Genomic DNA, 57,221 nt, shown 5'->3' on the forward strand with positions numbered 1-57,221 from the left:
TACTAAAAAAGAAAAGGTTTTTTCTAATTCTTTTTTATTGCTTTCAAAACCAAAACAGCATTATAGTTTATAATGTGAAATATTTAAAAGGGGAACAACTTATGAGAAAAAAAGTCATGCTTTCATTACTGCTCATGACGTTTCTTTCTGCGGTAGAAGGAACGATTGTGAGTACGGCAATTCCTCGTATTACGAGTGACTTGTCTGGCGTTGAGCTTGTAAGCTGGGTATATGCCATTTACATGCTTGCAACGGCCGTATCGACTCCGATTTACGGAAAATTAGCCGATTTATTCGGTCGTAAAAAAGTGTTATTAATCGGGGCAGCTATCTTTTTAATTGGTTCTACGCTGTGCGGATTTGCGACAACGATGGAGCAATTAATTATTTTCCGCGCACTACAAGGTATTGGTGCTGGAGCTGTTATGCCAATTACAATGACAATTATTGGTGACTTGTATGCAGAAGCAAAAGAACGAGCGAAAGCACAAGGATGGCTCAGTGCCGTTTGGGGAATTTCCGGTGTTGTTGGCCCATTAGTAGGAGGATTCTTAGTCGATTCTCTTTCTTGGCGCTACATTTTCTTCTTGAACATTCCATTTGGACTAATCGCTTGCGCTATGATCATGTTGTACTATAAAGAATCTGTCCAAAGAGAAAAACAACATATTGATTACCCAGGTGTTCTTATCTTCTCATTTGCGACTATTGCACTACTTTATGCATTACTAACAGGAAGTGCTGATCAAAGCTGGGGTGATATGACCATTATTAGCTTACTGCTATTTGCACTCGTATCTTACATCATCTTTTTCTTTATCGAGAAACGTTCCAAAGATCCATTCATTCCACTTGACTTATTCGCAAATCGTACAGTCTCAACAATTAACATATTAACGTTACTTGCTGGTGGAATGATCATTAGTATTACGATGTACCTTCCAATTTGGAGCCAAGGTGTACTACAAAAAAATGCAACGGAAGCTGGACTCATTCTTATGCCAATCCCTGTCTTATGGACAGTTGGTTCTCTTATATCCGGTAACTTACTTGGCAAACTAGCACCAAAGCAAGTGATTGTACTCGGTGCATCGATATTATCATTGGCAACATTTTTACTATTTACCTTATCAGTAAATTCGCCAGCATTTCTCATTTACGTAGCAGTTGGGATTTTTGGCTTAGGAATGGGACTGATGATGCCAATTTATATGGTTATTATTCAAGCATCAGTCCCATCTACGAAACGCGGAACAGCAGTTGGTCTCAATACCTTTACAAATACATTTAGTCAAACGTTAGGCGCCGCTGTATTTGGAATGATTTTCAATATGATGATTCATTCACAAGGAGCAGAGAATATAAACCTTGTTGCTAGTGGACACGGCGGACCAAGCGAAGCAATTTCTGGCTCACAAGAAGTGTTAGCTTCTAGCGTACATGTTATTTTCCTTAGTACGTTTGTATTAGCAGTACTTACATTAATTATCTCTTCGTTTTTATTAAAAGAAAAATCAAAGGAAGAACAAGCGAAAGCTTCATAAAGTGAAACTTCACTCAGTGGGGATTTTCTTCATCCCCCACTGAGTGTTAGTTGAACGAATCGGGCTTTTACAGGCTGTTAATGCGGGATAAAAAAGAGGATGGGCCTATGATGGCTCATCCTCCTTTTTCGTTATAACTTGCAGTTCTATCTCTCCATCATTCTCAACAACATGTTGTAACATAGACAGCTTATTGCTCCAAAACTGTTCGTAGTAAGATAACCACTGCTTCAGTTCTGCTAACGGTTCTGGATGTAGTTGATAAATTTTTTCTCTTCCTACTTTTCGCCCGCTTATTAATTTTGCTTCAGATAAAATATGAAGATGCTTCACAACCGCTGTACGGCTCACCGGAAAATGAGCTGTAATTTGCGAGATCGGTAATTCTTTCTCTGTTAATAAACGCAGCACTTCGCGGCGCGTTGGATCGGCAATTGCTTGAAATACATCATACTTTGCAGCTTCAGCCATTAGCCTTCCACTACTGCTTTTAATTTTTGGTTTACAATTGCTACCCAGCCGCCGTTCATGCGCTCACGAATAACAGAACTCTTTTCGTTCGCTTTCGAAAGTGTTCGATCTGCATCTCCCCAGCCGCCATGAACGAGTGTAAATTCCGTCTGATTATCTATTTCTTTTAACGTAAACGATACAACCCAGCCATCAGTGTCCCATGAAAAAGCTAAATAATTTGGCTCATCAATTTCTAACACTTTGCAAGGAGATGGACCAAACGGAGACTGCAGATGAAATTCATGCCCTACTTTTGCTTCAAAATCATTTGGCATAAACCATTTCGCAATCCCTTCCGCAGTAGATACTGCATCCCATACTTTTTGAATTGGTGCATTGAAAATAATTGTTTGTTTTATATCTTGTAACATGTGATAATCTCCTTCATTGTATAAATAACACCTTTTGGTTATACAAATAATATAACACCCAATAGTGTCATGTCAAATCATGCATTTTTAACAAACGTGAAAAGAGCCGGACCTCCGGCTCTTTTCACGTTTTATCCAGCACTGCTTCTTAAAGTTTATCTTTATATACAACCATCGCTGAAAAACAATAAATTTGATTTTCGTCATCGTTAATAGCGACACCAACTTGATACTTAATATCGACAAGTTGGTTATCCTCTAGCTTCTTTAAAAATGTGTTCATTGCATCTTCTAAATCCTTTTCGTGACTTTCATCAAACATTTTCACACGAATCATACTACTATCACCTTCCGTCACAACCCTTTCACTCCTGGATTGATGCCGCGGTGCATATCTATGATGCGATAAAACTTGCCATCTTCATATACATATCCTTCTTTTAATATATGTTTCTTTTCTTCAGTATAGACATAAAGTCTCCCAATCATAAACTTATTCGTATATAACTCCAAATAATCTCCCTTAAACTTGGCAATTATTTTATTCGTAATATCAATTTTTAATGTACGGCTTCTCACCCTCTCTCCCTCCTTTAACAAAGAACGGATTTACACCATTGTATGAACCGCATTATAGTTTTATGAATGAAAATGAATGGATATGCCTTCTAGTTGTCATGGTATATCCTATACTTATAATTTTCAGAATATTAATTGACAAAATTCCTTCTACATTGTACGTTATAAATAATTATGATTGATTGACGTTAACGTCAATCGTCAATTATTACAAACAGGAGGGATGTGGGATGACTGAAAAATACTACTCCATTCACGAAATGATGTCACTCTTTGATGTGAGTTCACGAACAATTCGCTATTATGAAGAGCTCGGATTAATTCAATCGCTGGAGCGAGAACTTCCAAATCAGCAGCGGACATTTACTGATTCCCAGCGACGTAGACTTAAATTAATTCTTCGAGGAAAACGATTAGGATTTAGCCTAAATGAGATTAAAGAAATGGTTGATCTTGTTGAAAAAAATCCAACTGGAGAAGAAGAAAAGAGACGCATTATTGCGTATGCCGATCAAAAGTTACAAGAAATTGAAGAAAAAATACAAGAACTTCAAACGACAAAAGAAGAAATTTTAGCACATCGGCAACGTTATTTAAGTGAATAAAAAATTTTCATTTAAACGGGGGTATTTATGAATACAATTCACGGTGTACTAGAAAGAAATGCAAGAAAGTTTCCAAAAAAAGAAGCATTTATCTCTAAAACAGCACGTTTAACGTATGTCGATATGAATCATAAAGCGAATCAACTTGCAAGATTTCTACAGCATAACGGAATTAAGCGAAACGCTCATGTCGCAATCCAATCTAAAAATAACGAGCATTTCTTTTATGCTTATTTCGCCCTAATGAAACTTGGTGCTGTTCCCGTTCCACTCAACATAAAACTTCGTCCAAATGAAATAAGCTCCATCACAAAAACGTTGGATATAAAATGTATCTTACATGAAAATGAATTTCTACCTATTATCGATGAAGTAAACAACATACTCCCTCTTCTCACTACTTTTTCTATTGAAGAAGTCATTGAACAAGCTACCTCCTTCTCAACGGATAATTTAAACATCTCAATCGATGCAAATGATGTTTGTGAATTACTTCTTACATCCGGTACAACAGGTCAACCAAAAGGTGTCCTATTTTCTCATACACAAGTAACAGCCATCGCAATGGCAATTGCTGCAGAATTTCACCTATCACATAACGACCGCATTCTATCACTTATGCCACTATCACACTCTGCACCACTCAATTGCTTTTTCATGGGTGGCTTCTACTGCGGAGCATCGCATGTGATTGGAGACTTCACACCACAAGAATTTCTCAATTGGATTCAACAAGAAAAAACAACCTTTGCATTCGCATCTCCTATCGCTTACTTACTAGCTGCAAAAGAACATAGTTTACCAAACTTTGATTTATCAAGTATGAGAGTCTTTGCTTACGGCGGCGGTGCTATGCCTCTTGCATCGTATCATTACATTACAGAAGCATTCCAAAATACAAATTTTTATCAAGTGTATGGTTTAACAGAAGCCGGTCCAAACGGCTCGTTATTAAGACCAGAAGAGCATTTAGACAAATGCGGTAGCATCGGAAAAGTTCCCGTTATAAATATGGAAATGAAGGTTGTTACGGAAGAAGGCACGGAAACAGCTCCAGGTGAATATGGCGAAATCATTCTTTCTGGTGACAGTACAATGATTGGCTATTACAACAACATAGAGGCAACAGAAGAAATGATTCGCGGAAACTGGATTTACACAGGTGACATCGCATACAAGGATGAAGATGGCTATATATTCATTGTAGATCGAAAAAAGGACATTATCATCCCGGGCGGTGTTAACGTATATCCGCGCGAAATTGAAGAAGTATTGGCAAAGCACCCAAGTGTTCAACAAGCTTGCGTCGTTGGGTTCCCTCATAAAGAATGGGGCGAAACAATTAAAGCAGTCATTGTAAAGAAAGAATATACCGATGTAACAGAACAACAGTTAGATACGTATATGAAAGAGCATCTTGCACCATTTAAATGCCCACGAATCTATCGCTTTGTAAACGAGTTACCGCACAATGCAAGTGGAAAAATTTTAAAACAACTTGTAAAGGAGATGTAATAGATGGCAAACAGTGTGACGAATCATAAAAAGATAGATTATACAAAATGGAAATCCGGAAATGATGCGAATTGGTATAGCGATGATCCGATTTTAACCCGTTATGCAAATCGCTATTTATCAAAGACCCTTTTGCAATACGTAGAAGAAAACTTTGAAAAAACAGGGGCACTCGCAGCCGGACCTATTGATACACGCGCCGTACATACGGATCGTGAAGGTGCTCCAAAACTCATTCGTTATGACCGAAAAGGAGAAGAAATTAATGAAATTTGGTATAACGAAGGATACTTACAAACTGTCCGAGATGGTTATGGAACTGGCGTTGTATCGTGCCGCTATGATGAAAACGCACCAGAGAAAATTCCATTTTTCGTAAACTCTATTTTACTGTACATGTTATGTGAAGCAGAAAACGGATTTACATGTCCAGTTGGCTTATCACAATCTGTTGCGTTTGTGTTAGAGAAGTTTGGTTCCGAGCAGCAAAAGCAAGATTATTTATCAAGGCTCATTTCAAATGACCCGGTAATTCATGCACAAGGTGCAACATTTCTAACAGAAATTCAAGGCGGCTCAGACGTTGGGGCAACGGAAACAAAAGCAGTAAAGCAAGGTGATCATTACGTACTTACCGGCGAAAAATGGTTCGCTAGCAATTGTGATGCTGAAGTCGCGATTACACTTGCCCGTGTAAATGACAAACCATCAACTCGTGGACTCGGACTGTTCCTTGTTCCACGTACACTTCCAGATGGAGCTAGAAATCACGTAACGATTCGTAGATTAAAAGATAAACTTGGTGTTCGCGCCGTTGCAAGTGGTGAACTCATTTTAAATGGAGCAATTGGCTATTTAATCGGCGAGGAAGAAAGCGGTTTTAAATATATGGCAGAGGCACTGAACGTTTCTCGCCTCGGCACAGCACTTGCTGGTCTTGGACTAGCAAGGAGAGCATTGTTAGAAGCCTCAATTTATACGAGTCAGCGCAGTGCATTTGGTACTACAATTCAACGCTTCCCAATGGTACAAGAAACATTAACAAACATGATGACAGAAATTGAAGCAGGCTGGGCTCTTTCTGCACAAACGATTCGTTTATTCGATAACGTTCATACGTATAACAAAAAGTCAGCAGAAGATTACACCTTGCTACGTATTTTACTATCTCTTGCAAAATATCGATGCAGCGAGCTTGGAGTATCAGCTGCAAAAGATGCACTCGAGCTGCATGGTGGCAACGGCTATATTGAAGAATATGTAACGCCGCGCCTGCTTCGTGATGCTATTGTCAATCCAGTATGGGAAGGAACAGCGAATATCCAATCACTTGAAATTTTGAAAACACTTCAAAAAACCGGCGCAGAGCCATTTATGAAAGATCTCTTCCAAACATTGCAGCACATTAAACATCCAAGATTACAGCAACTAAAAGGAAAATTAATTCAAGAAGCAAATCGTACGGAAGAACTTATCACTCACGTACTCCAGCAAAACCATTATGAACAAAGTGCACTTGCAAAAAAACTGGCTGATTTTATGTATGACGTATACGCTTCTATTCATCTTCTTGAAGAAGCACAGTATGATTTACATGAATTTGGTGATGAAAGACGACTGCTAATAGCGGCACAATGGACGTACTTAAAGTTTGATAAGTCATCGGACCGCGGTATTTTATCAAATACTCATGTTACAAGTGAAGTATTTGAGACGATTGTTTGTTTTGGTAGAGAATAAGGGATTTCAGGGTCCCTCAAAGTTTGTTGAGGAAGATAAACAAACCATATTCCAGTCAAAACAAACAACATTCCGATCAAAACAGACAACATCCCGGTCAAAATAGACAACATTCCAGTCAAAACAGACAACATTCCAGTCAAAACAGACAATATTCCAGTCAAAACAGACCATATTCAAAAAAACAGGCCGCACTCGCGGCCTGTTTTCTATTGTAACTCCACTAAAACAATTTCCGGACGGTTAAATACCCTCTGCGGGATAATGCTATTTCCTAACCCTCTACTTACAACCATCGATGTATCTTCTTGCTTATACTTCCCAGCTGTATATTCAGGGAATAACCCTTGTCCCGGCGCAACAAGACCACCGATAAACGGTAACCTGACTTGTCCGCCATGAGCATGTCCAGAAAAAACAAGATCCACATTTTCTTCGACATAGGTAGGAAAGTGTTCCGGTCTATGCGATAACAACATACGAAATTCATTCTGCTCAATCTCTTCACTTGCAGCTTTTATCTCATTTCGCATGATGTTCACTTCATCATCGGTACCTGTTTGAAACAATGGGTCATCAATACCAAGTACATAAATATGCTGACCATCCTTCGTAAGTTTCGCATGTTCGTTTCTTAAAATATTCACGCTATGCTCTTTTAATTTCTTTTCAAAGCTTTCATAACGGCCTGATGCTGCCTCATGATTTCCAGTGACAAAGTAAATTGGATATGTATGTGCTAGCTGCTTTGCTATTTTAATAGTTGCCTCTTCATCATACCGATCTGCATCCACCATATCTCCTGTCATAAAAATAACATCCGGCTTCAAATGCTTTATCTTTTCTACCAATCTCCCTTGCTCGTCTCCAAATTCCTTACTGTGCAAATCTGATAAATGAACAATTCTATAGCCTGTAAATGCTTCCGGTATTTTATCTGACTCAACTTGAATTTCTGTGATTGTTAATACATTATTTTGGACGTAACTAAACACTCCTACTAGTACAAGAATGGCTACAGTTATGAACCATTTCCTATGCTTCTTCATATGCAATATTCCTCATCTTTTTCACAACTAAATACAAGCTTAATAGAAAGATGTATGCAGCACTTGCAATCATTATCCAAACCGGAATTGGATGAAACTTAGCTGCATAAATAAAGAAGTCAATTTGCATAATATCACTCGGTTTTGTAACAGGTCCTTTAAAATAATTTGTAAACTTAGCGGTATACTTCCACTCAAATGAACTCTCTCTTAAATTGCTCCCTTCATACCAGCTCATCATTGTCGTGACGAAAAAAAGCATAAAACCAATGCCGTACTGAGCGATATATCTGATACGCACTTTTATTCCCCCTTTTTATACAAACTTATCCCCATGTAATATTCATTTCTTCAAAAGATGTTTTACTTTCTGCTAACGCTTCTTCATCTTCAGCACCAATCATTTCTACCTCATCTTTAGAAAGTACAATTTGTTCGTTTGGATTTTCTATTTTTCTCTCATATACAATTCGCAATAATTTAAGCTGCGATTCATTCATCTCATAATTCTCTTCTAAAAATTCTTCTGCCTCTTCTATCCTCATAAGCTGCGCCTCTAGTAAACAACCGCTATGTACCTCCACCTCATCTAACGAATCTACTGAATACATGATGCCATTTTCTTCCCAAAATGCCGCTGTAACAAACGGCTTCATCTCACCATCAATATCTTCTAGTAAATACTGCAATGTCTCTTCTTCAGCAATTTCTTTTACTTTTTCTCCTGCGCCCTCAAAGTATGAGATTGCTTCTTCTACTTCTCTTTCACTATCCATATCTTGAAAGGCAGCTACAATACATTCTGGATGAAATGTCACTGTTCCACGAGCACCTTCACTATTTTGTATATTATAGTTCATACCATCCCAAGAACTTTCATGAGAAAAATCAGGATAATGTGCAGTCATAATTGCATGTGCAATTGATGTAAACATGCACCCTTTCCATAACTCGTCGCGTTCAATTGGTAATTTATATTTTTTCATCTGTTTCATCCTATCTTTTCTATATTCTTCCACTCACAATATTACTTGAGGTCATATAAAAATGAAATTTAATTTTCTATTTTTCTAATAAAAACGTCCTAAAACGTTAAAGTAATATTTTATTACCCTCTCTTCTTTTTAGTACCTATCCAAAATCAATACCATCACTTTTTATGTATAACGAATTCCGTTCGATATTTCTTCTAACCTACTCCAATCTAATATACGAATAGAATTTTTCTTCCGTTCAATAATTTGCTTCTTTGAAAGTGACTGAATAACTCGGTTAAGATGTCGATATGTCGTACCAAGTAAACCCGCGATTTCTTCAACACTAGACGTTTGTAACTCGACACCAAATCCATTATCATGTTCTGTTAATATCGTGGACATAAGATAACTTGCAAATCTATTCTCAACAGATGCTAGTAAATTTACGCGTGAAGCTGTTGTACATGTTTGTAGCTTATAACTTACATGTTCTAAAAGTGTATATAAAAACTTTGCATTCTGTAACTCATGCTTCTTTATATATTCAAAAGAAATTCCAATCAATAAACATTCGTTAACTGCCTTCACTTGTGACTGCACTGGAATATCACGAACAAGTTCAATATCACCGATAATAGAAAACGGCTGAACAAATCTTAATAAAAGAGCTTTCCCGGTTGCAACACTTGATGTAACTTTTACTTTCCCCTCTACTAAAAATAATAACGTCTTTAAATCGTCACCTTCATGTAAAATGATTTCATTTGGACTATATTTTTGTAATGTGAATGGAATTGATGTTTTCTCGTTAAACATTTCTTTAATTTCATATTGCTGTAACTTTTCTTCAAGTAACCCCATGCTTTTAATATATTTCATATAAATCTCCTTCTTAGGACATATGTCCTTTTTATTATAAAATATGTTGATATGATTAATAGCAATAACGTGAAACTTCACTCAGTGGGGGTTTTCTCCATCCCCCACTGAGTGTTAGTTGAACCAATCGGGCTTTTACGGGCTGTTTATCTCCCACCTAAACTTCTCTGAATCCTCTAAGTTTCGAGGTGGGAGTCTTACAGCCCGCAAATAGCGGGATAAATAAAATAGAGGTGTGTATCATGAAGTTTGTCTTTGATTTAGATGGAACAATTTGTTTTAAAGGTCAGCCGGTTAGTGAAATTATACTAAAAGGATTAGAAAAGTTGGTTGCACAAGGTCATGAAGTTATTTTTGCTTCAGCGAGACCTATTCGTGACTTACTTCCTGTGTTGCATGAACGCGTTCATACGTATCCAATGATTGGTGGGAATGGTTCAATGGTTTCCATAAAAGGGAAAACTATATCAACAGTTAGCTTTGACAAAGAAATACTGGATTCTATTTTCCCATTACTAAAAACATATAATATCTCGTATTTAATAGATAGTGACTGGGATTATAGTTATACAGGAAGCACAAGCCATCCTATTTTAAATAACCTTGATCCACAAAAACGTGCTAAAAATGTGTCATTAAATCAATTAAATCAAATTATAAAAATTTTAATACTTAATTCAAATAACATGCACGAAGTTGAAAACAAACTAAAAGAGCTAGATGTTGTTGTGCATACCCATGGAAAAGAAGGAGTATTAGACATAAGTCCAAAAGGAGTAGATAAGTGGACTGGATTACAAAAGTTAGGTGTTAAAAAAGGAGAATATATTGCCTTTGGTAATGATGCAAATGACATCGCAATGTTTCAACATGCTCTGCATTCAGTTATAGTTGGAGAAAATCTACAGTTAGTTCCTCTTGCTTCTGAACAATTACCATTCAACAGCAAAGTTGAAGAACTTTTAGTAAGGAAATTTGATGAGCTTGGGTCTAACGCGACGATATCACCATTTAACCGTAATATACTCAACTTCACAAACTCAAAATAGGATTAGCCAACAGCTAATTCTATTTTGAACATGGCTAGTAGTTTACACTTGTTCATCTACTTCACACTTCCTTTTTCACATTTCATCACCTACAATACTACTGGAGGTGTTTTAAAAATGAAACCCAATTTTTGGAGTGGTGATGACGAACTTACATTACAACCATTAACAGATGAGATAGTAAAAAAAGCAGAAGAAATATTACAAGTTAAATTGCCAGATGCATATATTAACCTACTAAAGACACAAAACGGTGGCTATATTGAATATAATGCCCACCCTTCTTCTGAAAAAACTTCATGGGCTGATGATCATGTAAGTATTGATTCTATTATGGGAATCTCACTCAATGAAAATGACAGCAGCATTTTAGAAAGTACCTACTATATTCAAGAATGGGAAATGCCAGAAAATCTCGTTTTATTATGTGGTGACGGTCATACGTGGATTGCATTAGATTACCGGGAAACAAGTGAAAATCCCCCTATTATTTTCATTGATAATGAATGGGAACAAATTGTACAATTGGCCCCAAACTTTGCAACATTTTTAAACGGACTTACTGTTTGGGAGCACCATGAAGAATAGGATTAGCTAACAGCTAATCCTATTTTGAAGAGGATTTCACATCCGCGACAATAATTCCACCAATCACAAATGCTACCATCGCTAAAAACTTAATGCCCGTTCTATACATATATTCCAAATCGGTCAAGTACAACTCCGTTACAACGTAAACAATTGCAGCAATCGTCGCAATGATAAGCCCTTTATACTTCCCTATCATCCACCGCTCACTGGCGGAATAAACGCCACAACATCGCCAGCTTGTACGATGTCATCCTCGTTTGCATATTCTTCGTTAATTGCTACCATTGTGTTCGATGATAATGATAGATTGTACTCTTTTGCGACATGCTCTTTTAACTTTGTAACAGATACATTTGCAACGTCAATTTGTAATTCATTTTGGTTCGCTTCTTCTTGTAAATGAGCAAATAATAGTACGGTAATCATTCTATCCCTACCTTTCCTGGCTCGCCGTCCGGATATGATGTTTTCTGAAGTTGATCGCCAATCCATTCTTCCCCGTCTTCCCAAAATTCCTTTTTCCAAATTGGAACGATTTGTTTAATACGCTCCATAATATATTCATTTGCTTCGTACGCTTCTTTTCGGTGCGGCGTTGATACAGCAACAACAACAGCAATATCAGAAATTTGCAGCGTGCCGATGCGATGTGTAATTGCAACGTGCGTCCCAGGCCACTTTTGTTTCGTTTCATCACCAATTTTGGCCAGCATTTTCTCTGCCATTGAACGATATGCCATATACTCTAAATGAAGTGTACGACGCCCCTTTGTAAATTCACGAACAGTTCCTGTAAATGTTGTAACTGCACCGCACTCACGACGAATGACTTTCTTTGTCACCTCTTCAATTGAAATTGGTGCATTTACTACTTCAAAGTATATTTCTGTCATCTTAGTTCCCTCACCCTTTTTGTTAGCCAATCCATATATTTTTCATCTTCTGTTATATGAAACACTTTATATGATTCTAGTTTTGGTAACTCTGTCCACGTAATGACAGCAATAATATTTTCAACACGCTCTAACAAAGAAAGCTCTTCTTCTGAGCGGATAATAACAACCTTCGGATAACGCTCTTTTTTATACCCTTCGACGATAATAGCATCTACTGCAAAATATGTGTATAACTCGATTATTTTTTGCAGCGGCCATATACCATTTACAGATAGTGACAATAGCCCACCACCTTCTACTGAACTTACAGCAGCACCGGCTTGTCGATGCCGCTCACTGTCTTTTTGAAGTGGTAAATCTGGCACGCCTCCATGTCCGTGATGCTTTATCGTTCCAATTTGCATACCTTCTTTAGTTAACGCTCGTACTACTTTTTCAACAAGCGTCGTTTTTCCGCTATTTTGATAGCCTACGATTTGTAGGACTGGAATCGCTCGTCCCACGGCCATTCACTTCCTCGCTCACTATCTAGTAAAAGCGTTGTTACCGTCATACCAGCTTGAAATCCACGTGTCCCACCTGGTAATACAATAAAAGCATTTGCATTAGCAAGCGAAGAGACAGCACTGGATTTATCTAGACCGACCGGCATTACTTCTAATCTTCCATCTACAAATTCTGCTTTTGCGCGCACAAAACGTGTAAACGGATTCGGTTTTGGAAACTCCTTCATTAATACCGCATCCGCTCTATACATATGTGCTTCTTTTTTATGGAGAAACGCACCGATAATTGGGCGAACAAACAATTCAAATCCAACAAAACAAGCTGACGGATTCCCGGAAAGCCCAAATAATAATTTTCCATTCACTTCCGCTACCGTCGTTACACTTCCAGGGCGCATCGCAATTTTATTAAAAAGGACGTTTGCTCCTAATTTTTCATAAATAGCTGGTAAATAATCGTAATCACCAACCGATACTCCACCAGTTGTAATTAACACATCTACCTCTTCCATCGTTTGTTTTACCATGTTGTAACATGTATCAAAATCATCAGCAAACTGACCGAAATATTTTACGTCACCGCCAACCTTTACAATCTGCGCGCCAATCATATAGGAGTTGCTATTACGAATCTTCCCAGGCTGAAGCGCTTCATGAACATTTAATAGTTCACTTCCCGTTGTGACAATTCCAATAACAGGACGCTTTCTAACGGAAACTTCACTATACCCAAATGTTGCAAGAAGAGCAGCAACACCTGGATTAATAACCGTCCCACTTTCCACAAGCACCTCACCTTTTTTTACATCTTCACCTTTTCGTGAAATGTTGTCACCATTTTGAAACGGACGCTTTAGTTTCATGTATGTTTTTCCATCTTGCTTATACCCTTCCGTTAACTCTAGCATGACAACAGCATCACACCCTACTGGAATTGCTGCACCTGTCATAATGCGCACTGCTTGAAAGGGCTGAACTTCTTCTGTAAAAAGCGATCCCGCTCCAATTTCTCCGACTACTTCAAAACATAACGGATTCTCAAAGTTCGCTTCCTTCGTATCTTCTGCTCGAACTGCAAAACCATCGTACGGCGAGCGGTCAAAATGCGGTACATCATTATCTGCTATGACGTCCTCAGCGAGAACTTTGCCGTAACTATGTGTCAGTGGGACACGCTCAAATCCCCCTTGCTTTGCATATTTCATTACATGTGTAACAGCATCTTTCACCGCGATCGGTGTTCGTTTTTCCACCAAACTTCTCACCCCATACTTTGAAAATATTCCCTCTCCCTGCCATTTTCTTGTACAATGCTAATAGAAACAACAAGGAGGAATATATATGTCTTCATTTACTCATTTTAACGAGCAAGGCCGCGCTAAAATGGTTGATATTAGTAATAAAAAAGTAACAGTGCGCACCGCAATTGCACGTTCTAGTGTAATCGTAACACGAGATATTTACGATAAAATTGTCAGCAATGAAATTGGCAAAGGAGATGTGCTAGCCGTTGCCCAAATTGCTGGTATTATGGCTGCAAAGCGTACATCCGATATTATTCCAATGTGCCACCCACTTCTATTAAAAGGAGTTGATGTTTCATTTGACTGGCACATAGCAGATGACGAGCATCGTCTCCTTATTGAAGTAAAAGTAAAAACAGAAGGCAGCACTGGCGTAGAGATGGAAGCATTAACAGCTGCTTCTGCCGCTGCACTTACTGTCTATGATATGTGTAAAGCTATCGATAAAGGCATGATTATCGGTAAGACGTACTTACTCGAAAAAACAGGCGGTAAAAACGGTAATTATGTAAGAACAACAGATAAATAAAACCCTTCTTTTTTTCAGATAGGACAGAGCATCTCGCCACACATGGTAACGGTCAGGGCCTTTGACTGCCACACCTGAATTTTCACTTTCCGTGACAATCATGGATTGAACTAGCCCGAAGATTTTTCTTTGGGCTTATCCTATGTAACGAGCATATAAACGCTTTGCTACTTGTATGTCGTTTGTTCCATGTACAAAAGCTCGTCCATCGTTAAATAAAACGAAACGATATTCTTCTACATGAAACGATAATAAATACGGTGTCCGTTGTACAGTTACACTCTTTTGTAAGCGCTTTTCAATTTCTTCTAACTGAAGCTCTTGTTTGACTGCTGGGCGAATTTGCACGGTATTTCGGCCGCATAACACTTCTGTTTTCGTCTGCATATCAAACGTTAAACTTGGATATGTACGTATATGTCCACAAGATAGACATTTTTCCTTCTTTTGACGATTTACTTTTACAGCCATATATTGATTATGCCAAAGATCAAATGAAACCATTGTTTCCCTTAAAGACTCAAAATCTTCAACCAGTATCTTCAAAGCTTCTGCTGTCTGATAGGCAACAACCATTTGAACTACGGGCTGAATGACACCAACAGTATCACATGTTGCACCACTTGTTGGATGCTCCATTAAGCAACGAAAACACGGTGTTTTTCCTGGAATAATTGTATATGTAACGCCGTAACTCCCAACACAGCCACCATATATCCACGGAATATTTTCACGCTGTGAAATATCATTAATTAATAAACGTGTATCAAAGTTGTCAGTTGCATCGATAATTAAATCGATATGTTGAATCAGCTTTTCTATTTCTTGTACTGTTACATCTGTTATAACAGGTTCAATTACAACGTCTCCATTTATCTTTCTTAAATGTTCAGCAGCCGCAACTGCTTTTGGCATATAACGCTTCGCATCGTCTTCTGTATATAATTGCTGACGCTGTAAATTACTCCATTCCACATAGTCGCGGTCAACAATGGTGATTTTCCCAACACCTGCACGCGTAAGTACTTCTGCATTCGCAGAACCAAGCGCACCCGCACCAATAAGTAATACGTGTTTTTTACGTAACCTTCGCTGACCACTTTCACCAATTTCAGAAAACAGTACTTGCCGTGAATACCGCTCTTGCATAGAAACCCCTTCTCTCTTTATCCCCCTATGTATGACATCTCAATTTTCGGGCGGTTATTTGCACTTTCTTCTGTTCGTTCATCAGAATAACGATCACTTCGTTTGTTCCATACATCTTTCACAACAGCAAGCAATTCCTTATCACTTATTCCTTCCCTTAATAAGGTTCGTAAATCCGTCCCTTCCGTTGCAAATAAACATGTAAATAACTTTCCTTCTGCTGAAATACGAGCTCTCGTACATGATGAACAAAATGATTCTGATACAGAAGTAATAAAACCAATCTCTGCCTCACTCCCAATGTATCGGTAACGCTTTGCCACTTCACCAAAATAATGAGGATCAAGTGGTTCAATTGGGTACACCTTATGAATCATCTCAATTAATTGTTCTTTCGTTATCACTTGGTCAAAGTTCCATCCATTCGTACTGCCAACATCCATAAATTCGATAAACCGAAGCGAAATGCCGCGTTCTTTGCAGTAGGATGCCATTTTTAAAACTTGGTCATCGTTCATCCCTTTTTTCACGACCATATTTACTTTCACTTCTAACCCAGCTTCTATCGCTGCTTCAATCCCACGACGAACGGGCTGTGTGCCTACTCTTCGGCCATTAATTTGCTGAAACACATCATCATCGATTGCATCAAGACTAACATTTACTCGCTTTAAACCAGCATTATATAAAGACTTTGCTTGCTTCGTTAAATGAATACCGTTTGTCGTCAAACCAATATCCGTTAGCCCTTCTAAACGTGCAAGACGCTCAATTAATTCAGGCATATTTTTACGAAGCAACGGCTCTCCACCAGTTAAACGAATTTTTCTTACTCCTATGTGAACGAATAGCTTTGCTAACCTTTCAATCTCATCAAACGTTAGTAAAAACTCCTCTTTCAAAAACGCATATTCAGGCCCAAACACTTCTGCTGGCATACAGTACGTACACCGAAAATTACACTGATCAATGACCGAAATACGCAAATCTTGAAGTGGGCGCTTCCATATATCTTTCAACGCCACCCCTCCTTCTCCTACTAGATCCCTACTTTTATTCTATTATAATACATTTTAGAATCGCGATATTTTTGCTCATTTTTTGAAAGGTTTGTAAAAAAAGAGCACCTAACTCTATATATGAGTTGGTACTCTTTCATCTATTCTTTATTATTAAAATTTATATGGAAGTACATATTGACCGCTTGGGATGCCGCGAGTTTCACCATTTTCCACTGAAACATTCACATGAACAGCACCATCTTTTAATTCTATTATTGCTGTTCCATAACCACCCCAGCCATCATTTTCATACTTAATGACCGCTTTATTATTTTGGAATGTTACTGTTTTATGAAATGCTGCTTTTGGCCACCCTGATACCATATTCATCACGCTAACTTGAGCTTCATTTCCATAATAAAAATCAATTCCTACAGCCATACCATCCGGAAAACCTATAGGCTCTTCTGGATTCCCAAATTCTGTTATCGTCCAATATCCTTGATACTCTGAAAGAGCGTTCCACTTTCCATCTTCATCAAAAAGATGAATTTCTCCGTTTATTTCTACCCAATCTGTTTGCATCATTCCATCTTCATCAAAGTAATACCATGAGCCATCCAGTGATTGCCAGCCCGTTTTCATAACACCGTTTCCATCAAAGTAGTACCATGAATAATCAATCAGCTGCCATTTTGTTTGCATTGCTCCGCTCTCATTAAAATAGTACCAGCTGCCTTGGATTGCTTGCCAACCTTTTTGCATTGCACCGTTTCCATTAAAGTAGTACCATGCTCCATTTATTGCTTGCCAGCCTGTTTGCATTGCACCGTTTCCGTTAAAGTAGTACCATGCTCCATTTATTGCTTGCCAACCTTTTTGCATTGCACCGTTTCCGTTAAAATAGTACCATTTCCCATCAATTGCTTGCCAATCTGTTTGCATTGCACCGTTTCCATTAAAGTAGTACCATGCTCCATTTATTGCTTGCCAACCTTTTTGCATTGCACCACTTGTATTAAAGTAATACCATGCTCCATTTATTACTTGCCAATCTTTAGCCTTTGTTCCTTGTTGGTCATAGAAATACCATTTCCCATTTTCTTGTTTCCAATTATTATGGTAATGGTACTCTCCCGTTTCCAATCCATATTTGCCACAGTTCGTCCGGCAATGGTGGCCTCCATTTTTATCTAAGCCACCAGGACTTGCATATGCCGATGTTGTAGACCCCATTACTGTTAACCCTAAAGCTACTGCAAGCACTTTCATTTTCATATTCTTTTTCATATACGCCTTATCCCTTCTATTTATCTATGTATATAACACTCTTATATTATATGTAAATAATATCAATATAAAGGGTTATAATTCAATTTATATATATACATAAAATGTTAATAAATCCAAAAACTACATTCGATTATTATTAATTAGGTTTTCATAGACGGTTATCATTTTAATTCAACAAAGTGAATATAATTCCTCTTACTCTATCGACATGGAAAAAAGACCAACTTTGGTCTTTTTTCATCATATACCAGGATAATCCATGCTGTCTGTATTTGGAGCTGATTGTAGTGTCCCAGTCATGCCATTATTATCACCATTACCGTTAACACTTTGTTCATTACCCCCTCGAGTAATGGTTGTCGTTACAGTATCACCTGGTTTTAAGCACACTTTATTTGTATCACCAATTACAACAACAATATCAATACAAGCCGGTCCCCCTGCACCGCTATACGTTTTAGTTGCTGTAAAGGAAGTATCTCGTAAGTTATCTCCTGTTAATAAATTCCCATAATTATTCACAATGACAAACTCTTTAATACAAGCTCCCATCTTTCTACAACCTTCCTATGCTCCTAATGTTATCGTACTTGAACCAATTGGCGGAATGAAGACGGATGCACGCGGTCTCTCAAACGGTACACGCTCGCCATTTAAAAAAACTGCTGAATTTAGACTACCTGAACCGTTATGCACTTTCGTTGCATAGACGGGATTTAACGTATTATAATCTCCAAAATGAACCGCACCGTTGTTATTCACAATCTTGATTTTTCGAATAAATGAACTCATACATACACCACCCTTCTTCTACACTGTATGCAAAAGAAAAAAACTTGAAACGGACTCCGCTTCAAGTTTTTTCATAACTTATTGAATTTCACCTTCATATTGCAGCATGCCGCCAACCATGTTTACCGTTTTATAGCCTTGCTCATTTAAATAATGGCAAACATTTTCACTACGCATACCAGATCGACAAATGAAAATATATTCATTTTCTTTATCAAAAACATCTAATTTACTCGGGATATCCCCCATTTTAATATGAACCGCTTCCGGGATTTTTCCGTATTCTACTTCCTCATCTTCACGCACATCTACTAAAAATAACGTTTCACCGTTCTCTAAACGTTCTTGTACTTCTTTTGCTGTAATTGTATTTACTTCTGTCATCAAAAATGACCTCCTTCTGTCAATTCATCACCAATTTTAGCATGAGAAGAGGCGGACGGAAAGAAAGAGTCTCCTCATTTTCAAAAGGATAAAATTCAAAAGTCCTACCGTTTCCACCTTTCTCTCATTTACAAACACAATTGTTATATTGTATCCTCTATATACTTGTTTCATATTTAAAGGAGTTATATTTGTATGTTAATTTTACTTTTTTTTATCGGACTCATCTCACTCATCTTTTCGCTGAGTTCTCTTAATATATTTCATAAAGAACCACCACGCCAAGAACGAGCCTTCGTTTTATTATTAATTAGTATAGCATGCTTTGGCGTATGGATTGCGATGTATACATTCCGTTTAAATATCATGTAAGTATCACTTCAATCGACTAGAGTGCTCCGTAGTTAAAAATTCATGCAGCTTTTTTTCAAATAGTTGAACATGTAATACACCTGCCATATGTCCAAGAATACTTTCAATTTCATATACTTCCGCGTTTTTCCCTTGCTGTTTTAATATCGAAACCATTTCATGATTATAGCGAGATGGCTGTAGTACATCTTGTTTACAAGGAATCATAAGAACACGCGCTTCAATTCTTTGGAGCGCTTCTTCTAATGAAGAAAAACCATATGCAATATCATGAAGAATCGTAGCCTTTGCCATATACATCCATGAGTTCGCATCAGCCAATGCAATATTTTGGAGCGCAATCTCATTTATCATATTTTCAAACGATGTTAATGAAGAAAAGTTTTTACGCGGAGCTAACGTATAATCCCTCGGAAAGTTTGTTTCATAATACTGTATATCAAAAGCATTCGCAAACATCATCTTCGCCGCACTATGGAATCCTTTTATCGATCCTTCTTCTCCATAGTTCCCACCGTTCCAAGCTGGGTCTAACATAATTGTATCAATTGCATTTTGCAGTACATTAAAGGTTGTCATAATTGGATTTTGCGGACTTGTAATTACACCAACAACACGCTCCATCATATGTGGATAATGAACAGCCCAGTTCAAAGAAATCATTCCACCGGCTGACGGACCAATGACAGTGTGCAACTTTGTAATCCCCATCATTTCAATTAACTTATGCTGCAAACGTGCAACATCAAGATACGTAAAAACAGGAAACGTCATTCCGTATGAATTACCCGTTCTAGGATTGATACTCGCTGGTCCTGTTGTTACGACATATGGATTTTTCACTTGTACGTTACAAATGTTATCTGTACAAATAACAAAATATTTATTTGTATCAATTGCTTTGCCAGGGCCAATGAGTCCATCCCACCAGCCAGGTTCCTCATCATACTGTGTATACTTCCCAGCGGCATGACTCGTTGCGCTAAAATAATGACAAACTAAAATCGCATTTGACTTTTCCTGATTTAACGTACCGTACGTTTCATACCCCATTTGCACCGGAATCGTTTCTCCACTTTCGAACGTAAAACTCTCTAGCGTAAACTTCTCCTTTTTTACATATAACACGTACGATTTCCTCTCCTTCTTTATAAATTTCTCTACTCTATAACTGTTACGCCACGTTTATGAAATAACCTTTTTACATTCGGCTCATATACACAAGAAATATATGAATAATATAGAAAAATTCCCACAGAATAACATTATGTTATTTCATACGTAAAGAGGGACAACAAATGATGTGGAAATGGTTTCGAAGACGAAAAAAGAAAACTGAACAACAAGATCAATATGCCGAACAAACAAGCATGGCAGAACAAGAAGTGACTGAGCAAGAAGCGACTGAACAAGAAGAATCAAATAGCAATGAAAAACATTTCATGCAATTTGCCCATGCTGACGAGCAACTCGGCTCTACTGAAATCCATACAAATAATGAGGAACCGAAAAAACAAAATGAACAACCAGCGCCAGATAATATAGAACACTTTATGAAATCTGCTCATGCTGATGAACAACTCAATGTACCGCAGTTACTAAAGATGAAAAAACAAACGAAGCAACAAAATAACTCAAATCAACAACAGCAGCAAAGCACACAGCAAATAAATTCTACCAAAGACATCGATATTGCCAATACTCCAAAACAAGAGCAAACAAACGATGACGGACAAGGTTATACGCGGCCGCATACAGAAACGATACATAACTTACAAGAACTTGTTGAAAAGTTAAAGATATCTAGTGATTTCATTCATTACCACACATCAGAAGATCCAAATCAGCCATACTGGATTTCCTATTATCGTCCATCTCTAGATGGTGAGAAGTTACAAAATTATTTAATGCCAACGTTACTTAGGCACACAGCATCGACGTTAGAAGAATTAAAAGAACGAATTCCGATGAGCGGGATTACAATTACGAGTGACGTAAAAAAAATCGAAGAAATGGTGTTAAAGGGACACGCCATCGTTCAACTACATGAAAAGGCATCGGAATGCATATTAGCCAATATTGCAATTGATAATTATCGCGCACCATCCGTTCCATTAAATGAAGCAACGGTTGTTGGTCCACAAGAAGGATTTGTGGAAGATATTGATACAAACTTAAATCTTGTGCGAAAAAGACTGCCCGTACTTGAACTGAAAACGAAAGAAATAACAATTGGAAGCTTTTCGAAAACAAAAGTGGTCATTATGTATTTAGAAAACTTGGTGGACAAGGAAAATGTCGTCTATTTAGAAGAATCCCTTCGAACGATTGAATATGATTTAATTGGTGATAGTTCATTTCTTCCAGAACTTATGGGGGAAAAATCTATCTTCCCAGCTTACATTAATACAGAACGCACTGACCGCGTTAGCAATGCACTTGTCGACGGGAAGGTAGCTATTTTTGTTGATGGCTCACCAAGTGTGTTATTAACACCTGTTTCATTTTTTGATTTTTTCGTTTCACCAGAAGACTACAATGTTTCATGGCTATATGCTACATTCTCACGAATATTGCGCCTCATCGCTGTTCTATTCTCAGTTTGTGCAACGCCACTTTACGTTGCCATTTTAAGTTATCATTACGAACTCATTCCAAGCGACTTATTAGAGACATTAATTTTATCAAGAGCACAAGTTCCATTTCCGCCCGTATTAGAGGCTCTCTTCTTAGAACTAGCAATTGATTTACTAAGGGAAGCTGGTGCTCGCTTACCAATGAAGGTTGGACAAACACTTGGTATTGTAGGTGGTATTGTAATTGGACAAGCTTCTGTAGAAGCTGGGCTGACAAGTAATATTTTATTAATTTTTGTCGCTTTATCGGCACTCGCTTCCTTCATTACACCAATTTATAAAATGGGAAATGCGATTCGATTACTTCGATTTCCGTTTTTGTTATTTGCGGAGTTTGGTGGACTCCTTGGCATTTCTATCGGCTTTATCTTTTTATTTACACACCTTTTTCGACTGTCTTCCTTACGTAAGCCGTATGCATTATTTTATCCGATGCGAAAACCATCGATGAAAGATTCTTGGATTCGTTTCCCATTAGCTCTTATTGATACGAGAGTAGTGCAAGCTCGTCCACAACATGAGCAAAAACATACGGAAGCAATGACCCCAAAACATACATCAGATTTTGATGATTAAGAAATGAGGAGCGCATATGAGTAAAGTTAAAACAAACTATCAAGTATCGCCTATATTTGTTTTCTTCTTAATTCATAGCGCACAATTTGGCGCGGGCGTACTCGGATTCGCCCGCATCATCGCAAAAGTGGCTGGATATGATGCTTGGATGGGTGTACTAATTAACGGCATTCTTATCCACATTTTTGTGTGGATGATCTACTACATACTTAAAGATACAGAAGGTAATATTATTGACCTTCATCAACAGGTATTTGGCAAATGGCTCGGTAATCTAATTAGTATCCTATTGATGATTTATTTTTTCATTATAAGTATATCGGTTATTCGAACATATGTAGAAATTGTTCAAGTGTGGATGTTTCCAACTGCTTCTACATGGTTATTAACGACTTTTTTATGTCTCGTCAGTTATTACATTATTTCATCTGGCTTTCGCGTTATTACAGGAATTTGTGTCGTATCGATTGGAGGTACACTTGGTTACATACTACTTAGTTTTTGGATGATGAAATATGCACATTTTGATAACTTATTACCAGTCTTCTCTCATTCCGCCGGAGATATTTTACAATCAACCAAACTATCTGTATTCAGTATGACCGGATTTGAACTTGTGCTTATGATTTATCCATTTCTGAAGAAAGCTGAAACATCAGCGAAATACGCACAATACGGTGTGTTATTCTCCAATTTTTTATACTTACTTAGCACAATTCTTGCATTTGCTTTCTTTAGCGAAAAACAATTATCGAAAACAATTTGGTCACAACTGTCAATGACACAAGTCATTCAGTTTCCTTTTATTGAGCGGTTAGAATATCTTGCTATTTCTGGCTATGCACTCGTCATCATTACGAGCTTTGTTCTACCAATTTGGGCAGCAACAAGAGGCACACATGAAATTTTCAAAGTAAAACAAAAGTACATTTTAATTGCACTGATGTTCCTTGTTGTCGTTATATCACAACTGTTAACAACACGCCATGAAATTAACGATTATATTAGCAAGACTTCAAATATCAGCTTTTGGATGATTTACATTTACATCCCAATCTTATTTCTTATCGTATGGGGGAAAAGAACATGGAAAAAATCATGAAACGACTCTTTCTCTTTTATTATAGTTGCTTCCTACTAACGGGTTGTATGCCAAAGTCAATTATTGATGACGTCCAATTAATTCAAGGGGCTGTATTTGATGCAGGGAAAGATGGCAAAGTAAAAGTAACGTTCGTTTGTCCTGTTCAGCAAAAAGGAAATAAAGTTCAAATTTTTCAAGGGATGGGCAATGCCGTTAAAGATGTGAAGACAAAGTCTGCACTAGAATCAGCTCAGCCCTTCGTAAGTGGACAAATGCGTGTTGCACTATTTACGAAAGAACTTGCAAAAAAAGGGCTCTCAAGTACATTTGATACAATTCTTCGAGATGTGACAATTGGAAATTCATTATACATTGGAGTATTAGAAGGAGACGGGCTGGAGCTATTATCTGGAAAATATACAACCTCCTATAACGTTGCCATCTACATAAAAAAAATGTTAGAACACAATATGAAGACAGGTCCCCTTCCAAAAGATAACTTACAAATGGGATCATTTCGTTATTACCGCGTCGGTCAAGATTACTACTCACCGATGTTAAAAAAGCAGAAAGATAAAATAAAAATTACAGGAATAGCCCTTTTCAAAGAGGATAAATATGTTGGAAAAATAAAAAGCAACGACATGTTTGTGTTTAAAGGATTGTTAGAAAAACATGAACTCGACTCTCGTGAATTTAAAACAAAATTTGGCTACACAATGATTAATGACATCCGCTCAAAACCGTCTTACGATGTCGATATCAAAGATGGCAAACCATCATTCCTTATTAAAGTAAAGATGGATGCACGCATTTTAGAACTGTCTGAGCAAGTAAATTTAGAAAAAAGTGATAATGTCAAAACAATAAACACAACCGTGAAAAAAACCTTGGAAAAAGATGCGGCAAGGCTCATTAAACAGTTTAAATCCCTTGGCGTAGATCCACTCGGCTTAGGCGCAAAATATCGTCAGCACTACCGTCCATTTAAACTAAAAGAGTGGAAAGAGATGTACAAAGATGTACCGGTAAAAGTTCTATATGAAGTAGATATTACGAATTCTGGAGTGATTGAATAACAAGGAAGCTGATGCGATTTTCTTGCATTAGCTTCTTTTTGTTCGAAGACACCTTTATTGAGCAAAGCTTCATTAATATGCTTCAAGTCGGAACTGCATACGTCATACTTGGACTATTTCAAAAAACAAAAAGTAGAAAATATGCAGTGTGGACTCTTAGCACATATCTTTATGTTCGGTATTTACGGTACTTGCTTGTGGACTATCTTAGGTGATAAGTGACACACCTAAAAAATAACTTCTCACATTCACAATTTTCCTCTATACTAATAGGTAAAAATCATACATGAGGAAGAAACATATGCTGAAAAAATATTTGAAACCGTTTTTGAACTCTTTGTTGTTTGTAGGTGTCTTTTTATTCGCACATATGTATTTAAAAAATGCTTCATTTTCTCGTTACATACTCGTAACAGCACCAATGCTAATTGCTGGTCTTTTTAGCATTGATATTGCATTATCGTTCTTCATGAAAAAAGAATAGTCAGAATAAAAAGAACATCTCACCTTCACAAGAGATGTTCTTTTTGTATGTTACAATTAGGCAAGAGAAAGGATGAGACATAATGAAACATGAAAAAGGCTTAGATAAAGGATACGAACTTGTGGCGAAAATGCATGAAGTATTTGGCCATCCAGTTGCAGATACTCCAACAAAATTAACCGAAGAGCGCGCAAAAATTCGTGCTAGCTTCATGCAAGAAGAACTAGAAGAATTTTTAGAAGCAGAAACAGTAGAAGATCAATACGATGCATTAATTGATTTAATTTACTTTGCATTTGGTACATTTGCTGAAATGGGTGTCCGTCCAGATAAAGGTTTTGAAATTGTAAACAATGCGAATATGGCAAAGCTATTCCCTGATGGTAAGCCTCGCTACCGTGAAGGCGACGGCAAAATTTTAAAACCAGAAGGCTGGGAAGCACCAGAACCTCAATTACGCGCTGAAATTGAAAGACAACGCCAAGCAGCTAAGAAATAATACAAAAAAAGGAGCCATTTACATAAATGGCTCCTTTTTTCTACTTCTTCTTCGAATCTCCCATCTGAGGTTGCTTTCCTTTTGAAGCACCAGCATCGAAGTTAGGTTGTCTTTGACCAGTATTATTGCTTCTACCTTTTCCCATATGTATGCACCCCCTCTCTGTTTTACTATTCCCAAATAACCTTTGTCTATCGGCTATTTTCTGATGGTTTTCGGCTATTTTATTGATTCTTTCAGCGATTTTCCAGTGGTTATCGGCGATTTTATCGGCTCTTTCGGCCATTTTCTAACGATTATCAGCGATTCACTTCTTCCGTATAAAAAAATATAATCCCCATGCACTAAAAAAGCAGCCCCAAAAAGGGCTGCTTTCCACTAACATTAGTTAGCTACGATATTCACAAGTTTTCCAGGAACAACAATCACTTTACGTACTGTTTTTCCTTCGATTTGGTCTTGGATTGCTGCGATTGCAAGCTGCTCCAGTTCTTCTTTCGGTGCGTCTTTTTTCACTGTTAGTTTCGCACGTACTTTACCCATTAATTGAACAACGATTTCTACTTCGTCTTCTACAAGTTTTGAATCATCAAATGTTGGCCAGCTTGCATATGTTACTGTTTCATTATGTCCAAGCTTATTCCAAAGCTCTTCTGCAACGTGTGGTGCAACTGGTGCTAACATTTTCACGAAACCTTCTACATATTCTTTCGGAAGTGTTTCTACTTTGTAAGCATCGTTGATGAACATCATCATTTGCGAAATAGCAGTGTTGAAACGAAGTCCTTCGTAGTCTTCTGTTACTTTCTTCACTGTTTGGTGGTATGCTTTTTCAAGATTTTTGTTTGCATCAGCAGTAATTTTCTCACTTAGCTCACCGTTATCTTGAACGAATAGACGCCATACACGGTCTAAGAAGCGACGAGCTCCGTCAAGACCATTTTCAGACCAAGCAATAGAAGCTTCTAATGGTCCCATGAACATTTCGTATAGACGAAGTGTATCTGCACCATGGCTTGCTACGATATCATCAGGGTTTACAACGTTACCTTTTGATTTACTCATTTTCTCGTTGTTTTCACCTAGAATCATACCTTGGTTGAATAATTGTTGGAATGGTTCTTTCGTCGGAACAACGCCTACATCGTATAATACTTTGTGCCAGAAGCGAGCGTATAGTAAGTGAAGTACCGCATGCTCTGCACCACCGATGTAAATATCAACTGGAAGCCATTGTTTAATCTTTTCTGGATCTGCAAGTGCTTCGCTGTTGTTTGGATCGATATAACGTAAGTAGTACCAGCAGCTACCTGCCCACTGTGGCATTGTGTTTGTTTCGCGGCGACCTTTTTTACCAGTCTCAGGATCAACAACATTTACCCACTCATCGATGTTTGCAAGTGGTGACTCACCTGTACCAGATGGACGGATGTTTTCTGTTTTCGGAAGAACTAATGGTAATTCTTCTTCTTTCACAGCACTCATTGTGCCATCTTCCCAATGGATAATTGGAATCGGCTCGCCCCAGTAACGTTGACGGCTAAATAGCCAGTCACGTAGACGGTACGTTACCTTTTTGTTACCTGCGCTTGATACTTCAAGCCACTCAATCATTTTCGCGATTGCTTCTTCTTTATTTAAACCATCTAGGAATGCAGAATTTACGTGAGCACCATCACCAGTATGTGCTTCTTTCGTAATATCTCCGCCTTCTACTACTTCTTTCATTGGTAATTCAAATGTTTGTGCGAACTCGTAGTCACGCTCATCGTGCGCTGGAACTGCCATTACTGCACCTGTTCCGTAAGTTGCAAGTACGTAGTCAGCAATCCAGATTGGTAATTTCTCACCATTTACTGGGTTCACTGCGTAAGCACCTGTGAATACACCTGTTTTCTCTTTCGCAAGCTCTGTACGCTCAAGATCACTTTTTGCTTTTACAGCATCGATGTATGCTTCTACAGCTTCTTTTTGCTCTGCAGTTGTAATTTCCGCAACAAGCGCATGCTCTGGCGCTAATACGCAGTATGTTGCACCAAATAGTGTATCAGGACGCGTTGTGAATACTGTAAATTTCTCATCTGTACCATCAATTTTGAAGTGTACTTCTGCACCTTCAGAACGACCGATCCAGTTGCGTTGCATGTCTTTTAAGCTTTCTGGCCAATCAAGATCATCAAGGTCTTCTAGTAAACGATCTGCATACGCAGTAATTTTCAGCATCCATTGTCTCATCGGACGACGCTCAACCGGATGACCACCGCGCTCACTTACACCATCAATTACTTCTTCGTTTGCAAGTACTGTACCAAGCGCTGGGCACCAGTTTACAGGTACTTCGTCAACATAAGCTAATCCTTTTTCATATAGCTTTAAGAAAATCCACTGTGTCCATTTATAGTAACCTGGATCTGTCGTATTTACTTCACGATCCCAGTCATAAGAGAATCCTAATGACTTAATTTGGTTACGGAACGTGTTAATGTTTTGTTCAGTAAATTCAGCTGGGCTGTTTCCAGTATCAAGTGCATATTGCTCTGCTGGAAGACCAAACGCATCCCATCCCATTGGATGAAGAACGTTGTACCCTTGCATACGTTTCATACGAGATAAAATATCTGTCGCAGTGTATCCTTCTGGGTGTCCTACGTGCAGACCTGCACCCGATGGATATGGGAACATATCTAGTGCGTAAAATTTCGGTTTGTCTGTTTCATCTGGCGTACGGAATGTTTTATTTCCTTCCCAATACGCTTGCCACTTTTTCTCAATATCTTGATGATTAAAGCTCATTGAAATACCCTCCATTCAAATTCTATATATTCACCGCTAAAAATACAAAAAACCTCTCATCCCAAAGAAGGGACGAGAGGTTATAAATTCCCGCGGTACCACCCTAAATTAATGTCATCAACAATGTTCGAAATAACGATCACTTTTCGAACAAACGATATACATTCGCTTAGATCCGTAACGTGGATAAACGGCAATTGCTACTTCAGTTCACAACTGCAACTCAGAAGGCGAGTTCATAACGAAACGTGGATTGACTTTCACCAACCGTCAACTCTCTAAACCAGCTTCTATTACTACTACTCCTCATCACTGTTATTACGTATGTGGTTAATTTACATATATTCTAAAACATGTTACATGTTCCGTCAAACTAAACTGCAATTTTTTCTTCCTTCGGCTCTTCAACTGTCACGCCTTTATCATACAGGCTTGCTGCAAGAATTGCTACTACAAGCATTACCGTGATGGCAATAAATAATACTTCCATATTATATATATCAACAACCGCTCCCCCGACAACTGGTCCAAACATCTTTCCAACCGTTGCTCCACTGTTCACAACACCTTGATAAAAACCGACTTTTCCATTTGGTGCTAAAATATTTGCAATCGTTGGGACTGCTGGCCATACGAACAATTCACCAATCGTAAGTATAATCATCGCAACAACAAACATTGAAAACTGCTGCGCCTGCGATAAAATAAGGAAGGAAACTGCAAAAATACCAATCCCGATCATAATTTGCTGTTTCAATGAACGTTTTGTCCAGCGAATAACCATACTTACGAGCGGCTGTGCACAAACGATCATTAGGCCGTTAATCGTCCATAATAAACTGTACTGACGAAGGCTAATTCCGATTTCTCCAATATATGTCGCAATTGCTCCTTGCCACTGCACGTAAGCAACCCAGCATAACGCGTAGGCAACACAAACGATAAGAAGAGCACGGAATCCTGGTGTAAGCGACCAACCTTGTTTCGTTTCTTCTTTCGTTTCATTCACCGCTTCTTTCTTATCGTCCATACCACGGAACCCAATAAATGCGATTAAGAAGAAAATGAAGTATAAAATAAAGTTCGCTAAGAAAATATAATCAAAACGATACGAAGCAACTAAACCGCCGCACGCTGTCCCAATCGCAATCCCTACGTTTTGTCCAACGTACATCGCATTAAATGCTCTGCGCCCGCCTTCTGGCCAAACCGTTCCAACCATCGCATACATCGCTGGAAATACCATACCTGAACCAAACCCGATTAAGGCAAGCCACACAACATAAAGCGGCCAACCATGGAAAAATACAAGCCCTAAAATAGATACTAACGTAATAACTATTCCAACTAGCGTTGACTTATATCCGCCCCATTTATCAAATAAAATACCACCAAGCATATTGCCGACAATACCAGTAAGTGAGTTAATCATTAACACAAGTCCCGCCACAGATAAAGACTTTCCTAAATGTTCATGTAAATAAATTGTGTTAAAAGGCCATAAAAAAGAAGCACCTGTGACGTTAATAACCATCCCAGCTACTAATAGCCATACTTTCTTTGGCATGTTGTCCCTCCTATTCTATTATTTTTTCGTTCTACTATATAACAGTAAAATTGTAGACCTTTTTCAATAGGAAGGCAACTGATTAATAGTTGATGAAATTCAGATTACTCCTTCTTTGTCTTTCTCATGCAACCAGTTTACAATTGAAGCTACCTTAAGAAAAATTAAGCACTTCTTTGTTCATTAGTAACCTTGAGGTACTTATTTAAGGAGGAGAACCATTTGACAACAAAAAAATATTTAAATGAATTTGATGCAACCATTCAGCTCATTCAAGGGAAATGGAAAATTATGATTTTATACGAATTATATGAAGATCCAATGAAGCGGTTTGGCGAATTACAAAGATATATTTTAAATATTTCACATAAAACATTAACGAACCAATTACGCGAACTCGAAAGGGATGGATTAATTGAAAGAACAATTTATCCAGAAGTCCCTCCAAGAGTTGAGTACTCTTTAACGAGAAAAGGCCTATCTCTTATTCCTTTACTTAATATGATTTGTGATTGGGGTCTTGCTCATGTAGAGAGAGAACAATTAGAACGTGTATTGTGTGATGAAGGTGGGGAGTAAACCATATAAGAATAAGGGAGATAGAGTGGGAGACATAAAACCAAAAGCATTACATAAAATTCAAAAAGACATTGAAAACAACAATTTAGGGAATTAAAACTTTTAATGGAGGTCTTCCCAAAATGACACACATTCGCTTTCATAAATCAAATTGCCGTCAAGACACAATGATTTTTGATTCGATGCATGAAGCTGAAACTTGGGCTGATTCTATTTGTAATGAAATATATGCAAGTGTATTTGATGGATATATGACGTTTGATTATAAAGTTGCGTATGCATTAGCTTTTTTGTTAGCAGAAGTGAAAGAGTTTCATGTACGTACGGAAAAGATATTCAGTGAGAATAAGTTTGTATATAAAGTGTGGGTAATACGTACAAGTCGATAATGACTATTTTTTAAAAATAGAGCCCTTTTGATGATAAAAAGGGCTCCTCAAATCTCTTATCTTTAGTATTCATTTTTACTCAAACGAATCAAATCAACATAACCTTCGAAAGTATCTACATGCAAAGAGTATGGTCCACGATTATACACGAAAAGACCACCCTCTTCTTCAATTGTATCTGGTTCACCGATCCATACCTTTAATTCTCTTATAGAAATACTAACAGGAAGTTCAATATAACTAACTCTATGATACATCAACAATCTATATTCACCGTATTTTGCAATATCAGGTACATCACATTCTGTACAGCCTCCATCGTACCACTCATAAGATCCACCATACTCCCTCTCAACTTCATAAAACTCTTTCCCAATAACATCATAGCTGAAAGGTCCTAACTTTCCTTCCCATAAAGCAGTTTGTACAATTTGCTTTAAACTCGCCCCTCCATCATATTGCATCGCACCACTTTGATCAAAGTAGTAGTTTATCCAATCAATTGTACGGAAACCAGTAAGCATTTCCCCTTCAATACCAAAGTAGTACCAGTTATTATCCATATACCTCCATTCGTTCATGACAGCACCTTCATTAGTGAAATAATACCAATCGCCATTTATATATTGCCAATCTAATAACATAACACCACTATAATCAAAGTAATATAATGAATCGCCTACATACTCCCAGCCTGTTTTCATTACACCACTTTCATAGAAGTAATACCATGAGCCACCTATACTTTTCCAACCTTTTACCATTGCACCAGTATAATCAAAATAATGCCATGAGCCTTCGATTTTCTGCCAACCTATTTGAACTTCACCATTAACATTAAAATGATACCATGCACCTCTTATTTCGTTCCAACTTGTTGCCATTACACCGTTATCACTGAAGTAGTACCATTTCCCATCTATATACTGCCAATCTTTCAACATGGTACCGGTATAATCAAAGTAGTACCATGAATCCTCGATTTTCTGCCAGTCCGTTTGGATTTCACCATTAGCGTTGAAATAATTCCATTTTCCACCTACTTCTTTCCACCCTGTTGCCATCACACCATTGTTACTGAAGTAGTACCACTTTCCATCTATATACTGCCAACCTTTTACCATGACACCATTATCATCAAAGTAGTACCATGATCCGTCTACTTTCTCCCAGCCTATTTCTTTTTGACCGCTCGTATTATATAAATACCACTTACCACCTTCTTGGTGCCATGACACCCCATTTATGTTAGCAAATACACTATCTACATTTACTAGCATAAATAAGCCTAAAAAGCATGCTATGAATTTCTTTTTCATCAAATCTCTCCCCTTTAATTATTTTAAAATCTAAATTACATTATATTACATTTAATTAATTTTATTAACACAAAAAATCCACCTCTACAGATGTAGAAGTGGACTGTTTATTATTCTTCTTTCGGAAGAACAATCCCTTTATACAATTGAACGGTAATGAAATAGTACACCGCATAAATGACTACGAAAATAACAATTGGTAACCAAATGCGGAAGTATGGATCAATTAGAATAAATCCGAAAATGTTCATACCAATTAATACGTGTACAATACCAACAATCGCCGGGAATAAGAAGACTAAAAATAGCTCCTTATAAATCGATTTTGTTAATAGTTCACGGCGCACACCAATTTTACGAAGCATGCTGTAACGCGCGATATCTTTCGTCGCACCAGAAAGGATTTTAAACATTAAACAGCTCGCCATCATTGCTAAGAAAGCAATTCCAAGGAAGAATCCCATGAAGACTGTTCCGCTTGCAAACGCATGGAACATTGCATATACACTGTATTTCCCTTGTATTTGTTCAGATGGGACATTTGGATACTTTTCGATTTGTAGTTCGTTTAGTTTTTTCCATTTATCTTTATAAGAAACGAAATCTTTTGTTTTTCCAAGAAACGCAATTCCTTCTTGTCCTGCCGTTTTGTTATAAGTTGCTTCATCCACAATTTGAATAGTTTGCTCACTATATAAATAGTACGGCTGGATTGTTCTAAGTGCATCTTCCCACGCTTCTGGTATAACTGGTGCATTCTCATCTCTTTCTTCTGCAAAGCTAGAGATAGCACCAGCTGGAAGTTCTCCTGAAACAGGTTTAAAATTGCCAAGGTTCTCTTTTCCAACTCCAGCTTGTACAAGTGGGCGATGTTTTTCTAAATCTTCTTTTACGTAATACACAAACTTATCGTCTACTTTATAACGATATTCGTTTTTCTCTGTAAACTGAATGTTATCTAAAATCTCTTTCTCTTCTTTTGTTGGATTATGAGTCACAATATCATATGCTTCAAATTTATCAGCTGTAAGAGCAGTGTTATTTTTAAACGCCATACCACCTGAAATCGCACCAGCGCCAAGCGCTACTAACATCGCTACCGTTGCTAACACTTTCGTTAAGCTATTAATACGGAAGTTCAGCTGTGCGAACGTAAATGCATTTAATCCTTTTTCATTACGCTTTTTATTTCCTTTTAACTTTTTCATAAACAATGGTAATAACGAGCCAAATACCATGTAAGTTCCTGATGTTGTTGTAATAAGGGCGATAATAATGCCAAATTCTCTTAATCTCTCCATATTAATCATAGAGAAGTAACCCATTGCAAGTAAAGCTGCACCGCAAACCGCAACAAATGCTGTTTTCTTTCCTGTTGCTACAATTTTCTCTGCCTTCGCATCTCCGTGTACAAGTTCTAATACGGAAATACGTGATAGCTTCATACTATTCATAATTGCTGATAATATAAATAAAGCAGCGAAGAATAAACAAGTAACAATCATAGATGGTACGTAAAATGCTTGATAACCTTCTCCAGCAAACTCAAGTTGCTTCATTAACATTTGACCGATTCCTTGCGCTAAACCAGTACCAACTATGATACCAATCAGAAGTGATGCAGCGCCTAATGTAATCGTCTCGATAAACATCATCATCGTTACTTTATGCTTTTTTGCACCTAACATCATATACATACCGAACTCTTTTTGACGAAGTGATAACAAGAAAGAGTTCGCATATAAAATGTAGAAGAACGTAATAATTGCAAGTAAGAATGAACCTGCGTGGAACACAAATCCAATCGATTGAATCACAGAATTTGATTCTAAAAACGTTTTATTTAACGCTAACGTTTGGAACATATAAAAAATTGAAATCGACATAACAAGACCAACAAGTAAGACGATATAATCTTTCAGCTTGCTTTTTAGCCCTGACATAGATAGCTTAAATAACATGATGAACCTCCTTTCTTATGCCTTTTGTGTGCCTAGATCTGCTAGTACATTTAAGATTTCTTTATAAAACTCTTCACGTGTACCACCGCGGTGAATTTCTTTATATAACTCTCCGTCTTGAATGAATAAAATGCGCTCACAGTAACTTGCGCTATATGGATCGTGCGTTACCATCATAATCGAAACGCCTTGCTCTTCATTTAAGTTTTTCATCGCTTCAAGTAAGCTTGTTGCGTTCTTTGAATCAAGCGCTCCTGTTGGCTCATCCCCTAAAATAATTGCCGGTTCATGGACAAGTGCACGTGCAGCTGCGGAACGTTGCTTCTGTCCACCAGACACTTCAGATGGGTACTTTTGAAGTATCGCTGAAATACCAAGCATCTCTGCTACCTTCTCTACTTTTGGCCCAATTTGTTTAGAAGAAACACCTTGCAGTGATAATGGAAGGGCGATGTTTTCATAAATCGATAAGTTTTCAAGTAAGTTAAAGTCTTGGAAAATGAAACCTAATTTTTGCGAACGGAAATCAGACAGCTCACCTTGCTTCATTTTCGTAATGTCCGTTCCAGCAATTTCAATCACGCCGCCTGTTGCTTTATCTAACGTAGAAATTACATTTAGTAACGTCGTTTTCCCCGAACCAGACGGTCCCATAATCCCTACGAATTCTCCTTCTTGCACAGAGAATGACACGCCTTTTAATGCGTGTGACTGATTTTCTCCTTTTTTTCCGTACACTTTTTGAACATCTTTTACATCTACAACTGGTTGATTCATCGTAACTCCTCCTAAGCTTTGTTTTCCTGTTCTCATTGTGCCGTTTTTCGCCATTATCTACTATCGATTCACATTACATATACCTTACAGTTTTGTAATATAAAAAACCGGATTCATATGCTTGTACATACAAATCCGATCTCTTTTTACTATTATCCTTTTAACACAAACTCATTTCCTTCATTATCCGCAAAAATCGCGAAAGTACCCCATGGCATTTCATTGGGTTCTTGCTTAAATGTTACACCATTACTATTCATCATTTCATATGTCTCCACCATATTTTCTGTCACAAAAACAATCGATGCTTTTAACTCATTCGCATTTGGCATCATCGTTTTTGGATAAATCACTAAATGGGAACGTGTCCCTTTTGGACCTACTTCAATCCAGCTTGCGTCTGGTCCCATCGGATCATTACGGTATACTTCAAAACCAGCTTTCTCTGTCCAAAATTGAAGTGCTTTCTGTTGGTCATCTACGTAAATAGCTACTGTACCGATATGTGCAATCATGTTGAATTCCTCCGTTTATGTGGTTGAAGTTTTAGTATACTGAATTTCAATTTTTAATACGAATTTTAAGTTTTACATCTAAAGTTTAACCAAAAAATAAAAGGAAATAATGGTACAAAACAGGAAAATGGAGGGTCTCTATTGTCTTATAACAATTCGAATGATCAACAACTGCCACAAGATAGCCAATCATATTGGACAGAAGCTATTCAATTACCGGATTATCCTCGTTTAGCTGAGGACATAAAAGTTGATGTTGTTATTGTAGGAGGCGGAATTACCGGAATTACTACGGCTTATTTACTCGTAAATGAAGGCTTCAAGGTTGCCATTTTAGAAGCAAATAAACTACTAAACGGTACAACTGGGCATACGTCAGCAAAAGTTACCGCTCAACATGACCTTATATATGATGAACTCATTCAATATGCAGGAATATCCTCGGCACGATTATATTATGAAGTAAATATAGACGCTCTAAAATGGATGCAAGAAACGATTACAAAGCAGCACATTGATTGTGAGTTTATAACACAAGATGCTTACATATATGCAACAACAGAAGAATCCGCACGTAAATTAGAGAAAGAAGCAAAGGCATACGAGGAGCTCTGTATAGATGGGAAACTCGTGAATACTATTCCCTTTCCTATTGAAATAAAAAATGCACTTGTTATGAAAAATCAAGCACAGTTTCACCCAACAAAGTATTTGTCTCACCTTATACAAGTCATAACTGAAAAAGGTGGTCGCATCTTCGAGAATACTACAGCGGTAAATATCGAGACTGGTGAACAACCTATCGTTTTGACTCGCGAAGGATCGCGAGTTACAGGAAATTATGTGCTGTCTTGTTCCCACTTTCCGTTCTATGAAGGCGCAGGTCTTTATTCTACAAGAATGCACGCTGAACGCTCATATGTGATTGCGGCTAAAACAAAAGAGAACTATCCAGGTGGTATGTATATTAGCGCAGATGAACCAAAACGCTCTCTCCGCTCTGCAACCATTAATGGTGAAGAAATGGTTCTTATTACTGGAGAAAGTCATAAAACGGGGCAAGGCGAAGATACGACAAAGCATTATGAAGCTTTGAAAATGTTTGGTAGGCAATTGCTTGAAATTGAACATATTTCATATCGCTGGTCAGCTCAAGACTTAATTACACTAGACAAAATCCCCTACATTGGAGAAATTACCTCTAATCAAAACAATGTGTTAATAGCTACTGGCTATAGAAAATGGGGAATGACAAATGGTACAGCTGCCGCCTTACTATTTCGAGATATTATAACAGGAAAGCAAAATAAATATCGTAATTTATATAAACCTTCACGTTTTCATATGAATCCAAGCTTAAAAAATTTCTTAGTAGAAAATGCTAACGTTGTCAATCATTTAATAAAAGGAAAACTAGGAACTGCTCACCAAGGCATTAGTGACCTATCCAACGACGAAGGTGCTGTTGTAATCATTGATGGACATAAAAAAGGAGCTTATAAAGACACTCAAGGAAAGCTTCATATCGTAGATACAACTTGCACGCATATCGGATGTGAAGTTGCTTGGAATAGTGGCGATCGCTCTTGGGATTGCCCATGCCACGGCTCTAGGTTTTCATATACAGGTGAAGTAATTGAAGGCCCTGCCGAAAAACCTTTACAAAAGTACGATTATACAATGCTTGATAATCTTACCTCGGAAGATTCAGGATACTAAATAAAAGAACAGCCAAATTAAATTGGCTGTTTTTTTATTCTAAAAATAGATACTTAAAATTTTTGTGGAAATTATTTTATAATTCCTTCAGTTAGTGCACCAGCTAATTCACTGATATGCTCTTCACCTACATATGCATTACAGTTGTTCATAATCCCTTTATTTCTATTGATATACATGGGATTGTACAACTTTTCACTTCACTATTTTTTCTCAACATTTGAGGAATTGACGCTTCTATTTTCTCGGTGCTAACATGAGACTACGATTTCAAAAAAGACTTTACTTTCAAAATTCAATTATGGCGGTGTAGCCAAATGGTAAGGCAAAGGTTTGCAACACCTTCACTCTTGGTTCAAATCCAAGCACCGTCTTTATCACTCTTTAAGGAGGGCTATTATGCCTAATAAAGCGCTAGACCCAAATAAAAAGAATCATCAGTTAGTATGTTCTGAAAATGAATTAGTAACACTGATTAGTAATGAACTGAAGAACACAGAGCAAGATGAGTTAGTAATTATGTCTGGACATTTTATGCTATTTTACGATGAAGAGAGAGATATGCTCACGCCTGGTATTACAGAAGAACAAACGACAGAACTGATGCAAAATCGTATCTCGCGCCGAGTTGGCATTTTTCCAGGATATACGTGGAATTTAGGAATTGAACTTGGAAAAACATTTCACGATCAGTTTAAAGCAATTAAATTTCTCCTCCTTATTAACGACTGGCAGTACGTTCCTACAAAAGAGAAGAACGCTAGCGAACTTCGCCAATCATTTTATGAATCATATGATCATATACCAACTTCCTATTTACAAATCCTTAATGAAAGCAATTACTTCACAAGTGACAACATTTTATCAAGCAGAAAGAACCCATTCTTCTTCCCTGAAACATGGTTAAAATACCGATTCCAAAAAAGCGCTAGCAAACTTGTAAAAGAAGGTAAGTTAGAAAAAAGAATGCTCGACAATCGTGAAGATCAAACTGAAATTTCGTTTGTTGACGAAGATGGCAATTATAAAACATTGATTAGCTGTGGGGTAACTGGCTGCGCTGGTGAGATTACAGAAATGATTGCTGAAGTACATAAAGCGGGTTATCGTCTCCTTCTGTTATTTGCCCCTGGTGAATGTTATAGTCCGGTTCGTACTGGTGTAGAAATCGCCTTAAATCTATATAAGTTATCAGACATGAAAATTATCGTCGCTGACCCAGGCGGTAGTGGAGAACTTTCAACTGAAGAAATTTATGAGAAGATGGTTAACTTCTCTGTATTTACTTCCTAATATGCGGAGGACAAATTGATGCATAAAGTGTACTTAGATTATTGTGCGACAACTCCATGTCATGATGAAGTAATTCACATTATGATGCACCATATGAAAGAAGAATTCGGAAATCCATCTTCTCAGCACATGATGGGAAAACGAGCAAAGCGAACTGTATATGAGGCAACTCGAAAAATTGCAACTTGTATTGGCGCTGATGAACAAGAGATTATTTTCACTTCAGGAGCAACGGAAAGTAACAATATTGCATTACTCGGTTGTTTTGCACATAACGAACAAACACCTGTGAATGCAATTGTATCTCCCATCGATCATAAATCTACACTTGATGTAGGTGAAGAATTGCAAAGAAGAGGAATTCACGTACAATACGTTGATGTAAAAAGCGATGGGACAATTTGCTTAACATCACTACAGTCTCTATTAAATACAAATACACGCATCGTTAGTATCGCTTATGTGAACTCTGAAATTGGAACGATTCAACCTATAAAAGAGATTGCTTCCTTATGTAAACAATTCGGAGCTCTTCTTCATGTGGATGCTGTACAAGCTTTTGGAAAAATTCCGATTGACGTGAAAGATTTAGGAATCGATATCATGTCGATTTCTGGACATAAAATTTACGGTCCTAAAGGGATTGGCGTATTATATGTAGATGCTGCTCAGCTTCATCGCTTTCAGCCATTAACATTTGGCGGTGGTCAAGGGCGTTTAAGAAGCGGCACATTACCAACTGCACTTATTGCAGGCATGGGGGTCGCAAGCGAAATAGGTCTTCAAAACATGCGCGAAAATCATGTAAAAACAATGCAGCTACGCGACTTGTTTTTACAACATATTCAGCAAATACGTCCCGGCACAAAAATTAACAACTGCCTAACGGTAAGTGTACCGCACATTTTAAACTTACAATTTCCTAATGTTAGCTCTGAAGCACTTATTACTGGATTACGAAACGTTGCTATTTCTTCTGGCTCTGCTTGTAATTCCAATACGCTAGAACCATCATACGTATTACAAAAAATTGGGTTAAGTAAAGAGGCAGCCAACAGCTCGATTCGCATATCATTTAGCCCATACTTAACAGAAGAAGATGTTATCTATGCTGCTGGGGAGCTTGCTGCGAAAATCGAGGACATTACTTGTGTACAAGGAGGACTACTATAGTGGAACATGAACACATATTAATCCTTTCTGGTGGAAACTCTTCTGAACGTGAAATTTCTTTAAAGACAGGTCAATGTGTATACAATGCAGCAAAATCGTTAGGCATGAATGCTGACTTAAAAGTTGTTCATCACTTTTCTGATATTATCAATATCAACTTTTCTCCTTACAGTTACATATTTATCGCCCTGCACGGCGGGTATGGAGAAGATGGACGCTTGCAAGCCTTTTTATCCGCTATGAATATGCGTCATAACGGCGCTGATTATATCGCCAGCGGTATTGGTATGAACAAAATGCTAACAAAAGATATCGCTTATTCATTAAATTTAAATACACCTAGCTCCTTGCATTATCATACTTCAGCTCATCCTTATCGATATGACGATGTTGTAAAAAAAGTTGGTACACCGTTTATCGTGAAACCTGTTTCCCAGGGCTGTAGTAAAGGTGTGTTTGTCGTAACAAATGAACAAGAATATTTACAATCAGTAAAAGAAGCATCTTTATATGAAGATAACCTTTTAATTGAACAATTTATCACAGGAAAAGAAATAACAGTTGGTATACTAGCTGGTGAAATATTGCCAATCGTTGATATTATATATGAAAATCCAATTTTTGATTATGATACAAAATTCACTCCTGGGCGCACATCTTATGAACCATCTTCACTTAATCATGATATCCAAAAAGTGATACAAAAAGATTCCTTAAAATTGTTTACCCATTTAAATATACATGACTACGGAAGGTTAGATTTCATTATCGATTCATCGAACAAACCATATTTACTTGAAATTAATACCCTTCCTGGTCTAAATGAAAAAAGTGTCTATCCACAAGCATGTTATTTTAAAGAGCTAACATACGATGAGATGATTCGAATTATTCAATTTCAGTCTCTTGCGCTGCAAAATGTACGATAATATAAAAAAACTGTTCCCGAAAAAGGAACAGTTTTTTCTTACTTTCGAACCGGAGTCACTTTCCAGTACGTAATGACGCGCCAAATCCATTCGAATGGGCCCATCTTAAAGAATTTTAACCATACGACACTGAAGATAATTTGAACAACGTAAATCACAAGACATACATACAATGTTTCGATGTACGTAAGGTTACCTGTAAAGCTGAAGAAACTACCTGCAAGTAAAATCATTGCTGTTTGTCCAACATAGTTTGTTAATGCCATACGACCATAATATTTAAGCGGTGCAAGTAATGTTTGAAACAGCTTTGTTTGTAATAATAAAATCAATAGTCCCACATAAAATGCAGAAACAATTGGTCCAACTGCAATGCCAATACTCATAAATTTATTTGCTTGTATTATATTTGGATCCGTTACTCCGCCTAAAATAAAGTTATCAAACGGCATGTCTGGTACTTGTTGATATTGAATATATAATCCAATCATACTTAATACAAACATTACCGCTGTGAAAATCGCAACTCCCTTAATCTTACTAGATAAGTTTTCAAACACACGGTATTGCCCTGCTGCAAGACCTAATAAAATAAGCGGAATTGGTAATGCTGCCTTTGCCCCGAGAACTGCAACAACAATCGTTAAAATAAGACCTATTACTAAATTGATTCGTTTATTTAATTTATAAAATGGTAACGTAATTAATCCGCACACTGCATAAACCGTTAATGCTTCACCAGGTTGGAATAAAAAGTGAATGACACCAAATACAAATAATGCTGCTAATCGACGCAAAAATAATACATATCCATTATTCCCTTTTGCAATTGCCCTTGTAATAAAGATATAAAACCCTACTCCAAATAAGAAGGAGAAAATTGAGAAGAAACGCGCTTCTACAAATAAGTATAAAAATCTTTGATAACTCGCGTCGATTGTATTCGCTTCTGGTATGTGAATTTGAAGTAATGCAAGAATATTAACTAAAATAATTCCTAGTAGCGCAAAGCCACGAATATAATCGAGCTCATCAATGCGTTTGTTTGTAATGTTATTCGCCATATGCCCACTCCTTTTGCTGTATTTCAACCTTTTTTACTTTACAGGAAAAGGACTTATATATATATCTATTCACCTTACAGTAATCTTACATTTATGTAAGGTGAATGAATAAAACCAGGTCAAAGGATGACCTGGTTTTATTCTGATTGCTTTGATTTTTGTGGTTGTCCTTTTTTACGGTTACGCTGCTTTGCCTGAACAACTGGATCGAGCTCATTAGAAAACTCAGCGTTATGTCCGTTTTGTGTTTTTTGCTCTGGATTATTTTGATCAGAACGTGTTGTCATATATATACCCCCTATTAGTGCGGTGTAATAATCATTTCATGCTGCAGTTGGCGTACTGCCATACGAGTGCGGTTTAAGTCTTCACGCTGCTGATCATTTGCGTGCTGTTGCATCGTTTGTATATCGTGGTAGGCTTGCTCTAGTTGCAGCTGCGCATCGGAATACTCCATCGTATTATAATGCTCTTGTCTCTTTCCAATATCTAATTGCTCTTTTGCATATTCTATTGCTTTCTCCGCTTGCTCAATACAAGTTTGAAGTGATTGACGCTCTGCCATATAATTGCCTCCTTGCTTATATTTCTCCCTTATCCCGCTATTAACGGGCTGTAGGACTCCCATCCCAATACTAAAACGGACTCAGGGATGCTTAGGTGGGAGATCAACAGCCCGTAAAAGCCCGATTGGTTCAACTAACAATCATCGGAGAAATAACGCCCCCAATGATTAAAGTTTCACCTTATCTTGTCCGTTCAGCTCGTTCCTTATGAGTATGTTATAATGAATTTTGTTTTAACTGCACGCCCTTTAGTAGGAGGAATTCATATGAAGGTACAAAATCCTTTTCCATATACAACTGATAATAAACGCTATCATACGTGGAATTATCATCTTCGCCAGCATTTCGGCGAGAAAATTTTCAAAGTGTCTTTAGACGCTGGATTTGATTGTCCAAACCGAGACGGCACAGTCGCATATGGCGGCTGTACATTTTGCAGCGCTGCTGGTTCCGGTGACTTTGCAGGTGATCGCCGTGATGATGTTGTCTCTCAATATCATGAAATGAAAGAAAAAATGCATTACAAATGGAAAGATGGGAAATGCATTGCTTACTTTCAGGCCTATACAAATACACATGCCCCGGTTGAAGTGCTAAAAGAGAAATTTGAACCGCTGCTTGAGCAAGAAGGTGTTGTTGGCTTATCAATTGCAACACGCCCAGACTGCTTACCAGACGATGTTGTGGAATATTTAGCTGATTTAAATAAGCGAACATATTTATGGGTCGAGCTCGGCTTACAAACTGTACACGAGCGTACCGCGATGCTTATTAACCGTGCTCACGATTATAGCGTGTACGTCGAAGGGGTTAACAAACTACGTAAACACGGCATTCGAGTATGTTCTCACATTATTAACGGCTTACCGCTTGAGGATTACGATATGATGATGGAAACTACACGCGAAGTCGCAAAACTTGATATTCAAGGTATTAAAATTCATTTACTTCACCTATTAAAAGGAACGCCAATGGTGAAGCAATATGAAAAAGGACAGCTTGAATTTTTATCATTAGAAGATTACGTAAACCTCGTTGTTGACCAGCTTGAAATCATTCCAAAAGACGTCATCGTACACCGCATCACAGGTGATGGACCAGCGAACTTAATGATTGGTCCAATGTGGAGCTTAAATAAGTGGGAAGTATTAAATTCCATTGACGCAGAATTTGTACGCCGCGGCAGCTGGCAAGGAAAATACGCACATGAGGTGAAACAATAGTGAAATTAGAAAGAGTATTACCTTTTGCACGCACGCTTTTGCAAACAGCAATTAAAGAAGGAGATTACGCGGTTGATGCAACACTAGGAAACGGTCACGACACATGCTTCCTAGCAGAAATTGTTGGCGATAGCGGAAAAGTATTTGGCTTTGATATTCAAAAAGAAGCGATTGAAAGCTCAGCAAATCGACTACGGGAAAAAGGATTAGAAAATCGTGCTGTTTTAATTCACGATAGCCACGATACATTACTATCCGTATTGCCAGAAGAAACAAAAGGAAAGGTAACAGGAGCTGTCTTTAACTTAGGCTATCTTCCTGGCGGTGATAAAGAAGTTGTCACAAAACCAAACTCAACAATTGCAGCGATTGAGCAACTATTACAAGTCATGCCACCAGAAGGCATTATCGTTCTTGTTATTTATCACGGCCATCCAGAAGGACAAGTAGAACGCGATGCTGTATTACAGTTCACCGAGAATCTAGACCAAAAAGAAGCACACGTCCTACGCTATGGCTTCATTAACCAACAAAATAATCCGCCATTTATTGTAGCAATTGAAAAGCGATAACAGGTGAAGCTCCGCGGTGAATGTGCCGCGGAGTTTTTTTGTTGAGGACGTATTACAAGATACGTTTATTTGAACTTTTAAAAGCCTCAACCCTTGCTACGCAAACACAAAAAGAAATGCTCTCACTCATCCAAAAAGAAAAGGTTTTTTCTTGGTTTTTAACCAAAACCCTTACAAGCATGCTATATTAAAAACTCATGATTTTTTGAAAGGAGTTTTATTTTGTCAACTCATTTATTTCCAATCAAAACAGCATTCATCATTTTTCCTGTACTTGCCGTGATGTTGCTCATTCCATTTCTTATTTTTAACTACCGAAAGTACGGCTATGTAAATAAGTGGAGATCAGTCATTTTATATTCACTTCTTCTATATTTGTTAAACGCCTACTTCCTCGTAATATTGCCACTGCCGCAAACATACGATACATGTAGCTTGCAACCGGCTAATACACAGCACATGCAACTCATCCCATTTTATTTCATCGGAGAAATTGGCGCTCATACTTCCGCTATCTTCTCTCAACCAGCAACATACGTATCATTACTAAAAGAACCTGCTTTTTTACAAGTAGCTTTTAACGTCATTTTAACAATTCCATTTGGTATGTATTTACGTTATTACTTTAGACGTAGTTTTGCACAAACTGTATTCTTTTCATTTTGTCTTTCAATATTCTTTGAATTCACACAAATAACAGGACTATATGGGATATACAATTGTCCGTACCGCCTACTTGATGTAGATGATTTATTTTCAAATGCTTTTGGTGGAATTATCGGTTATATAATCGCTCCGATATTTACGTATTCCCTTCCGAAAGCAAGCGAATTAGATGCACATATTAATTTAGCAACAAAACCAGTTGGATTCATTCGTCGTATCATTGCCTTTCAAATTGATTGGGCATTGTTGTCCGTATGTATTACAGCTTTAGCTAATCTAAATATCATTCCAAGTTTAGCTCCATATGTATATAAACTAGGGCTCACAGCTTGTTTTGTATTCTTATACTTCATCATCATTCCGTACTTCACAAACGGAAAAACACTTGGAAAAGCGCTGCTTCGTATACATGTAAAAGGAAAAGATGACCGCATTGCATTTACGGAATTACTCGTTCGTTATGGGCTATTTTACTTTATACTTGGAGGTATATACTCCATCTTCTCAACTGCGTTAATGTTAAATGAAAACAACGGATTAGTTTATGGTGTTCTTTCATTGATCTTCCTTACACTAAATGGACTATTTGCTCTTCATGTTTTAGTTCATCTATTTAGTAAGGAAAAATTATTGTTACATGAGCGTATGAGCGGTACGCGAAATGTGATTGTTGTAAAAGAAACAAATACAGATTAATAACGAGCAGCCCTAACTATTAGAGATACTCTAACAGTTAGGGCTGTTTTTTCATTCATACTTCTTTTTCAAGATTATTTATTTTTAAATTCATGTAATAAACTAATCTAAATACAACTGGAAAAAATAAAGTTCCTACGAAGGATGGAATAAATACCTCACTAAATATTGATAGTATTCCAAAAAGAAACAACGCAAAGAAATAGAGTATAATTGACTTCCAATAAATAAACCTCATAAATTTCGTTTGAAACGTATCCCCTTTTTTGCAAGGCTTTCCAAATAAAAATTGAACAAATTTAATCAATGGTTCCCCTCCCATCTCCATTTATTTTCTGCTATAAGGTTCAACTAACAATCGGGCTTTTACGGGCTGGTAATCTTCCACCTAAACTTCTCTGAATCCTCTAAGTTTTGAGGCGGGAGTCTTACAGCCCGCAAATAACGGGATAAACAAATTTTACACCCTTTTCTTTCTGACAATTTCAAATTATATCATACATATTTCAAGAGAAAGCATATACACGTACAACAGCTAAATAATCTTACAAACATGTAATCTTACTGTAAGGAAATGAAATTGTGAAGACGCTGTAAAAAATGGAAAATAGATATAGTTCAAACATAACAAATGACATCACAAGGAGGATATTATGAACGCAGCTACATCTTCTCAAAAGCGAATTACATCTTTAGATATCATTCGCGGTATTGCATTACTTGGAATATTGTTTATTAATATACCAGCATTTAAGCTCATCACTGAAGACATGGTTCTTCCTACTTACAGCAAATTAGACGAAATCATTAGTATGATTATTTCTATTCTCATTACGAAGAAATTTTTCTCTATCTTCTCATTCCTATTTGGAATCGGCTTTTATATTTTCACTTCACGTGTTGAAAGCCGCGGAGACAATCCAAGACGAAGATTTACAAGACGATTACTTTCTCTATTTCTTATTGGAGCTATTCAAATACCGTTTTTCTTCGGAAGTATCTTGCCAATCTATGCAGTAATTGGATTTCTACTACTTCCCTTTTACAAAGCAAAGCTATCAACAACTTGTAAATGGTTAGGAGGAATTTCGGGAGTTTATGTAATTTCTCTTATTGCAGCTCTAATGCTTCCAGAAAAACATGCTCTTTCAGGAATCGTAAGCTTTATAAAATCTGATAGTACATTAATTTTCATCATGTTTTTAGCGGGCTTTGCAGTTGCAAAAGCAGATTGGATTCGTAACGTTGGAGCACTAAAAAAACAAATTCGCTTCATTCAAATGATTACGTTCCCTCTATTTATAGGAAGTTCCATTTGGATTGCCTCCCAAGCAAATAGCGAACAATTAGATATTATTATCGGAATCGGTACAATTCCAACAGTTGTTTTCTATGTAAGTACATTATTTTTACTATTAGAAAAGGAAAAGATTGCAAATGCTTGTACGCCTATCGCAAACGTAGGACGTATGGCACTGACAAACTATATCGCACAAAGTTTCATCGGCCTTGCTATTATGTCGGTTATGAACGTTGAAGTAGCATCACCAACAGACACAGTAATCATTGCAACTCTCATTTTTACAATTCAAATCATCTATACAAATATTTGGTTTAAATTCTTTAAGATGGGACCGTTAGAAAAGGTGTGGCGTTTTATGACGTATGGAAAGCAAAAGTAACAAGAAAGAAGGAGTTGCCTAGTTATTGTGCAACTCCTTCTTTCTTGTTACTAAAAAATATCCTTCCAAAAATAAAAACAATCTCCACTTTATAGGTTGAATAAAACTTATTCATAAGTTTAAAACACTTTTTAATCAAATGAATTTCACTCTTAAAACCTTCATAAATAAAACTCCTCTATATCCTCCCTTTTTATCACTATCAAAAAACAGGAAGTTCCATTTCAAATCACGAATATCTTCATTCGTACTTTTTTTAAAAACAGGGGGTTACAAAAAATGATTGGTATACTAGCAGGAATGGGACCAAAATCTACAGCACCTTTCGTTGATAACGTCGTGCAGCAATGCCAAAACATATATGGGGCTAAAGATGATATGGACTTCCCACACATGATGATTTATTCTTGTCCAACACCTTTTTATATGAATAGGGACATTGATCATGAAGAGATGAAAGTAGCAATTATAGACGGAGCTAAAAAGTTAGAAAGTACTGGTGTAAAATTCATTGCAATGCCATGTAATACAGCGCACATGTATTTTGATGACATACAGCGTGCTCTTTCTGTTCCATTATTAAATATAGTTGATGCAACGTTAAAAGAAGTAGATGATCCTGTACAAAAGGTAGCTGTTTTTGCCACTAATGCAACGATAAATTCTTATATTTATCAAATCGGATTAAATAAATTAGGAATACAAACGATTCATAAAGAAGAATGGCAAACAAGTATCAACACAATTCTTACACACATAAAAGCTGGAGATATCCAGCAAGGCCAACGATTGTGGAATGAGCTTTGCAATGAAGTAACTAGTTTTGTACATACAGTTATTATTGCGTGTACGGACTTGAATGTTGTGTTGAAGAAACAGTTCGAAACTCTCCGTTTCATTGATTCATCTGCTTGTTTAGCGAAAGCTGTCGTGAATCAATATTTAACAGAACAAAAAAATACTATTCGTTGATATATTTCCCACTTGAACCTCTACTCACGTCACCTTTTATGATGAATATAGTTACTCCTTTGAGTAACCATCACATATAAAGGTGGACTGATAATATGAAAAATGAATCACTACAGAACAAATTATTAGCGTGTTTTATGCATCTTTTCTCAATGGTTTTCACTTTCTTTTTACCGCTCATCGTTTATTTTATAGCTCGTAAGCGAAGTGAATACTTTGCGTTTCATGCAAAAGAAGGATTAAACCTACACTTTACGTTTCTTCCAATTTTCACATTGTTAACACTTCTTGCCCAAAAGTGGAGCCATGCTACGAAAATTTCTTTGGCACTAATCGTTATTGAAACGATTTTAATATGTATCGCCTTCCTCTTTACTTTGAAAGGAAAACCGTTCAATTATCCTGTTATTCGTTATTTCAAATCTTGATATAACAAAAAATCCGACATCATATCTTTATGTCGGATTTTTTCATTTTTTTATCATTTTTATCCTTATCGTCACCTTCTCCTTCATCTTCTTCAACAACATGTTGTTCTTGATGAAATTCCACAGTTGTTTGCCCCATAATTTGATCAAACGGTGTGTAAAAGGCGGTTATATTTTTCTTTTTGACGAACAGTTTATAAAAACCGATGAGTGTTAAAATCACGATAGCTAAGGGTAATCCCATTGCTGCTAGCTGTAGTGGATCCATATAACAACCTCCCCCTTATCAATTATGCTCGCTTTGCCTTTTTCTCTCACCTAGTAAAAAAGCAACATCCCCAATGATAAGAATACTTAAAGCAGCTTGTATCACATAATCTACAATCGTCGGCCCACCTATTTTTGTAAGCATACTATACAAACCAAGTGTAAATGAAATAAGAAGCAGTACAAGTAACGTAATGTCGATATGTTTGTATATTAGTTTGAAGAATCGCTTCATGATCATTGCTCCTTTTCATGAAAGAATGTTCGTTTCTCTTTTCGTTATTTTCTATAACGATTATATCATCAATTCCATATCAAAATGCAGGTGGGGTAACCGAAAATAATACAACTGCATTTTGACTAAAATTATTTTCCCATCTATGTTTCAAATTTGCTGGTATTTTCACACTATCACCGGCTTCTAATACATAGTTATCTTCCTCTAAATACAATTTAATTTTCCCCTCTAAGATGACCGCTACTTCCTCACCTCTATGCTCTAGAGGATTCTCTGATGAAGAAGTATTAGGAGGTACATTCATAATCGCTGTTGCTAAATTACCAGTAAAATCAGGTGACAATAATTCATAGGTTAAGTTATCAACAATCATTTTCTTACGTTTATCGGATCTTACTATTAAATCTTCTTTATTTGTTTCTTCAAGGAAAAAACTAAAAGTTGGAACATCAAGAGTTTTCGCTAATACCTTTAGCGTTTGAATAGAAGGATTCGCTAATCCTCGCTCAATTTGGCTTAACATAGAAGGTGTAATAGCAGCCAATTTTGCTAACTCTCTACTACTCAATCCTTTTGCTTCTCTATATTTTTTAACTTTCTTACCGATATCTATATTTTCCATAATGAATACTCCTTAATAAAATGTTTAATTTAATTTAAGAAATAAAATTAAATTAAATACAAAAATAATTTTATGTTAAACTGTATTAAAATATATTTAATTATAATTTATCATCTGATTCACTACAAGAATATTAGGGGGATTAAACAAATGAAGGAGATTACAAGCAACGATATACAAATTTTAAAAAATCAATATCCTTTACTAAGCAAGCTCATTTCGACAGAGGACGTATTTTGGATCAATCCTAATATCGATAAGTTTCAAACCGGAATGAAAAGGTCTCCCCTTACTCAAGAGGATGTAAGAGATGCAGAAGAAAGATTGAAACGTTTCGCTCCATATATCGCCAAAGCTTTCCCTGAAACAAAAGAAATGAATGGTATCATCGAATCTCCTTTAGTGAGAATTCCTTCCATGAAACAATCCTTAGAGCGAGATTATCAGCAACCTATATTAGGCGAATTATTGCTAAAGTGCGATAGTCATCTTCCTATATCAGGTTCTATTAAAGCGCGAGGCGGAATCTATGAAGTCCTTAAGCACGCGGAAGATTTAGCTATGAAACAAAACTTATTAACTGAACAAGATGATTATTCAATTCTAGATAGTGATAAGTTTCGTAAATTCTTTTCAAATTACTCTATTGCAGTTGGATCAACAGGAAATTTAGGACTTAGTATCGGAATCATCAGTGCCAAACTAGGATTTAATGTGACAGTTCATATGTCTGCAGATGCAAAACAATGGAAAAAAGATTTACTTCGAAGTAAAAATGTTACGGTTATCGAATACACAGCTGATTATAGTAAAGCGGTAGAAGAAGGAAGAAAGCAAGCTGCTGAAAACCCTATGTGCTATTTCATTGACGATGAAAATTCACGACATTTATTTTTGGGATATGCGGTAGCGGCTTCACGGTTACAAAAACAATTAGAACACCTACAAGTAAAAGTAGACGAAAATCACCCTTTATTTGTTTATCTTCCATGTGGAGTCGGTGGTGGGCCAGGGGGTGTAGCATTTGGTTTGAAATTATTATATCAAGATCATGTGCACATTTTCTTCGCAGAACCTACTCATTCTCCATGTATGTTACTAGGGTTAATGACTGGACTTCATGATAAAATCTCTGTACAAGATATTGGCATTGATAATATAACAGACGCAGATGGACTAGCTGTAGGACGCCCATCTGGGTTTGTAGGGAAAACTATGGAGCCGTTTTTAAGCGGTAATTATACAGTCAGTGACGAGAAATTGTATACGTTGCTAAAAAAACTAGCAGATACAGAAAATATTCATTTAGAACCCTCTGCATTAGCAGGCATGATTGGACCAACTAAGTTATATAAAGATGGAAATGATTATTTAGTAAAACAGCAACTAACAGAAAAAATGAGCAAGGGCACACATATTATTTGGGGAACAGGTGGAAGTATGGTTCCTAAAGAAGTGATGCAACAATATTATCAAAAAGGATCAAATTTGACGTTAGAGAAATAAAGTGAAACTTCACTCAGTGGGGGGTTTCTCCATCCCCCACTAAGTGTTAGTTGAACGAATCGGGCTTTTACGGACTGTTTATCTCCCACCTAAACTTCTCTGAATCCTCTAAGTTTTGAGGTGGGAGTCTTACAGCCCGTTAACGCGGGATAAAACACAATATCATCCACATTCTTCATCCACTCTTTCGCCCCTGTTCCATCAGGATTTGCCTTCCAAAGTGTGCGCTTCTGACTTATGATAGACGTCCCTCTAAACCAAACGAGTTTTCCAATTGATTCAACATACTGCGGATGATAGTCACCATACCCTTTAGGGGGATTTGTAATTTCCTTTTGCTTATTTGTTTCTATGTTAACGGTATATAACGATGGCAATGGATGTTTGCTAAAATCGTTTGTCCATTCTTTTTCTTCCATTCTGGAAGTTACAATTTTCTTGTCTGTTATCCAATCAAAATCAAAATCTGCATATTTTGGAGGTGTGTATGACCCATTCACAAACATTTCCCGAATTTTCAAATCTTTATTTTTAAAACCAAATACAAGTCTTCCACCCCCAGCAATAAAAGCAATTGTATCACTTCCAGGTGCCCATTTTGGCTTACCGACCTCTAAAACAATCTCATCTAACACTTCGAAATCTTTTCCATCCTGTGAGATAACACAAAGCATATTACTGTCCATTGACCAAGAAGCTGTTGGTGAGACAACAAAAGAAATCCATTTGTTACTAGGTGAGAAATGAAAATCTTCGGCATATACCGCAATGATTTTTTTATCACCTATTCCAATTTCTTTTGGGAGAGTGAAGAAAAGGTCTACACCGCCAAAGAGTTCAATGTTTTGATAACTACTTACTTTCTTCGTAAATAACGTTGCGCCAGACCATCCATCTGGCTTAAGAGTCCCTGCTGCGGAAAGTAAAAAACCACTTCCATCCGGTAGCCACGTATAACTGCTCACCCCAGTCGCAATATTATAAAACTGTTTCATATCTGAAATATTTAAAATACCTGCATCTTGAAAAGCAATTACATTTTTGTTTGGTGCCCAGGACGGAGAAAATCCGTTATAAAAAATCATTTTCTTCTTCCCAGTTTCTACATTGTAAGCCCACACTTCCATCTGTTCCTTCTTATCCTCAATATTGTATACAATCCACTTCCCATCATATGACCATTTTGGTGTCATCCCTACTTTGCCGTTCGTTGTAATTTGCTTCTCCTTTCCATCAATCCACGTCCATACATTTCCATCTCTTATAAAGGCAGCTTTTTCAGTTGCTGCAAATGTATGTGATGGAAAAAGAACAAGTAACATTACGATAAAAACAAATATTCTATACACTACAAATACACTCCCTACCATTGTTCTTATACGTAATATCTTTCTAAGTTTTTCTATAATGTATACAAAAAGTATCAGTTCTCGCTTTCCTCGTCTCACACAAGAAAAAAGCTGATGGAAAAGACATATATGTCTTTTCCATCAGCTTTTTTACTCTATTCACTTGCCGTTTTTTTTCGGTATATTCTTCCGTTCCAGTAGAAGAAACGTGAAGTCAGCCCTCCATATTTCACAATGCGCCTTGCTAGGCGGTGCATATGCTTTTGTTCGGATATTTTTTCATCTGATAAATATATTCCAAGTAAGCCGCGGCTAATTAAACGATGAAACTTCGCATGCGGCAATGTTTTCACACTTTCTTCTGCTTCTAACACAAAATACTTCAATCTATCGAGTATCATTTGCTCGTTTTCATAGTAACTGCAAAAGTTTAAATCTCCGCCGATACGGTCTTCTTCTTGATCGATAAAATAATCAAGTAAAATGTGAAGTCCTTGTACATACGGGAAATATCCTTGCTTAATCTTCTCAATATCTTCATCTAACAGTTCATCGTGAAACGCATAGGCAACAAGACAGAAGATACCAAGCGTTGACCCTGCACATGCAGAAAACTCGAACCAACTCATCGGTGGTACATTTTCTTTATGTGCTTCAAACCAAGCTTGAAGACGCGATTCTCTCTCTTCTTTTTTAACGTGTTTATGAATTTGCAAGTCACAGTAGTAGCACGCAAGTTCATGAAGAATTGGAGCAATTTTACCATAATGCTTCGTCTGTCTTAATACGTGCTGGCACGTTGCAACAAGTTCATCTAAATAACCACCATCATCTTGATCATCACGGTAACGGTAATAGTTACTTCCTTCACTGTCTGGCGTCAACGCATTTAGCATTGATTCATGTAGTGCCGCAAAATCATTTGGATCAAGTGACGTACTACGGTCACATAAATTATCTAAGTAATCACTAATCGTTTGATAAGCAACGATAAAGCGAATACATTCTTCACGGTGCTCATCAGCAAGCAACGCTAAAATACCTCCGCCCTCGCAGTGAAATGTTTTATGTTCAATACTCGCTAACGCCTGATTATGCAGTTCATCATTTGGAATATGATAAGCACGCTCTTTCCACATTGCTAGCTCATGGTGTACAACCGGAATAATGTCACGGTATACTTTCGCCATGAGCGTTATGGGATTACTCGGTACGTTCACTTCATTCTTCATCTCCTCTATATTAAATGTACAAATCACAATTTATATTTAGTTAAAACATAACTTTTCTCTATTTCTCAAATCATGCTTTTTCTATCCTAGTAAGCATATCAAAAAGAACTACTCTCTTCCTACCTTTTGTTTCAAACGCGGCATGGGGGCGAAAAAAGGCTCTGACCGCTACTATACACCGGTGGATGCTCTCCTACACTCTAAAAAGAAATAGTGGTTCCATACTCTGTTCTTACCAAACCACTAGCTTCCAGCTCCGTCATTCACTACAAGCAAGATTTCTCTCCCCCTACCTTTTGTTTCAAACATGGCATGGGGCTAAAGAAGGCTCTGACCGCTACTACACACCGGCGGATGCTCTCTCCACCCCTAAAAAAGAAAGGTTTTGTTTTTTCTTTTTATATTTTCTTTTTATTCACACGAACTTCCGCAAATGCCTTCGCATAGCTAAAAATTTCATCTTTCTCGTACTCATTGAATAACTCGTGATAACATTTTGGCCACTCTTTATACGCTTTGTCACTAATATGCAACCGATCAAACCAACTGCGAACTCGTGTCTTATCAACGAGCTGATCTTCACATGCTTGCATGAGTAAGAGCGGTACATCTGGAAATTCGCTTGTTTTTTCGTGGGCGATTTCAACAGATTTTATCAATTCACTATACCAACGAACTGACACTTTGCGCAAGAACAAAGAATCATTTTCCATCGCATCCCGCACTTCGTGATTACGCGTCGCCATTTCAACTGTAATATTAGACGAAAATTGCATCGTTGGCATTGCCACATTGAGCACTTTTGCAAGTGCACGAACTGGTGCATTTGGCTTTGGTACAACACCTAAACAAGGAGATGTTAATATCACACCTTGTACGTCCATTTTTGTTTCTTGTAATAAACGAATGACTGTTAATCCACCCATACTATGTCCGTATAAAAAAAGAGGGAGATAGTATGTTTTCGCTTCTTTAATCCATAGTTTTACTTCTTCTATGTATTCATCAAATGACTTGATATGTCCTCTATTTCTTGACGTTGTCCCATGCGCTGGTAAATCTCCCATCACAACGTGAAAACCGGCTTCTTTCCACATCTCTGCAAGTGAGATATAACGCCCATGATGCTCCATTGCACCGTGTACAATTACAATAACACCTTTTGCATTTTCCGCTTCATAATTCCACATAGAATCCCTCCGTTTCACTCTCAAGCATAATTTGCTACACTAGTAATAGTTTCTAGGAGAGGAAGGTTACGACTATGATTTACCCTTATAAAGATAAAAATCCGAAAATTTCGAGTAGCGCGTTTATCGCTGATTACGTCACAATTACAGGCGACGTCACAATTGGTGACGAAGCAAGTATTTGGTTCAACACAGTTATTCGCGGCGACGTATCCCCAACAATTATCGGGAATCGTACAAATGTACAAGATCAATGTACACTTCACCAAAGTCCAAAATACCCACTGATTTTGGAAGATGACGTTACAATTGGTCACCAAGTGATTTTACATAGCTGCACTGTAAAGCGTAATGCTTTAATTGGCATGGGCTCCATTATTTTAGATGGTGCTGAAATTGGAGAAGGTGCTTTCATTGGGGCTGGAAGCCTAGTACCGCAAGGAAAAAAGATTCCGCCAAACACACTTGCATTTGGTCGCCCAGCAAAAGTAGTTCGTGAATTAACAGATGAAGACCTTCAGGACATGGACCGCATTCGCAACCAATATGTTGAAAAAGGACAATATTATAAATCACTGCAAAAATAATATCGATAGCTGCCATCATATTGGCAGCTTTTTTTCATGTTTTCTTTACAAAGGATTATTACTGCCTTAACAAAATCTTATTAAAATGAAAGTGAAAATTCAAATATATTATATAGCAAAGGGGAGAGTTTCATTGAAAATAAGCTCCATAAACTCCTTATATAAAATAGAATGCTACATTTTTAGAGGAATTAATCGTTATTTCAAACAAAGAATGTTAAATATGTTTTTTCGTACGATTACACATATTGGTGGAGCTACATGTACTATTTCACTTGTGAGCATACTGTTCCTGTTCACAGACGGTTTCATTAAGCAAACAGCGATGGCCAGTGCCTTCTCACTCCTACTAAGCCATATTCCTGTACAAATTTTAAAGAAGTTTTATCCAAGAAAACGCCCCTATTTAGCCATTGATAACGTAAATTATCCATTAAATCCGCTGGCAGATCATTCTTTCCCATCCGGACATACAACCGCAATCTTCTCTGTTATCATTCCGTTCTTATTATATGATATGACAGCTGGGTTCTTGCTTCTTCCTATCGCAATTTGTGTTGGCATTTCACGCATTTACCTTGGACTACATTATCCATCTGACGTATTAGCTGGTATGTGCTTAGGTATAGCATTTGGAATTGTTTCCTATCATATGTTGCTATAAGGTGAAACTTCACTCAGTTGGTCGTTCATTCCCACTGAGTGTTAGCCTGCTCAATCGAGCTTTTATGTGATAAAAGGAGGGGTTTTATGAAGGTTGCTATCTTTACAGACACATTCACACCAGCAGTTAATGGTGTAGCCAAAACACTTAATCACTTCACGAACTACTTGCAGGAACAAAACATTTCTTATGCCGTTTTTGCACCACAACATCCAGCTGAAGATAGCTTTGTCCAAAACATCAACAAAATTAAAAGCATTCCTCTCAAGCCGCTCTATCCAGAGTGTCGATTAGCATTCGCCAATCCCCGTTTTATAAAAGAAAAGCTATTCGCTTTTCAACCTGATATCATTCATGTCGCCACTCCTTTTAATATGGGACTATACGGCATGTACTACGCAAAAAAGTTCAACATCCCTCTCGTTGGCTCTTACCATATCGATTTTGATGCATACTTGCAATATTATAAAATTGAATTCCTCTCTAATATGTTATGGAGCTATGTGAGATGGTTTCATAGCAGGCTACAAAAAACATTCGTTCCTTCTACTGAAACGTTACAACAACTCAAAAAGAAAGGTTTTCAAAATTTATACATTTGGAGCCGTGGTGTAGACTGCAATGTATTTCATCCTTTCTACAATGAGCAAGATTTTCGGAAAAAATATAATATCACTGCTCCTTATA

The 57,221-nt window shown here is 37.2% G+C and carries 65 protein-coding genes, 1 tRNA gene and 1 other annotated feature (1 of these 67 only partly in view); of the genes, 30 read left to right on the plus strand and 36 right to left on the minus strand.

All coding sequences use genetic code 11. The features are described 5' to 3' along the window. The first annotated feature begins 101 nt into the window (after positions 1-101). Complete coding sequence (locus BAMA_RS15770) at positions 102-1,544, plus strand: MDR family MFS transporter (protein WP_034640926.1); 1,443 nt, start codon at positions 102-104, stop codon at positions 1,542-1,544. A gap of 105 nt (positions 1,545-1,649) precedes the next feature. On the opposite strand, the gene BAMA_RS15775 is transcribed toward BAMA_RS15770, so the two are convergent. The 4 genes from BAMA_RS15775 to BAMA_RS15790 form a co-directional block, all read right to left on the minus strand. Continuing rightward, a complete protein-coding gene (locus tag BAMA_RS15775; RefSeq protein ID WP_034640929.1) occupies positions 1,650-2,015 on the minus strand; it encodes an ArsR/SmtB family transcription factor in 366 nt (121 codons plus the stop codon). Beyond that, the gene (locus BAMA_RS15780; RefSeq protein WP_034640931.1) at positions 2,015-2,428 is read right to left on the minus strand and encodes an SRPBCC family protein; all 414 of its coding nucleotides are present in this window, start codon (positions 2,426-2,428) and stop codon (positions 2,015-2,017) included. Before BAMA_RS15780 ends, BAMA_RS15775 begins: the two co-directional genes overlap by 1 nt. A 148-nt stretch (positions 2,429-2,576) precedes the next feature. After that, positions 2,577-2,765 (minus strand): sporulation protein Cse60, encoded by a 189-nt coding sequence (locus tag BAMA_RS15785; RefSeq protein WP_034641100.1) that lies wholly within the window; start codon positions 2,763-2,765, stop codon positions 2,577-2,579. Positions 2,766-2,782: 17 nt separating this feature from the next. Continuing rightward, positions 2,783-3,007, minus strand: a complete 225-nt coding sequence (locus tag BAMA_RS15790; RefSeq protein ID WP_034640935.1) for a DUF2553 family protein — start codon at positions 3,005-3,007, stop codon at positions 2,783-2,785. Positions 3,008-3,237: 230 nt separating this feature from the next. On the opposite strand from BAMA_RS15790, the gene BAMA_RS15795 reads away from it, so the two are divergent. The 3 genes from BAMA_RS15795 to BAMA_RS15805 are packed head-to-tail and all read left to right on the plus strand — an operon-like array spanning position 3,238 to position 6,867. Next, positions 3,238-3,612, plus strand: a complete 375-nt coding sequence (locus BAMA_RS15795) for a MerR family DNA-binding protein (protein ID WP_034640939.1) — start codon at positions 3,238-3,240, stop codon at positions 3,610-3,612. 27 nt (positions 3,613-3,639) lie between these two features. Further along, positions 3,640-5,127, plus strand: coding sequence for a class I adenylate-forming enzyme family protein (locus BAMA_RS15800; protein WP_034640941.1), 1,488 nt, complete (start codon positions 3,640-3,642; stop codon positions 5,125-5,127). Positions 5,128-5,130: 3 nt separating this feature from the next. Next, positions 5,131-6,867 carry an acyl-CoA dehydrogenase family protein gene (locus BAMA_RS15805; RefSeq protein WP_051758992.1) on the plus strand — a complete coding sequence of 579 codons (1,737 nt, stop codon included), beginning with the start codon at positions 5,131-5,133 and terminating at the stop codon, positions 6,865-6,867. A gap of 209 nt (positions 6,868-7,076) precedes the next feature. Here the strand turns inward: BAMA_RS15805 and BAMA_RS15810 are convergent, their stop codons facing one another. From BAMA_RS15810 to BAMA_RS15825, 4 genes are all read right to left on the minus strand, one after another. After that, positions 7,077-7,916, minus strand: coding sequence for a metallophosphoesterase (locus BAMA_RS15810; protein WP_034640943.1), 840 nt, complete (start codon positions 7,914-7,916; stop codon positions 7,077-7,079). Continuing rightward, a complete protein-coding gene (locus BAMA_RS15815; RefSeq protein ID WP_034640945.1) occupies positions 7,903-8,217 on the minus strand; it encodes a YjdJ family protein in 315 nt (104 codons plus the stop codon). The genes BAMA_RS15810 and BAMA_RS15815 overlap by 14 nt, the downstream gene beginning before the upstream one ends. A 25-nt stretch (positions 8,218-8,242) precedes the next feature. Beyond that, positions 8,243-8,902 (minus strand): hypothetical protein, encoded by a 660-nt coding sequence (locus BAMA_RS15820; RefSeq protein ID WP_034640948.1) that lies wholly within the window; start codon positions 8,900-8,902, stop codon positions 8,243-8,245. 171 nt (positions 8,903-9,073) lie between these two features. Continuing rightward, complete coding sequence (locus BAMA_RS15825; protein ID WP_034640949.1) at positions 9,074-9,772, minus strand: Crp/Fnr family transcriptional regulator; 699 nt, start codon at positions 9,770-9,772, stop codon at positions 9,074-9,076. Between the two features lie 242 nt (positions 9,773-10,014). Here BAMA_RS15825 and BAMA_RS15830 point away from each other — a divergent pair, with 242 nt between their 5' ends. Further along, positions 10,015-10,821, plus strand: coding sequence for an HAD-IIB family hydrolase (locus tag BAMA_RS15830; RefSeq protein WP_051758993.1), 807 nt, complete (start codon positions 10,015-10,017; stop codon positions 10,819-10,821). Positions 10,822-10,938: 117 nt separating this feature from the next. Beyond that, positions 10,939-11,409 (plus strand): SMI1/KNR4 family protein, encoded by a 471-nt coding sequence (locus BAMA_RS15835; protein WP_034640952.1) that lies wholly within the window; start codon positions 10,939-10,941, stop codon positions 11,407-11,409. A gap of 19 nt (positions 11,410-11,428) precedes the next feature. Here the strand turns inward: BAMA_RS15835 and BAMA_RS15840 are convergent, their stop codons facing one another. Genes BAMA_RS15840 through BAMA_RS15860 form a run of 5 tightly spaced genes read right to left on the minus strand, consistent with a single transcriptional unit; the run spans position 11,429 to position 14,070 of the window. Continuing rightward, on the minus strand, positions 11,429-11,608 hold the full coding sequence (locus BAMA_RS15840) for a hypothetical protein (RefSeq protein WP_034640954.1): 180 nt from the start codon (positions 11,606-11,608) through the stop codon (positions 11,429-11,431). Next, positions 11,605-11,838 (minus strand): molybdopterin converting factor subunit 1, encoded by a 234-nt coding sequence (moaD, locus tag BAMA_RS15845; RefSeq protein ID WP_034640956.1) that lies wholly within the window; start codon positions 11,836-11,838, stop codon positions 11,605-11,607. The genes BAMA_RS15840 and moaD overlap by 4 nt, the downstream gene beginning before the upstream one ends. Beyond that, on the minus strand, positions 11,835-12,305 hold the full coding sequence (locus BAMA_RS15850; protein WP_034640959.1) for a molybdenum cofactor biosynthesis protein MoaE: 471 nt from the start codon (positions 12,303-12,305) through the stop codon (positions 11,835-11,837). Before BAMA_RS15850 ends, moaD begins: the two co-directional genes overlap by 4 nt. Continuing rightward, the gene (gene mobB, locus BAMA_RS15855; RefSeq protein WP_034640962.1) at positions 12,302-12,817 is read right to left on the minus strand and encodes a molybdopterin-guanine dinucleotide biosynthesis protein B; all 516 of its coding nucleotides are present in this window, start codon (positions 12,815-12,817) and stop codon (positions 12,302-12,304) included. Before mobB ends, BAMA_RS15850 begins: the two co-directional genes overlap by 4 nt. Continuing rightward, positions 12,778-14,070 carry a molybdopterin molybdotransferase MoeA gene (locus tag BAMA_RS15860; RefSeq protein ID WP_034640963.1) on the minus strand — a complete coding sequence of 431 codons (1,293 nt, stop codon included), beginning with the start codon at positions 14,068-14,070 and terminating at the stop codon, positions 12,778-12,780. The genes mobB and BAMA_RS15860 overlap by 40 nt, the downstream gene beginning before the upstream one ends. Before the next feature lie 85 nt (positions 14,071-14,155). Here BAMA_RS15860 and moaC point away from each other — a divergent pair, with 85 nt between their 5' ends. Next, complete coding sequence (gene moaC / locus BAMA_RS15865; protein WP_034640966.1) at positions 14,156-14,647, plus strand: cyclic pyranopterin monophosphate synthase MoaC; 492 nt, start codon at positions 14,156-14,158, stop codon at positions 14,645-14,647. Positions 14,648-14,782: 135 nt separating this feature from the next. Here the strand turns inward: moaC and BAMA_RS15870 are convergent, their stop codons facing one another. The 6 genes from BAMA_RS15870 to BAMA_RS15895 form a co-directional block, all read right to left on the minus strand. Then, positions 14,783-15,796: a molybdopterin-synthase adenylyltransferase MoeB gene (locus BAMA_RS15870; protein ID WP_034640968.1), complete on the minus strand. Its 1,014-nt coding sequence runs from the start codon at positions 15,794-15,796 to the stop codon at positions 14,783-14,785. A 17-nt stretch (positions 15,797-15,813) separates the two neighbouring features. Next, positions 15,814-16,815 (minus strand): GTP 3',8-cyclase MoaA, encoded by a 1,002-nt coding sequence (moaA, locus tag BAMA_RS15875; RefSeq protein WP_235184465.1) that lies wholly within the window; start codon positions 16,813-16,815, stop codon positions 15,814-15,816. A 153-nt stretch (positions 16,816-16,968) separates the two neighbouring features. Next, positions 16,969-18,087, minus strand: coding sequence for a YHYH domain-containing protein (locus BAMA_RS24100; protein ID WP_084158025.1), 1,119 nt, complete (start codon positions 18,085-18,087; stop codon positions 16,969-16,971). Between the two features lie 243 nt (positions 18,088-18,330). Next, positions 18,331-18,642, minus strand: a complete 312-nt coding sequence (locus BAMA_RS15885) for a hypothetical protein (protein ID WP_034640974.1) — start codon at positions 18,640-18,642, stop codon at positions 18,331-18,333. A gap of 15 nt (positions 18,643-18,657) precedes the next feature. Further along, a complete protein-coding gene (locus tag BAMA_RS15890; RefSeq protein ID WP_034640977.1) occupies positions 18,658-18,882 on the minus strand; it encodes a spore germination protein in 225 nt (74 codons plus the stop codon). A gap of 78 nt (positions 18,883-18,960) precedes the next feature. Next, positions 18,961-19,266: a rhodanese-like domain-containing protein gene (locus tag BAMA_RS15895; protein WP_034640979.1), complete on the minus strand. Its 306-nt coding sequence runs from the start codon at positions 19,264-19,266 to the stop codon at positions 18,961-18,963. 195 nt (positions 19,267-19,461) lie between these two features. On the opposite strand from BAMA_RS15895, the gene BAMA_RS24580 reads away from it, so the two are divergent. Then, complete coding sequence (locus tag BAMA_RS24580; RefSeq protein WP_157406024.1) at positions 19,462-19,638, plus strand: hypothetical protein; 177 nt, start codon at positions 19,462-19,464, stop codon at positions 19,636-19,638. Positions 19,639-19,641: 3 nt separating this feature from the next. Here the strand turns inward: BAMA_RS24580 and BAMA_RS15900 are convergent, their stop codons facing one another. Next, positions 19,642-20,766, minus strand: coding sequence for an alpha/beta fold hydrolase (locus BAMA_RS15900; protein WP_034640982.1), 1,125 nt, complete (start codon positions 20,764-20,766; stop codon positions 19,642-19,644). A gap of 170 nt (positions 20,767-20,936) precedes the next feature. On the opposite strand from BAMA_RS15900, the gene BAMA_RS15905 reads away from it, so the two are divergent. The 5 genes from BAMA_RS15905 to BAMA_RS15925 all read left to right on the plus strand — a co-directional run bounded on the left by BAMA_RS15905 (position 20,937) and on the right by BAMA_RS15925 (position 25,996). Then, on the plus strand, positions 20,937-22,850 hold the full coding sequence (locus tag BAMA_RS15905) for a spore germination protein (protein WP_084158027.1): 1,914 nt from the start codon (positions 20,937-20,939) through the stop codon (positions 22,848-22,850). Between the two features lie 16 nt (positions 22,851-22,866). After that, positions 22,867-23,952, plus strand: coding sequence for a spore germination protein (locus BAMA_RS15910; protein WP_034640984.1), 1,086 nt, complete (start codon positions 22,867-22,869; stop codon positions 23,950-23,952). Further along, positions 23,937-25,013: a Ger(x)C family spore germination protein gene (locus BAMA_RS15915; protein WP_034640986.1), complete on the plus strand. Its 1,077-nt coding sequence runs from the start codon at positions 23,937-23,939 to the stop codon at positions 25,011-25,013. The genes BAMA_RS15910 and BAMA_RS15915 overlap by 16 nt, the downstream gene beginning before the upstream one ends. Before the next feature lie 301 nt (positions 25,014-25,314). Next, positions 25,315-25,497, plus strand: a complete 183-nt coding sequence (locus BAMA_RS15920; RefSeq protein ID WP_034640989.1) for a hypothetical protein — start codon at positions 25,315-25,317, stop codon at positions 25,495-25,497. A gap of 82 nt (positions 25,498-25,579) precedes the next feature. Continuing rightward, the gene (locus tag BAMA_RS15925) at positions 25,580-25,996 is read left to right on the plus strand and encodes a pyrophosphohydrolase domain-containing protein (RefSeq protein ID WP_034640991.1); all 417 of its coding nucleotides are present in this window, start codon (positions 25,580-25,582) and stop codon (positions 25,994-25,996) included. Between the two features lie 384 nt (positions 25,997-26,380). On the opposite strand, the gene leuS is transcribed toward BAMA_RS15925, so the two are convergent. Next, the gene (gene leuS / locus BAMA_RS15935; RefSeq protein WP_034640994.1) at positions 26,381-28,789 is read right to left on the minus strand and encodes a leucine--tRNA ligase; all 2,409 of its coding nucleotides are present in this window, start codon (positions 28,787-28,789) and stop codon (positions 26,381-26,383) included. 65 nt (positions 28,790-28,854) lie between these two features. Beyond that, positions 28,855-29,111, minus strand: a binding site (T-box leader). A gap of 51 nt (positions 29,112-29,162) precedes the next feature. Continuing rightward, positions 29,163-30,356 (minus strand): MDR family MFS transporter, encoded by a 1,194-nt coding sequence (locus BAMA_RS15940; protein WP_034640996.1) that lies wholly within the window; start codon positions 30,354-30,356, stop codon positions 29,163-29,165. A 222-nt stretch (positions 30,357-30,578) separates the two neighbouring features. Here BAMA_RS15940 and BAMA_RS15945 point away from each other — a divergent pair, with 222 nt between their 5' ends. Together BAMA_RS15945 and BAMA_RS15950 are read left to right on the plus strand one after the other, a co-directional pair. Then, positions 30,579-30,935 carry a winged helix-turn-helix transcriptional regulator gene (locus tag BAMA_RS15945; protein WP_034640999.1) on the plus strand — a complete coding sequence of 119 codons (357 nt, stop codon included), beginning with the start codon at positions 30,579-30,581 and terminating at the stop codon, positions 30,933-30,935. 122 nt (positions 30,936-31,057) lie between these two features. After that, a complete protein-coding gene (locus BAMA_RS15950) occupies positions 31,058-31,324 on the plus strand; it encodes a hypothetical protein (protein WP_051758995.1) in 267 nt (88 codons plus the stop codon). A 62-nt stretch (positions 31,325-31,386) separates the two neighbouring features. On the opposite strand, the gene BAMA_RS23570 is transcribed toward BAMA_RS15950, so the two are convergent. The 4 genes from BAMA_RS23570 to BAMA_RS15970 form a co-directional block, all read right to left on the minus strand. Then, the gene (locus tag BAMA_RS23570) at positions 31,387-32,643 is read right to left on the minus strand and encodes an N-acetylmuramoyl-L-alanine amidase family protein (RefSeq protein ID WP_051758996.1); all 1,257 of its coding nucleotides are present in this window, start codon (positions 32,641-32,643) and stop codon (positions 31,387-31,389) included. 110 nt (positions 32,644-32,753) lie between these two features. Next, positions 32,754-34,604 (minus strand): FtsX-like permease family protein, encoded by a 1,851-nt coding sequence (locus BAMA_RS15960; protein WP_034641002.1) that lies wholly within the window; start codon positions 34,602-34,604, stop codon positions 32,754-32,756. 15 nt (positions 34,605-34,619) lie between these two features. Further along, positions 34,620-35,381, minus strand: coding sequence for an ABC transporter ATP-binding protein (locus BAMA_RS15965; RefSeq protein ID WP_034641005.1), 762 nt, complete (start codon positions 35,379-35,381; stop codon positions 34,620-34,622). Positions 35,382-35,533: 152 nt separating this feature from the next. Beyond that, positions 35,534-35,896 (minus strand): VOC family protein, encoded by a 363-nt coding sequence (locus tag BAMA_RS15970; RefSeq protein ID WP_034641009.1) that lies wholly within the window; start codon positions 35,894-35,896, stop codon positions 35,534-35,536. A gap of 141 nt (positions 35,897-36,037) precedes the next feature. Between BAMA_RS15970 and BAMA_RS15975 the strand changes: the two genes are divergently transcribed. The 5 genes from BAMA_RS15975 (at position 36,038) to BAMA_RS15995 (ending at position 41,010) form a co-directional block, all read left to right on the plus strand. Beyond that, the gene (locus BAMA_RS15975) at positions 36,038-37,615 is read left to right on the plus strand and encodes an FAD-dependent oxidoreductase (protein WP_034641012.1); all 1,578 of its coding nucleotides are present in this window, start codon (positions 36,038-36,040) and stop codon (positions 37,613-37,615) included. Positions 37,616-37,918: 303 nt separating this feature from the next. Continuing rightward, a tRNA-Cys gene (locus BAMA_RS15980) sits at positions 37,919-37,989 on the plus strand. A 25-nt stretch (positions 37,990-38,014) separates the two neighbouring features. Further along, on the plus strand, positions 38,015-38,908 hold the full coding sequence (locus BAMA_RS15985; RefSeq protein ID WP_034641015.1) for an LPD16 domain-containing protein: 894 nt from the start codon (positions 38,015-38,017) through the stop codon (positions 38,906-38,908). Between the two features lie 18 nt (positions 38,909-38,926). Beyond that, a complete protein-coding gene (locus tag BAMA_RS15990; RefSeq protein ID WP_034641018.1) occupies positions 38,927-40,081 on the plus strand; it encodes a cysteine desulfurase family protein in 1,155 nt (384 codons plus the stop codon). Further along, positions 40,081-41,010 carry a D-alanine--D-alanine ligase family protein gene (locus BAMA_RS15995; RefSeq protein ID WP_034641021.1) on the plus strand — a complete coding sequence of 310 codons (930 nt, stop codon included), beginning with the start codon at positions 40,081-40,083 and terminating at the stop codon, positions 41,008-41,010. Before BAMA_RS15990 ends, BAMA_RS15995 begins: the two co-directional genes overlap by 1 nt. A 38-nt stretch (positions 41,011-41,048) precedes the next feature. Here the strand turns inward: BAMA_RS15995 and BAMA_RS16000 are convergent, their stop codons facing one another. From BAMA_RS16000 to BAMA_RS16010, 3 genes are all read right to left on the minus strand, one after another. Continuing rightward, positions 41,049-42,074, minus strand: a complete 1,026-nt coding sequence (locus BAMA_RS16000) for a DUF418 domain-containing protein (RefSeq protein WP_034641024.1) — start codon at positions 42,072-42,074, stop codon at positions 41,049-41,051. A 137-nt stretch (positions 42,075-42,211) separates the two neighbouring features. Further along, a complete protein-coding gene (locus BAMA_RS16005) occupies positions 42,212-42,361 on the minus strand; it encodes a hypothetical protein (protein ID WP_034641027.1) in 150 nt (49 codons plus the stop codon). 14 nt (positions 42,362-42,375) lie between these two features. Further along, positions 42,376-42,639 (minus strand): YtzC family protein, encoded by a 264-nt coding sequence (locus BAMA_RS16010; protein WP_034641030.1) that lies wholly within the window; start codon positions 42,637-42,639, stop codon positions 42,376-42,378. A gap of 267 nt (positions 42,640-42,906) precedes the next feature. On the opposite strand from BAMA_RS16010, the gene mnmL reads away from it, so the two are divergent. From mnmL to BAMA_RS16025, 3 genes are all read left to right on the plus strand, one after another. Then, positions 42,907-43,863, plus strand: a complete 957-nt coding sequence (gene mnmL / locus BAMA_RS16015; RefSeq protein WP_034641032.1) for a tRNA modification radical SAM protein MnmL/YtqA — start codon at positions 42,907-42,909, stop codon at positions 43,861-43,863. Beyond that, positions 43,863-44,435, plus strand: coding sequence for a tRNA 5-(aminomethyl)-2-thiouridylate-methyltransferase MnmM (gene mnmM / locus BAMA_RS16020; protein ID WP_034641035.1), 573 nt, complete (start codon positions 43,863-43,865; stop codon positions 44,433-44,435). The genes mnmL and mnmM overlap by 1 nt, the downstream gene beginning before the upstream one ends. A 222-nt stretch (positions 44,436-44,657) precedes the next feature. Next, entirely contained in the window at positions 44,658-45,797 is a 1,140-nt protein-coding gene (locus BAMA_RS16025) for a VanZ family protein (protein ID WP_034641038.1), read from the plus strand. A gap of 55 nt (positions 45,798-45,852) precedes the next feature. Here BAMA_RS16025 and BAMA_RS25200 read toward each other — a convergent pair whose 3' ends face one another. After that, on the minus strand, positions 45,853-46,119 hold the full coding sequence (locus BAMA_RS25200; protein WP_235184466.1) for a hypothetical protein: 267 nt from the start codon (positions 46,117-46,119) through the stop codon (positions 45,853-45,855). A 331-nt stretch (positions 46,120-46,450) separates the two neighbouring features. Here BAMA_RS25200 and BAMA_RS16035 point away from each other — a divergent pair, with 331 nt between their 5' ends. From BAMA_RS16035 to BAMA_RS16045, 3 genes are all read left to right on the plus strand, one after another. After that, complete coding sequence (locus BAMA_RS16035) at positions 46,451-47,479, plus strand: DUF418 domain-containing protein (RefSeq protein WP_034641043.1); 1,029 nt, start codon at positions 46,451-46,453, stop codon at positions 47,477-47,479. A gap of 279 nt (positions 47,480-47,758) precedes the next feature. Next, on the plus strand, positions 47,759-48,451 hold the full coding sequence (locus tag BAMA_RS16040) for an aspartate/glutamate racemase family protein (protein ID WP_034641045.1): 693 nt from the start codon (positions 47,759-47,761) through the stop codon (positions 48,449-48,451). A gap of 95 nt (positions 48,452-48,546) precedes the next feature. Further along, complete coding sequence (locus BAMA_RS16045; protein WP_034641047.1) at positions 48,547-48,879, plus strand: DUF4870 domain-containing protein; 333 nt, start codon at positions 48,547-48,549, stop codon at positions 48,877-48,879. Positions 48,880-48,898: 19 nt separating this feature from the next. Here BAMA_RS16045 and BAMA_RS16050 read toward each other — a convergent pair whose 3' ends face one another. From BAMA_RS16050 to BAMA_RS16060, 3 genes are all read right to left on the minus strand, one after another. Further along, entirely contained in the window at positions 48,899-49,147 is a 249-nt protein-coding gene (locus BAMA_RS16050; RefSeq protein WP_034641049.1) for a DUF3951 domain-containing protein, read from the minus strand. 18 nt (positions 49,148-49,165) lie between these two features. After that, positions 49,166-49,381 (minus strand): hypothetical protein, encoded by a 216-nt coding sequence (locus BAMA_RS16055; protein WP_034641051.1) that lies wholly within the window; start codon positions 49,379-49,381, stop codon positions 49,166-49,168. A gap of 79 nt (positions 49,382-49,460) precedes the next feature. Continuing rightward, positions 49,461-50,006, minus strand: coding sequence for a cupin domain-containing protein (locus BAMA_RS16060; protein WP_034641053.1), 546 nt, complete (start codon positions 50,004-50,006; stop codon positions 49,461-49,463). Positions 50,007-50,156: 150 nt separating this feature from the next. On the opposite strand from BAMA_RS16060, the gene BAMA_RS16065 reads away from it, so the two are divergent. Next, positions 50,157-51,512, plus strand: a complete 1,356-nt coding sequence (locus BAMA_RS16065) for a D-serine ammonia-lyase (RefSeq protein ID WP_034641055.1) — start codon at positions 50,157-50,159, stop codon at positions 51,510-51,512. Between the two features lie 89 nt (positions 51,513-51,601). On the opposite strand, the gene BAMA_RS16070 is transcribed toward BAMA_RS16065, so the two are convergent. The 3 genes from BAMA_RS16070 to BAMA_RS16080 form a co-directional block, all read right to left on the minus strand. Then, the gene (locus BAMA_RS16070) at positions 51,602-52,861 is read right to left on the minus strand and encodes a TolB family protein (RefSeq protein ID WP_051758997.1); all 1,260 of its coding nucleotides are present in this window, start codon (positions 52,859-52,861) and stop codon (positions 51,602-51,604) included. Positions 52,862-53,016: 155 nt separating this feature from the next. Next, complete coding sequence (locus BAMA_RS16075) at positions 53,017-54,081, minus strand: tetraprenyl-beta-curcumene synthase family protein (protein WP_034641058.1); 1,065 nt, start codon at positions 54,079-54,081, stop codon at positions 53,017-53,019. 410 nt (positions 54,082-54,491) lie between these two features. Beyond that, positions 54,492-55,283 (minus strand): alpha/beta hydrolase, encoded by a 792-nt coding sequence (locus tag BAMA_RS16080; protein WP_034641061.1) that lies wholly within the window; start codon positions 55,281-55,283, stop codon positions 54,492-54,494. Positions 55,284-55,357: 74 nt separating this feature from the next. Between BAMA_RS16080 and BAMA_RS16085 the strand changes: the two genes are divergently transcribed. From BAMA_RS16085 to BAMA_RS16095, 3 genes are all read left to right on the plus strand, one after another. Continuing rightward, positions 55,358-55,870: a gamma carbonic anhydrase gene (locus BAMA_RS16085; RefSeq protein ID WP_034641064.1), complete on the plus strand. Its 513-nt coding sequence runs from the start codon at positions 55,358-55,360 to the stop codon at positions 55,868-55,870. Positions 55,871-56,003: 133 nt separating this feature from the next. Further along, a complete protein-coding gene (locus BAMA_RS16090) occupies positions 56,004-56,534 on the plus strand; it encodes a phosphatase PAP2 family protein (protein WP_034641066.1) in 531 nt (176 codons plus the stop codon). Positions 56,535-56,620: 86 nt separating this feature from the next. Beyond that, positions 56,621-57,221, plus strand: the 5' portion of a protein-coding gene (locus tag BAMA_RS16095) for a glycosyltransferase family 4 protein (protein ID WP_034641069.1). Its footprint extends 545 nt past the window's final position; the window shows 601 of its 1,146 coding nt (coding positions 1-601); its start codon is at positions 56,621-56,623; the stop codon falls past the right edge of the window.

The sequence above is a fragment of the Bacillus manliponensis genome, from assembly GCF_000712595.1.
GTDB classification, from domain to species: Bacteria; Bacillota; Bacilli; order Bacillales; family Bacillaceae_G; genus Bacillus_A; species Bacillus_A manliponensis.

What these genes read in the sequence shown, in the direction of transcription:
- BAMA_RS16045 (WP_034641047.1), top strand. Translation starts at nt 48,547, where the DNA reads ATGAAAAATGAATCACTACAGAACAAATTATTAGCGTGTTTTATGCAT.
- BAMA_RS16000 (WP_034641024.1), bottom strand. Translation starts at nt 42,074, where the DNA reads ATGGCGAATAACATTACAAACAAACGCATTGATGAGCTCGATTATATT.
- BAMA_RS16085 (WP_034641064.1), top strand. Translation starts at nt 55,358, where the DNA reads ATGATTTACCCTTATAAAGATAAAAATCCGAAAATTTCGAGTAGCGCG.
- BAMA_RS15985 (WP_034641015.1), top strand. Translation starts at nt 38,015, where the DNA reads ATGCCTAATAAAGCGCTAGACCCAAATAAAAAGAATCATCAGTTAGTA.
- BAMA_RS15990 (WP_034641018.1), top strand. Translation starts at nt 38,927, where the DNA reads ATGCATAAAGTGTACTTAGATTATTGTGCGACAACTCCATGTCATGAT.
- BAMA_RS15800 (WP_034640941.1), top strand. Translation starts at nt 3,640, where the DNA reads ATGAATACAATTCACGGTGTACTAGAAAGAAATGCAAGAAAGTTTCCA.
- BAMA_RS15775 (WP_034640929.1), bottom strand. Translation starts at nt 2,015, where the DNA reads ATGGCTGAAGCTGCAAAGTATGATGTATTTCAAGCAATTGCCGATCCA.
- moaC (WP_034640966.1), top strand. Translation starts at nt 14,156, where the DNA reads ATGTCTTCATTTACTCATTTTAACGAGCAAGGCCGCGCTAAAATGGTT.
- BAMA_RS15805 (WP_051758992.1), top strand. Translation starts at nt 5,131, where the DNA reads ATGGCAAACAGTGTGACGAATCATAAAAAGATAGATTATACAAAATGG.
- BAMA_RS16065 (WP_034641055.1), top strand. Translation starts at nt 50,157, where the DNA reads ATGAAGGAGATTACAAGCAACGATATACAAATTTTAAAAAATCAATAT.
- BAMA_RS25200 (WP_235184466.1), bottom strand. Translation starts at nt 46,119, where the DNA reads ATGGGAGGGGAACCATTGATTAAATTTGTTCAATTTTTATTTGGAAAG.
- BAMA_RS15885 (WP_034640974.1), bottom strand. Translation starts at nt 18,642, where the DNA reads ATGGGAGCTTGTATTAAAGAGTTTGTCATTGTGAATAATTATGGGAAT.
- BAMA_RS15950 (WP_051758995.1), top strand. Translation starts at nt 31,058, where the DNA reads ATGACACACATTCGCTTTCATAAATCAAATTGCCGTCAAGACACAATG.
- BAMA_RS15810 (WP_034640943.1), bottom strand. Translation starts at nt 7,916, where the DNA reads ATGAAGAAGCATAGGAAATGGTTCATAACTGTAGCCATTCTTGTACTA.
- BAMA_RS16080 (WP_034641061.1), bottom strand. Translation starts at nt 55,283, where the DNA reads ATGTGGAATTATGAAGCGGAAAATGCAAAAGGTGTTATTGTAATTGTA.
- BAMA_RS16010 (WP_034641030.1), bottom strand. Translation starts at nt 42,639, where the DNA reads ATGGCAGAGCGTCAATCACTTCAAACTTGTATTGAGCAAGCGGAGAAA.
- BAMA_RS15795 (WP_034640939.1), top strand. Translation starts at nt 3,238, where the DNA reads ATGACTGAAAAATACTACTCCATTCACGAAATGATGTCACTCTTTGAT.
- BAMA_RS15785 (WP_034641100.1), bottom strand. Translation starts at nt 2,765, where the DNA reads ATGATTCGTGTGAAAATGTTTGATGAAAGTCACGAAAAGGATTTAGAA.
- mnmL (WP_034641032.1), top strand. Translation starts at nt 42,907, where the DNA reads ATGAAGGTACAAAATCCTTTTCCATATACAACTGATAATAAACGCTAT.
- moaD (WP_034640956.1), bottom strand. Translation starts at nt 11,838, where the DNA reads ATGATTACCGTACTATTATTTGCTCATTTACAAGAAGAAGCGAACCAA.
- BAMA_RS16050 (WP_034641049.1), bottom strand. Translation starts at nt 49,147, where the DNA reads ATGGATCCACTACAGCTAGCAGCAATGGGATTACCCTTAGCTATCGTG.
- BAMA_RS16005 (WP_034641027.1), bottom strand. Translation starts at nt 42,361, where the DNA reads ATGACAACACGTTCTGATCAAAATAATCCAGAGCAAAAAACACAAAAC.
- BAMA_RS16055 (WP_034641051.1), bottom strand. Translation starts at nt 49,381, where the DNA reads ATGAAGCGATTCTTCAAACTAATATACAAACATATCGACATTACGTTA.
- BAMA_RS15890 (WP_034640977.1), bottom strand. Translation starts at nt 18,882, where the DNA reads ATGAGTTCATTTATTCGAAAAATCAAGATTGTGAATAACAACGGTGCG.
- BAMA_RS15915 (WP_034640986.1), top strand. Translation starts at nt 23,937, where the DNA reads ATGGAAAAAATCATGAAACGACTCTTTCTCTTTTATTATAGTTGCTTC.
- BAMA_RS15780 (WP_034640931.1), bottom strand. Translation starts at nt 2,428, where the DNA reads ATGTTACAAGATATAAAACAAACAATTATTTTCAATGCACCAATTCAA.
- BAMA_RS15830 (WP_051758993.1), top strand. Translation starts at nt 10,015, where the DNA reads ATGAAGTTTGTCTTTGATTTAGATGGAACAATTTGTTTTAAAGGTCAG.
- BAMA_RS15970 (WP_034641009.1), bottom strand. Translation starts at nt 35,896, where the DNA reads ATGATTGCACATATCGGTACAGTAGCTATTTACGTAGATGACCAACAG.
- BAMA_RS16060 (WP_034641053.1), bottom strand. Translation starts at nt 50,006, where the DNA reads ATGGAAAATATAGATATCGGTAAGAAAGTTAAAAAATATAGAGAAGCA.
- BAMA_RS15905 (WP_084158027.1), top strand. Translation starts at nt 20,937, where the DNA reads ATGATGTGGAAATGGTTTCGAAGACGAAAAAAGAAAACTGAACAACAA.
- BAMA_RS15835 (WP_034640952.1), top strand. Translation starts at nt 10,939, where the DNA reads ATGAAACCCAATTTTTGGAGTGGTGATGACGAACTTACATTACAACCA.
- BAMA_RS15850 (WP_034640959.1), bottom strand. Translation starts at nt 12,305, where the DNA reads ATGACAGAAATATACTTTGAAGTAGTAAATGCACCAATTTCAATTGAA.
- BAMA_RS15940 (WP_034640996.1), bottom strand. Translation starts at nt 30,356, where the DNA reads ATGCCAAAGAAAGTATGGCTATTAGTAGCTGGGATGGTTATTAACGTC.
- BAMA_RS15920 (WP_034640989.1), top strand. Translation starts at nt 25,315, where the DNA reads ATGCTGAAAAAATATTTGAAACCGTTTTTGAACTCTTTGTTGTTTGTA.
- BAMA_RS15840 (WP_034640954.1), bottom strand. Translation starts at nt 11,608, where the DNA reads ATGATAGGGAAGTATAAAGGGCTTATCATTGCGACGATTGCTGCAATT.
- BAMA_RS15925 (WP_034640991.1), top strand. Translation starts at nt 25,580, where the DNA reads ATGAAACATGAAAAAGGCTTAGATAAAGGATACGAACTTGTGGCGAAA.
- BAMA_RS15895 (WP_034640979.1), bottom strand. Translation starts at nt 19,266, where the DNA reads ATGACAGAAGTAAATACAATTACAGCAAAAGAAGTACAAGAACGTTTA.
- BAMA_RS24580 (WP_157406024.1), top strand. Translation starts at nt 19,462, where the DNA reads ATGTTAATTTTACTTTTTTTTATCGGACTCATCTCACTCATCTTTTCG.
- leuS (WP_034640994.1), bottom strand. Translation starts at nt 28,789, where the DNA reads ATGAGCTTTAATCATCAAGATATTGAGAAAAAGTGGCAAGCGTATTGG.
- BAMA_RS15960 (WP_034641002.1), bottom strand. Translation starts at nt 34,604, where the DNA reads ATGTTATTTAAGCTATCTATGTCAGGGCTAAAAAGCAAGCTGAAAGAT.
- BAMA_RS16040 (WP_034641045.1), top strand. Translation starts at nt 47,759, where the DNA reads ATGATTGGTATACTAGCAGGAATGGGACCAAAATCTACAGCACCTTTC.
- BAMA_RS24100 (WP_084158025.1), bottom strand. Translation starts at nt 18,087, where the DNA reads ATGAAAAAGAATATGAAAATGAAAGTGCTTGCAGTAGCTTTAGGGTTA.
- BAMA_RS15965 (WP_034641005.1), bottom strand. Translation starts at nt 35,381, where the DNA reads ATGAATCAACCAGTTGTAGATGTAAAAGATGTTCAAAAAGTGTACGGA.
- mobB (WP_034640962.1), bottom strand. Translation starts at nt 12,817, where the DNA reads ATGGCCGTGGGACGAGCGATTCCAGTCCTACAAATCGTAGGCTATCAA.
- BAMA_RS16035 (WP_034641043.1), top strand. Translation starts at nt 46,451, where the DNA reads ATGAACGCAGCTACATCTTCTCAAAAGCGAATTACATCTTTAGATATC.
- BAMA_RS15770 (WP_034640926.1), top strand. Translation starts at nt 102, where the DNA reads ATGAGAAAAAAAGTCATGCTTTCATTACTGCTCATGACGTTTCTTTCT.
- BAMA_RS15820 (WP_034640948.1), bottom strand. Translation starts at nt 8,902, where the DNA reads ATGAAAAAATATAAATTACCAATTGAACGCGACGAGTTATGGAAAGGG.
- BAMA_RS23570 (WP_051758996.1), bottom strand. Translation starts at nt 32,643, where the DNA reads ATGAAAAAGAAATTCATAGCATGCTTTTTAGGCTTATTTATGCTAGTA.
- BAMA_RS15910 (WP_034640984.1), top strand. Translation starts at nt 22,867, where the DNA reads ATGAGTAAAGTTAAAACAAACTATCAAGTATCGCCTATATTTGTTTTC.
- BAMA_RS15870 (WP_034640968.1), bottom strand. Translation starts at nt 15,796, where the DNA reads ATGCAAGAGCGGTATTCACGGCAAGTACTGTTTTCTGAAATTGGTGAA.
- BAMA_RS15825 (WP_034640949.1), bottom strand. Translation starts at nt 9,772, where the DNA reads ATGAAATATATTAAAAGCATGGGGTTACTTGAAGAAAAGTTACAGCAA.